General features: G+C 54.5%; 52 protein-coding genes (2 of these 52 only partly in view). 22 read left to right on the top strand and 30 right to left on the bottom strand.

Features of this window, described 5'->3' with window-relative positions:
- From AC2FI8_RS14620 to AC2FI8_RS14600, 5 genes are all read left to right on the top strand, one after another.
- A protein-coding gene (locus AC2FI8_RS14620; RefSeq protein ID WP_496779805.1) for a dihydroxyacetone kinase subunit DhaK crosses the window boundary here: on the top strand, positions 1-314 show its final stretch. It extends 1,309 nt beyond the left edge of the window; the window shows 314 of its 1,623 coding nt (coding positions 1,310-1,623); its start codon lies beyond the left edge, outside the window; the stop codon is at positions 312-314.
- Positions 315-321: 7 nt separating this feature from the next.
- Positions 322-1,380 carry a LacI family DNA-binding transcriptional regulator gene (locus tag AC2FI8_RS14615; RefSeq protein ID WP_496779803.1) on the top strand — a complete coding sequence of 353 codons (1,059 nt, stop codon included), beginning with the start codon at positions 322-324 and terminating at the stop codon, positions 1,378-1,380.
- Between the two features lie 27 nt (positions 1,381-1,407).
- Positions 1,408-2,463, top strand: coding sequence for a sugar phosphate isomerase/epimerase family protein (locus tag AC2FI8_RS14610; protein ID WP_496779800.1), 1,056 nt, complete (start codon positions 1,408-1,410; stop codon positions 2,461-2,463).
- Positions 2,463-3,617 (top strand): Gfo/Idh/MocA family protein, encoded by a 1,155-nt coding sequence (locus tag AC2FI8_RS14605; RefSeq protein WP_496725591.1) that lies wholly within the window; start codon positions 2,463-2,465, stop codon positions 3,615-3,617. Before AC2FI8_RS14610 ends, AC2FI8_RS14605 begins: the two co-directional genes overlap by 1 nt.
- Positions 3,618-3,747: 130 nt before the next feature.
- Positions 3,748-4,200 (top strand): SDR family oxidoreductase, encoded by a 453-nt coding sequence (locus tag AC2FI8_RS14600; protein WP_496779798.1) that lies wholly within the window; start codon positions 3,748-3,750, stop codon positions 4,198-4,200.
- Positions 4,201-4,488: 288 nt separating this feature from the next.
- Here the strand turns inward: AC2FI8_RS14600 and AC2FI8_RS14595 are convergent, their stop codons facing one another.
- The 17 genes from AC2FI8_RS14595 to AC2FI8_RS14515 form a co-directional block, all read right to left on the bottom strand.
- A complete protein-coding gene (locus AC2FI8_RS14595) occupies positions 4,489-5,544 on the bottom strand; it encodes an ABC transporter ATP-binding protein (RefSeq protein WP_496779796.1) in 1,056 nt (351 codons plus the stop codon).
- On the bottom strand, positions 5,544-6,791 hold the full coding sequence (locus AC2FI8_RS14590) for an MGH1-like glycoside hydrolase domain-containing protein (RefSeq protein WP_496741227.1): 1,248 nt from the start codon (positions 6,789-6,791) through the stop codon (positions 5,544-5,546). The genes AC2FI8_RS14595 and AC2FI8_RS14590 overlap by 1 nt, the downstream gene beginning before the upstream one ends.
- 5 nt (positions 6,792-6,796) lie before the next feature.
- Entirely contained in the window at positions 6,797-8,005 is a 1,209-nt protein-coding gene (locus AC2FI8_RS14585; RefSeq protein ID WP_496741225.1) for a carbohydrate ABC transporter permease, read from the bottom strand.
- Positions 8,005-9,240 carry a carbohydrate ABC transporter permease gene (locus AC2FI8_RS14580; RefSeq protein ID WP_496779793.1) on the bottom strand — a complete coding sequence of 412 codons (1,236 nt, stop codon included), beginning with the start codon at positions 9,238-9,240 and terminating at the stop codon, positions 8,005-8,007. Before AC2FI8_RS14580 ends, AC2FI8_RS14585 begins: the two co-directional genes overlap by 1 nt.
- Before the next feature lie 66 nt (positions 9,241-9,306).
- Positions 9,307-10,662 carry an ABC transporter substrate-binding protein gene (locus tag AC2FI8_RS14575; protein WP_496741222.1) on the bottom strand — a complete coding sequence of 452 codons (1,356 nt, stop codon included), beginning with the start codon at positions 10,660-10,662 and terminating at the stop codon, positions 9,307-9,309.
- Entirely contained in the window at positions 10,659-11,753 is a 1,095-nt protein-coding gene (locus tag AC2FI8_RS14570; protein WP_496779791.1) for a LacI family DNA-binding transcriptional regulator, read from the bottom strand. Before AC2FI8_RS14570 ends, AC2FI8_RS14575 begins: the two co-directional genes overlap by 4 nt.
- A gap of 654 nt (positions 11,754-12,407) precedes the next feature.
- Complete coding sequence (locus tag AC2FI8_RS14565) at positions 12,408-13,352, bottom strand: hypothetical protein (protein ID WP_496779789.1); 945 nt, start codon at positions 13,350-13,352, stop codon at positions 12,408-12,410.
- A gap of 5 nt (positions 13,353-13,357) precedes the next feature.
- Positions 13,358-13,951 (bottom strand): hypothetical protein, encoded by a 594-nt coding sequence (locus AC2FI8_RS14560; protein ID WP_496769375.1) that lies wholly within the window; start codon positions 13,949-13,951, stop codon positions 13,358-13,360.
- Positions 13,952-14,311: 360 nt separating this feature from the next.
- Positions 14,312-14,959: a glycine-rich domain-containing protein gene (locus AC2FI8_RS14555; RefSeq protein ID WP_496779787.1), complete on the bottom strand. Its 648-nt coding sequence runs from the start codon at positions 14,957-14,959 to the stop codon at positions 14,312-14,314.
- A 403-nt stretch (positions 14,960-15,362) separates the two neighbouring features.
- Positions 15,363-16,880, bottom strand: coding sequence for a M81 family metallopeptidase (locus AC2FI8_RS14550; protein WP_496779785.1), 1,518 nt, complete (start codon positions 16,878-16,880; stop codon positions 15,363-15,365).
- On the bottom strand, positions 16,877-18,526 hold the full coding sequence (locus tag AC2FI8_RS14545; protein ID WP_496779783.1) for an amidohydrolase: 1,650 nt from the start codon (positions 18,524-18,526) through the stop codon (positions 16,877-16,879). Before AC2FI8_RS14545 ends, AC2FI8_RS14550 begins: the two co-directional genes overlap by 4 nt.
- An 11-nt stretch (positions 18,527-18,537) precedes the next feature.
- Positions 18,538-19,461, bottom strand: a complete 924-nt coding sequence (locus AC2FI8_RS14540; protein ID WP_496779781.1) for an oligopeptide/dipeptide ABC transporter ATP-binding protein — start codon at positions 19,459-19,461, stop codon at positions 18,538-18,540.
- Entirely contained in the window at positions 19,458-20,438 is a 981-nt protein-coding gene (locus AC2FI8_RS14535; RefSeq protein ID WP_496779779.1) for an ABC transporter ATP-binding protein, read from the bottom strand. Before AC2FI8_RS14535 ends, AC2FI8_RS14540 begins: the two co-directional genes overlap by 4 nt.
- Positions 20,435-21,292, bottom strand: coding sequence for an ABC transporter permease (locus AC2FI8_RS14530; protein WP_113791915.1), 858 nt, complete (start codon positions 21,290-21,292; stop codon positions 20,435-20,437). The genes AC2FI8_RS14535 and AC2FI8_RS14530 overlap by 4 nt, the downstream gene beginning before the upstream one ends.
- A gap of 12 nt (positions 21,293-21,304) precedes the next feature.
- On the bottom strand, positions 21,305-22,243 hold the full coding sequence (locus AC2FI8_RS14525) for an ABC transporter permease (RefSeq protein WP_170765187.1): 939 nt from the start codon (positions 22,241-22,243) through the stop codon (positions 21,305-21,307).
- Between the two features lie 86 nt (positions 22,244-22,329).
- Positions 22,330-23,895 carry an ABC transporter substrate-binding protein gene (locus AC2FI8_RS14520; RefSeq protein WP_496779777.1) on the bottom strand — a complete coding sequence of 522 codons (1,566 nt, stop codon included), beginning with the start codon at positions 23,893-23,895 and terminating at the stop codon, positions 22,330-22,332.
- A gap of 21 nt (positions 23,896-23,916) precedes the next feature.
- Positions 23,917-25,893, bottom strand: a complete 1,977-nt coding sequence (locus tag AC2FI8_RS14515; protein ID WP_496779775.1) for a CocE/NonD family hydrolase — start codon at positions 25,891-25,893, stop codon at positions 23,917-23,919.
- Between the two features lie 129 nt (positions 25,894-26,022).
- Here AC2FI8_RS14515 and AC2FI8_RS14510 point away from each other — a divergent pair, with 129 nt between their 5' ends.
- On the top strand, positions 26,023-26,784 hold the full coding sequence (locus AC2FI8_RS14510) for a helix-turn-helix transcriptional regulator (protein ID WP_496725609.1): 762 nt from the start codon (positions 26,023-26,025) through the stop codon (positions 26,782-26,784).
- Positions 26,785-27,446: 662 nt separating this feature from the next.
- Here the strand turns inward: AC2FI8_RS14510 and AC2FI8_RS14505 are convergent.
- Positions 27,447-28,082, bottom strand: a complete 636-nt coding sequence (locus AC2FI8_RS14505) for a TetR family transcriptional regulator C-terminal domain-containing protein (RefSeq protein WP_496779773.1) — start codon at positions 28,080-28,082, stop codon at positions 27,447-27,449.
- 139 nt (positions 28,083-28,221) lie between these two features.
- On the opposite strand from AC2FI8_RS14505, the gene AC2FI8_RS14500 reads away from it, so the two are divergent.
- The 9 genes from AC2FI8_RS14500 (at position 28,222) to AC2FI8_RS14460 (ending at position 39,973) form a co-directional block, all read left to right on the top strand.
- On the top strand, positions 28,222-29,079 hold the full coding sequence (locus AC2FI8_RS14500) for an ABC transporter permease (protein ID WP_496779771.1): 858 nt from the start codon (positions 28,222-28,224) through the stop codon (positions 29,077-29,079).
- Positions 29,076-29,864: an ABC transporter permease gene (locus AC2FI8_RS14495; protein WP_170560404.1), complete on the top strand. Its 789-nt coding sequence runs from the start codon at positions 29,076-29,078 to the stop codon at positions 29,862-29,864. The genes AC2FI8_RS14500 and AC2FI8_RS14495 overlap by 4 nt, the downstream gene beginning before the upstream one ends.
- Positions 29,861-30,958, top strand: a complete 1,098-nt coding sequence (locus tag AC2FI8_RS14490; protein WP_496779768.1) for an ABC transporter ATP-binding protein — start codon at positions 29,861-29,863, stop codon at positions 30,956-30,958. Before AC2FI8_RS14495 ends, AC2FI8_RS14490 begins: the two co-directional genes overlap by 4 nt.
- 17 nt (positions 30,959-30,975) lie before the next feature.
- Complete coding sequence (locus AC2FI8_RS14485; RefSeq protein ID WP_109310916.1) at positions 30,976-32,037, top strand: extracellular solute-binding protein; 1,062 nt, start codon at positions 30,976-30,978, stop codon at positions 32,035-32,037.
- Between the two features lie 60 nt (positions 32,038-32,097).
- On the top strand, positions 32,098-34,158 hold the full coding sequence (locus tag AC2FI8_RS14480; RefSeq protein WP_496779766.1) for an oxidoreductase: 2,061 nt from the start codon (positions 32,098-32,100) through the stop codon (positions 34,156-34,158).
- The gene (locus AC2FI8_RS14475) at positions 34,158-35,390 is read left to right on the top strand and encodes an aromatic ring-hydroxylating oxygenase subunit alpha (protein WP_496779764.1); all 1,233 of its coding nucleotides are present in this window, start codon (positions 34,158-34,160) and stop codon (positions 35,388-35,390) included. The genes AC2FI8_RS14480 and AC2FI8_RS14475 overlap by 1 nt, the downstream gene beginning before the upstream one ends.
- Complete coding sequence (locus AC2FI8_RS14470) at positions 35,383-36,945, top strand: trimethylamine methyltransferase family protein (protein WP_496779762.1); 1,563 nt, start codon at positions 35,383-35,385, stop codon at positions 36,943-36,945. Before AC2FI8_RS14475 ends, AC2FI8_RS14470 begins: the two co-directional genes overlap by 8 nt.
- On the top strand, positions 36,938-38,299 hold the full coding sequence (locus AC2FI8_RS14465) for an aminotransferase (protein ID WP_496769401.1): 1,362 nt from the start codon (positions 36,938-36,940) through the stop codon (positions 38,297-38,299). The genes AC2FI8_RS14470 and AC2FI8_RS14465 overlap by 8 nt, the downstream gene beginning before the upstream one ends.
- Positions 38,300-39,784: 1,485 nt before the next feature.
- Complete coding sequence (locus AC2FI8_RS14460) at positions 39,785-39,973, top strand: hypothetical protein (RefSeq protein ID WP_496779761.1); 189 nt, start codon at positions 39,785-39,787, stop codon at positions 39,971-39,973.
- A gap of 257 nt (positions 39,974-40,230) precedes the next feature.
- Here the strand turns inward: AC2FI8_RS14460 and AC2FI8_RS14455 are convergent, their stop codons facing one another.
- Positions 40,231-41,400, bottom strand: coding sequence for a hypothetical protein (locus AC2FI8_RS14455; protein WP_496742162.1), 1,170 nt, complete (start codon positions 41,398-41,400; stop codon positions 40,231-40,233).
- 198 nt (positions 41,401-41,598) lie between these two features.
- On the opposite strand from AC2FI8_RS14455, the gene AC2FI8_RS14450 reads away from it, so the two are divergent.
- Genes AC2FI8_RS14450 through AC2FI8_RS14440 form a run of 3 tightly spaced genes read left to right on the top strand, consistent with a single transcriptional unit; the run spans position 41,599 to position 44,329 of the window.
- Positions 41,599-42,285, top strand: coding sequence for a PepSY domain-containing protein (locus AC2FI8_RS14450; RefSeq protein ID WP_496725617.1), 687 nt, complete (start codon positions 41,599-41,601; stop codon positions 42,283-42,285).
- A 44-nt stretch (positions 42,286-42,329) separates the two neighbouring features.
- Positions 42,330-42,989 (top strand): response regulator transcription factor, encoded by a 660-nt coding sequence (locus AC2FI8_RS14445; protein ID WP_496725618.1) that lies wholly within the window; start codon positions 42,330-42,332, stop codon positions 42,987-42,989.
- Positions 42,989-44,329: a sensor histidine kinase gene (locus AC2FI8_RS14440; protein WP_496779759.1), complete on the top strand. Its 1,341-nt coding sequence runs from the start codon at positions 42,989-42,991 to the stop codon at positions 44,327-44,329. The genes AC2FI8_RS14445 and AC2FI8_RS14440 overlap by 1 nt, the downstream gene beginning before the upstream one ends.
- A 678-nt stretch (positions 44,330-45,007) precedes the next feature.
- Here AC2FI8_RS14440 and AC2FI8_RS14435 read toward each other — a convergent pair.
- Together AC2FI8_RS14435 and AC2FI8_RS14430 are read right to left on the bottom strand one after the other, a co-directional pair.
- Positions 45,008-45,205 (bottom strand): YgaP family membrane protein, encoded by a 198-nt coding sequence (locus AC2FI8_RS14435; RefSeq protein ID WP_496779757.1) that lies wholly within the window; start codon positions 45,203-45,205, stop codon positions 45,008-45,010.
- 884 nt (positions 45,206-46,089) lie between these two features.
- Entirely contained in the window at positions 46,090-46,935 is an 846-nt protein-coding gene (locus tag AC2FI8_RS14430; RefSeq protein WP_496742006.1) for a LysR family transcriptional regulator, read from the bottom strand.
- A gap of 86 nt (positions 46,936-47,021) precedes the next feature.
- Here AC2FI8_RS14430 and AC2FI8_RS14425 point away from each other — a divergent pair, with 86 nt between their 5' ends.
- From AC2FI8_RS14425 to curA, 4 genes are all read left to right on the top strand, one after another.
- Positions 47,022-47,489: a c-type cytochrome gene (locus tag AC2FI8_RS14425; RefSeq protein WP_496779755.1), complete on the top strand. Its 468-nt coding sequence runs from the start codon at positions 47,022-47,024 to the stop codon at positions 47,487-47,489.
- Positions 47,490-47,502: 13 nt separating this feature from the next.
- Positions 47,503-48,411, top strand: a complete 909-nt coding sequence (locus AC2FI8_RS14420; RefSeq protein WP_496779753.1) for a c-type cytochrome — start codon at positions 47,503-47,505, stop codon at positions 48,409-48,411.
- A 137-nt stretch (positions 48,412-48,548) separates the two neighbouring features.
- Positions 48,549-48,992: a cation efflux transmembrane domain-containing protein gene (locus AC2FI8_RS14415; protein ID WP_496779750.1), complete on the top strand. Its 444-nt coding sequence runs from the start codon at positions 48,549-48,551 to the stop codon at positions 48,990-48,992.
- 202 nt (positions 48,993-49,194) lie between these two features.
- Positions 49,195-50,229 (top strand): NADPH-dependent curcumin/dihydrocurcumin reductase, encoded by a 1,035-nt coding sequence (gene curA, locus AC2FI8_RS14410; RefSeq protein ID WP_496779748.1) that lies wholly within the window; start codon positions 49,195-49,197, stop codon positions 50,227-50,229.
- Positions 50,230-50,305: 76 nt separating this feature from the next.
- Here curA and AC2FI8_RS14405 read toward each other — a convergent pair.
- The 9 genes from AC2FI8_RS14405 to AC2FI8_RS14365 all read right to left on the bottom strand — a co-directional run.
- A protein-coding gene (locus tag AC2FI8_RS14405; protein WP_496779746.1) for an IS5 family transposase occupies positions 50,306-51,063 on the bottom strand; the annotation gives its coding sequence in 2 pieces (ribosomal slippage) (positions 50,306-50,742 and positions 50,742-51,063; 759 coding nt in all).
- A gap of 109 nt (positions 51,064-51,172) precedes the next feature.
- Positions 51,173-52,183: a DUF2955 domain-containing protein gene (locus tag AC2FI8_RS14400; RefSeq protein ID WP_496742016.1), complete on the bottom strand. Its 1,011-nt coding sequence runs from the start codon at positions 52,181-52,183 to the stop codon at positions 51,173-51,175.
- Positions 52,173-53,237, bottom strand: coding sequence for an HlyD family secretion protein (locus AC2FI8_RS14395; RefSeq protein WP_496725629.1), 1,065 nt, complete (start codon positions 53,235-53,237; stop codon positions 52,173-52,175). The genes AC2FI8_RS14400 and AC2FI8_RS14395 overlap by 11 nt, the downstream gene beginning before the upstream one ends.
- The gene (locus AC2FI8_RS14390; protein ID WP_496760878.1) at positions 53,234-54,313 is read right to left on the bottom strand and encodes an AI-2E family transporter; all 1,080 of its coding nucleotides are present in this window, start codon (positions 54,311-54,313) and stop codon (positions 53,234-53,236) included. Before AC2FI8_RS14390 ends, AC2FI8_RS14395 begins: the two co-directional genes overlap by 4 nt.
- 176 nt (positions 54,314-54,489) lie before the next feature.
- Positions 54,490-54,759: a potassium channel family protein gene (locus AC2FI8_RS14385; RefSeq protein WP_234416729.1), complete on the bottom strand. Its 270-nt coding sequence runs from the start codon at positions 54,757-54,759 to the stop codon at positions 54,490-54,492.
- Positions 54,760-55,809: 1,050 nt separating this feature from the next.
- Positions 55,810-56,997 (bottom strand): NnrS family protein, encoded by a 1,188-nt coding sequence (locus tag AC2FI8_RS14380; RefSeq protein WP_496779744.1) that lies wholly within the window; start codon positions 56,995-56,997, stop codon positions 55,810-55,812.
- 9 nt (positions 56,998-57,006) lie between these two features.
- Positions 57,007-57,180: an NnrT protein gene (locus AC2FI8_RS14375; RefSeq protein WP_496725632.1), complete on the bottom strand. Its 174-nt coding sequence runs from the start codon at positions 57,178-57,180 to the stop codon at positions 57,007-57,009.
- Positions 57,181-57,242: 62 nt separating this feature from the next.
- Complete coding sequence (locus AC2FI8_RS14370; RefSeq protein ID WP_496779742.1) at positions 57,243-57,416, bottom strand: protein NnrT; 174 nt, start codon at positions 57,414-57,416, stop codon at positions 57,243-57,245.
- Position 57,417: 1 nt separating this feature from the next.
- Positions 57,418-57,671, bottom strand: partial view of a nitric oxide reductase activation protein NorD gene (locus tag AC2FI8_RS14365; protein ID WP_496779740.1) — the 3' portion only. 1,633 nt of this gene lie beyond the right edge of the window; the window shows 254 of its 1,887 coding nt (coding positions 1,634-1,887); the start codon falls outside the window, past its right edge; its stop codon occupies positions 57,418-57,420.

The raw sequence follows: 57,671 nt of genomic DNA, 5'->3' as shown, positions 1-57,671 counted from the left end.
CCTGTGCGAGCGGGGCTTCGATACCGAAGTCTTTGGTCGTAGGCCTGAATCGCGTCAGCCAGGTTGGGGGTGCCAAGGTCGGTGACAGGACAATGATTGACGCACTGGCACCAGCACTTGCCGCACTACCATCTAGTCTGACGCATGCAGCCGAGGCTGCCCGCGAAGGCGCGAACAACACCGCAAATATTCGCCGTGCGAAGGCGGGCCGCGCGGCCTATGTTCCCGAAGAAAACCTAGTTGGACATAACGATCCCGGCGCTGAAGCTGTTGCATTGTTGTTTGAAGGCTTAGCACGGGAGATTGAGGGCTGAGGAACACGTGGAAGATCAAAAACAAAAACTAAAATTGGTGAAAAAGCCAACCGTCAATGACATCGCTCGCGTGGCGGGTGTCAGCCTGGCGACCGTTGATCGGGTCTTGAACAGGCGCCCCGGCGTGCGAGCAGTGACTGTACAGAAAGTACAGAAGGCGATTGATGAGCTGGGGTATGTGCGCGACACCGCCGCAGCCAACCTGGCGCGAAACCGCGTCTACAATTTCCTCTTTGTTTTACCAGACACGGACAACGAGTTTGTGGAGGCAATAAGCAGTCAGATCGCTGAACAAACACGTGACCAATTTATCCAACGGACGCGCATTGCAGTAAAGAACGTCGCTCCGTTCGAGCCGCAAGATATCGTCAATATTTTGGATGCTGTCGACAGTTTGGACGTTGACGGAGTCGCCGTTTTCGGGCCCGAGACCCCTTCTGTCCGCGACGCTGTAAAAAGGCTCAGGGAAAAAGGCGTTCCGGTTGTTGCCTTGGTGTCTGACTTGCCAAGTTCTGAGCGAGACCACTTTGTCGGAATTGATAACGTTTCGGCAGGACGAACCGCAGCTCAGCTGATGGGAAGATTTGTCCATCGCGAAGGCAAGGTCTTGGTTCTTACAGGATCCCGTTTGGCGCGTGACCACCTGGAGCGTCGTCAAGGCTTTGACCTTGTTGTGGCTGAGGAATTTCCGCACCTCAAAGTCGTAGCGTCTGTCGAGGGCCGGGATGACCCGGATCTGATTTACAGGATGATGCCCGAAATCTTTGAAACCTATCCGGATCTGGTCGGAATATACTCGTCAGCAGCGGGCAATGCGGGCCTCATTCAATTTCTTTCAGAGAACAAACTCAGCAAAGATCTGGTGATCATAGCTCATGAGCTTACTCCGCTCAGTCGTGAGGCGCTTAGGCTTGGCACATTTGACGCCTTAATCTCGCAAGACACCGGGCACATTGTTCGCTCTGCCGTCCGTCTATTGCGCGCAACTTCGGACAAGGTTCCGTTCAACAAAGCACAGGAACGTATCCGTATCGACATCTATCTGAAGGAAAATTTACCGCCATAGAGGCTTAGGTTTTGGGGAGGAAATTTTATGAAGAAAATCAAAGGTCCAGCTTTGTTTCTTGCGCAATTCGCGGGGGACGAAGCGCCGTTCAATTCGTGGGACGCGATCACTAAATGGGCGGCGAACTGTGGATACAAGGGCGTTCAGGTTCCTAGTTGGGACGGCCGGTTGTTCGATCTGGAACAAGCCTCGTCCAGCGCCAGTTATTGCGATGATTTTAAAGGCATAGCCAAGGAAAATGGCATCGAAGTCACTGAACTTTCAACCCACCTTCAGGGCCAACTTGTGGCCGTTCACCCGGCCTATGACAGCGCGTTTGATGGTTTTGCAGCCGAAAGCGTCAGGGGAAACCCGAAAGCCCGGCAAGAATGGGCGGTAGACCAAGTCAAAAAAGCGCTATCTGCTTCGAAAAACTTGGGTATTTCAGCGCATGCGACATTCTCAGGCGCATTGGCATGGCCTTATGTCTATCCTTGGCCGCAGCGCCCTGCAGGCTTGATCGAAACGGCATTTGAGGAGCTTGCTCATCGTTGGGTGCCAATACTGGATCACGCCGAGGAATGCGGCGTTGACGTCTGTTATGAAATTCACCCAGGTGAGGACCTCCACGACGGCGTGACGTACGAGATGTTTCTCGAACGGACAGGAAATCACCCACGCGCTTGCATGTTGTACGACCCGTCGCACTACGTGCTGCAATGCCTCGACTATCTGGACAATATCGACATCTACAAAGATCGGATCCGGATGTTCCATGTCAAAGATGCCGAGTTTAACCCGACCGGCCGACAGGGTGTTTATTCCGGGTATCAAAGCTGGGTCGATCGTGCCGGGCGCTTCCGGTCGCTTGGTGATGGCCAGGTTGATTTCGGGGCGGTCTTCTCGAAAATGGCCGCGAATGACTTTGATGGCTGGGCTGTGGTCGAATGGGAATGCTGTCTCAAACACCCCGAGGATGGAGCGCGTGAAGGCGCTCAGTTTGTGTCAGATCACATTATCCGTGTGACCGAGAAAGCCTTTGATGATTTCGCCGATGGTGGCGCAGACGAAGCAGCCAATCGTAAAATGCTAGGGATTGAGTGATGGTCACAGGACGCAATGAAGAAACTTCGGGCCGCATTCGACTTGGCATGGTTGGCGGCGGGAACGACGCCTTCATAGGCGGCGTTCATCGAATAGCGGCGCGATTGGACGACAAGTTTGATTTGGTTGCCGGTGCTTTGTCTTCGACGCCAGAGAAATCTCTTGAAAGTGGTCATGCATTAGGGCTCGAACGGGTCTATGAAGACTTCAAACAAATGGCGATCAGGGAAGCCCGGTTGAAATCTGGGATCGAGGCGGTCTCAATCGTCACGCCAAATCACGTTCACTATGCAGCCGCACGTGAGTTCCTGAAACGCGGTATTCATGTAATTTGTGACAAGCCACTCACCTCGACCCTTGCCGACGCAAAGAAACTGGTCAAAGCAGCAGAAAGCGCGAATGCTTTATTCATTTTGACCCACAATTACACGGGCTATCCGCTGGTTCGGCAGGCACGTGAAATGGTCGCTAACGGAGATATTGGCAAGATCCGCGTTGTTCAGGTTGAGTACCCGCAGGACTGGCTGACCGAGCAGCAGGATTTCAAACAGGCTGAGTGGCGAACCGATCCAGAACGCTCGGGCGCGGGTGGTTCAACCGGTGACATCGGAACCCATGCTTACAACCTCGCTTGCTTTGTAACCGGGCTGAAAGCGGAAAGCCTCGCGGCGGACTTGCAGGCCTTTGTGCCGGGGCGCAAAGTCGATGATAACGCGCACGTCTTGCTTCGCTTTGAAGGCGGAGCGCGTGGTATGCTGTGGTCTTCTCAGGTGGCTCCCGGCAATGAAAACGCACTTCGTTTGCGCGTCTACGGCGAAAAAGGTGGGTTTGAGTGGTCTCAGGAAGATCCCAATTATCTTTGGTTCACGCCATACAACGAACCCAAGCGTTTGATCACCCGAAATGGAGCTGGAGCTGGTGACGCAGCCAATCGGTTGAGTAGAGTTCCTCCGGGACATCCCGAGGGATACCTTGAGGGGTTCGCGAATATCTATGGAGAGGCAGCAGAGGCGATCCAAGCCTTCCGAAATGGGATTTCACCTGACGTGTCGGTTGTTTATCCAACAGTTCATGACGGACTCAATGGTGTTAAATTTGTGGCTGCATGCGTGCAAAGTTCTTCAAGGAATGCGGCTTGGGTCAATTTAACTTAAAATCTGGTTGTGGGCATAAGGCAGAAATCTTGGAAGGCAGCGCGGGTATCTGCCAATAATCGAAGCGCACGCAACCTATAGATGAACACTCCTGAACAACAAACCGCGAACGTCCCTGAATGGGCGATATGTGAAGCGACCTTTAGTTGAGTGGGCCCCGCATCTGCGGACCAACGAACCATCACTTCACCGCGCCAGATATGTTGCCGCGCGAGAAGTGTTGCCCATGTTGGTCAAAGGCGGCTCCATCACGTTCTTTTCGGGCGTGCTCAGCCGCCCCGGGGCCACGGGCTTGGGCGCAGTTAACGCGGCGGTCGAAGCCCTGGCGAAAGGGCTGGCGCTGGAGTTGGCTGGTCGGGCGCGGGTCAATTGCATCAGCCCCGGCATGGTCGCAACCGAAGCCTACGCCGCAATGGCGGAAGATGCACGTGAAGTCATGTATGCACAGACAGGTGGCCGCCTGCCCGTAGGACGGGTCGGCCAGGCAGAGAGTATTGCACAAGCCGTGGTCATGGCTATGACAAACGGGTTTTTAAGTGGCTCAATTCTGGATGTCGATGGCGGCCACCTTGTGCGTGATTGAGAATTGACCCATCTCCAACGTTAAGAACAGGGCTTGCCAATAATATTGTGACAGGACCAATCAGGGTCTTGGCTCAGCTTTTCGGCCTCTTCTTCTGACGCGGCCTCGCTCGGATCTTCGAAGAACCCGCAACACCGTCATCCGAGTAGGTCCCTCGATTTGGGCTGACAACAGCAACCCGCTTTGAAAGGGGTGGCTTCGGCTTCAGTTCTTCTGGTTCGGCTATGCACTCCCTGTGTTCTCGAGCGTCAAAGGCCAAGAATGTGTAATAGGTACCGGTGCGTTCAGCTATCCAAGCCCCAGAGCCTGCCCGTCTTTATCAAAAAAATGCAGATTGTCGGTTGGGAAGTGCAGACCAATCTGGGTGCCCGGTGTAAGGTCCGTATCGCCGTTCAGACGGACTGTGGCCTTGTCTTCGCCTCCACAATCCACAATCAGGAAAGTATCTGCACCCAGGTATTCGATCACCTCGATGACGCCGTCAGTTTGACCTTCGCCCGCAGCACCCACCTGAATGTGTTCGGGGCGGATGCCAAGCTTTGTGGCGGCTGCAGATCGTGAAAACGGGCCACTGCGGCCGTGCTCAAGTTGGAAACTGTCACCGTCGGTCGTGCAGGGCAGGATATTCATCTTTGGACTTCCGATAAACTGGGCCACGAACAGGTTCGCAGGGCGTTCATAGAGTTCTCGCGGCGTACCGACCTGAGCGATCTTGCCGTATTCTAAAACCACGATGCGGTCGGCCAATGTCATCGCTTCGACCTGGTCGTGCGTCACGTAGATCATCGTGCGCTTGAGGCTTTGGTGCAGCTTGGCGATCTCATACCTCATCTCGACTCGCAGGGCGGCGTCAAGGTTGGAAAGCGGCTCGTCAAACAGGAAAGCGGTGGGATCGCGGACGATGGATCGGCCGATAGCCACCCGTTGCCGCTGACCACCAGAAAGGTCTTTTGGTCTGCGTTCCAGGAACGGTCCAAGCTTGAGAACCTCTGCTGCGCGGTTGACCTGTTCGGTGATTTCCGCCTTGGGAACACCGGCAACCTTCAAAGAGAACCCCATGTTCTCGGCGACTGTCAGATGTGGATACAGCGCGTAGGATTGGAACACCATCGTCAGGCCGCGCTTTGAGGGCGGGTGATCCGTGACATCGCTGTCATTGATCTGCAGCGACCCGCGCGAGATATCCTCGAGCCCGCCGATCATGCGCAACAAAGTGGATTTACCGCAGCCCGATGGGCCGACGAAGACGATGAACTCGCCCTCCTTGATCTTGAGGTCCACGCCTTTGATGACCTGGGCCGAGCCGAACCATTTTTCGACTGATTTTAGTTCGATGCTACCCATCAGGCCCTCCCTGCCCAGTGAAGCCAAACCGCTGCCGTCCAAGAGAACGCCTTACCGCCAGCCGGGCTCCCGGTTATTGGATCGAAGTATTCTGCGAAACCGAAGCCCGAGATCAGATCTCCGGTTTTTTTGCGCAACTGATCTGCTTGCTCGGTGTGACCCAGATCCTGCAACCCGAAGCCAATCATCATGTTCATGAAGGCCCAAGTGGGCCCGCGCCAATAGCGGCGCGAGTCGAATTTCGGCATTTCTGGATCATAGCTTGGAACCGGATAGGGCACGGTTTCCAGCGTGGTTTTCAACCGTTTCAGCATCTTGCCTGATTCAATACCGGCATACCAGCACAAGTAAGACGCATTCGATACGCTGCCTGCCATCTCGCCGGTATGTGCGTCGCGCGCGTCAAAGCTGCCCAGCTCTTCGTTCCAAAGTGAGCGAGCACCAACTTCCAGTATTTCGATATCCGCGCTTAAGCCTTCAGCTGCCAGATCAAGCTGCTCACTGATCACCAACAAGTCCCGCGCGGCCCGTAATGTGGTGAATGTCATCGTCGGATCGGCCACCCGGAACGGGTTCAGCGACAGCAGTTCCTGCTGATCCCACCCAGCATTTCGACCGATCTGTACCAGCTTGATGTATCGGTCATAGTCGAATTTTGTCGGGCGGTCCTCGCTGTTTACATGGCTGGTATCGCGGCGTTGATATTCTCCCACATCTGACGCATCCATGCGCGCCATAGAGTTGTCCCAGTCAGGCGCGTTGTCGCGACCCGCTTCCCAAGGGTGTGTTGTGCAAACAGCCCCGAATTCATCCAATCGCCATTTCATGATCCAGTGGTGCCAAGCTAGCATCTTGGGGAATAGCGCCTTCATCCGCGCGTCTCCAAACGAAGTATCCTGTTCCCAGATTTTGCGCGCCATCGTGGCCGCAATGGGTGGTTGGATAATGCCCGAGGAGGGGATTGGACCGTTGCAGCCCCAGACATCCGGGCCGGGAAAATACCCCTCGTCTTGCTGGTGGAACAGGATGTGCGGCACCATGCCGTTGTCCCATTGTCCGGCAAACAGCGTCTCGATCTCAGCCCAGGCGCGGTCAAGGTCGAACTGGGCAAATCCAAGCGCAGTAATCGCGCTGTCCCAGTTCCATTGGTATGGGTACAGCCCTTCGGTTGGGATCGTGTAACCGCCGCGATCATTGGCGATCAGGATATTGCGCGCCTCGCGGTCTGGGTTTGTGTGTTGGTTCATCTCGGTCATCCTTTGACAGACCCCGCTGTGAGGCCTTTGGTCATGAAACGTTCAAGCCCCAGGAACAGCGCCATGATCGGAACGGTGGCGATCACCGCACCGGCCATCAGGTGCTGACGGGGAATTTCTGAGGAGTTCAGCATCGTGACCCCTCGGGTCAGGGTGAATTTCGACGGGTCGTCCAGAAGCATGAAGGCCAGCAGGAACTCGTTCCAGGCAATCATGAAGACATAGAGCGAGACCGACGCCAGCGCTGGCAAGCTCAGCGGCAGGGTGATCTTCCAGATCACTGCCAGACGGGACAGGCCGTCCATCAGGCCTGCCTCTTCCACCTCGATCGGCAGGCCGCGGAAGTAACCTTGCAGCATGTAAAGCGCGACGGGGATTGTCGTGACCGGGTAGATCATAACGATGCCTAGGATCGAATTCCGCAGACCAGTCAGCGAGAATGCAATATAGATCGGAAGCGCCAGAACGATCATCGGCACCATGTAGATAAGCAGGATCGAGCGAGAGAACGCCTTTTGCCCCTGAAACCGGAAACGAGCCACGGCGTAGGCACCGGGTACGCTGAACAGTAGCGTGATGAACACGGTCAGCACCGAAACATAGAAAGACGTCCAAAGATAGGTGCCGAAATTGAAGTCGCGGAACAATTCAGTGTAGCTGCGGAACAGGGCGGTTCCCTGGGTTAGGTCCACCGAGAAATCCAGCGGGTTCTGCAACAATGCTTGCTGGGATTTCAGGCTGGTCATCACCATCACGTAGAAGGGGATGATCACGATCGCCGTGAAAAAGATATAGCCGAAACCGGTGCAGAACCGGATCACCGCGTCCTCGTATTCATGGCGGGTGAGCTCACCGATCGGTGTTTCCTTCAAAATCGCCGCCATCGACAGATGCATCACGACGGCAATACCGATCACAGTCACCAGCACGGCCTGCGTTGATGTGTCAGAGCCAATCAGAACCGGGCCAAATCCGGTGAGGCTGGACAGGCCCAATAGTGCTGAGATGCCCAGACGCGCGGGCGCGCGCTGTAGCGGGAACCGGACATAGACGAGACCCGCTAACGCGCCCCATATCAGGCTCAGCAAGACCTGCGGCCGGAATGCGTCGCCTGTTGAGAACGACATGGTGATGGCGGCGGTGGTTGCGATCACCACCATCCAGAGCGCGCCCAGAACCGGGCCGGTAACATACCCTTTTCGCATCACAGACCCTCCTCTCGGCTGATGAAGCGGAAGAAGACAAAGCTGAAGGCAATCAGGCACATCAGGATCACCACGGCCACCGCCGCCCCCGCCCCGATGTTCGAGATCGCAAAGGCTTGTTCATAAACATTCACAGTCAGCGTGCGGGTGCCCGCATTGCCGCCGGTCAGCAAGAAGATGTCGTCGAATTTGTTGAACGTCCAAATGAAGCGCAGAAGGAACAGCACTGACAGAATGCCCAACAGTTGTGGGATGCTCAGCATCCAGAACTTCTGGAACGGCGAGGCCCCGTCCATATCCGCCGCCTCGTACATGCTGCTGTCGATGGATTGCATTCGCGCCAGAATGAACAGGAAAGACAGTGGGAAGTAGCGCCAGATTTCGAACACTGTCACCATGATCAGCGCCAAGGGGCGTTCGCCGAAAAAGTTGATCGGCTCACTGCTCAGCCCCATTTGAACCAGCAGTGCATTGGCTGAGCCTGAGAACGGATCAAACAATGTAACCCAAGTGAACGCCACTGCGATCACCGGGGCGACATACGGGAACAGGTAGAGACCGCGTATGAACCCTTGGCCGCGGAAACTTTTGTTAAGCAGCAGGGCCGCGAACAACCCCATGACCAATGCCCCGATGGTTCCGAAGACGGTGTAGAACAGCGTCACCCAGAGCACGCCCCAGAACTCTGCCCCATCGAAGACACGGGCGTAGTTTTCCAGGCTGAATTCGAGGTTTGTCAGCACATTGGGGCCGCTGCCTGTGACACCAGGTTCCGACCCTTCGACCAACTCTTCGAACGTGTCAGGGTCGCCGTCAACGGTTACCGGAATACGAATTCTCTCGCGTTGGCCGCCATCCAAGATACCAAAATCGCAGAACAGGTCTTGCCCGTCCAGCACACACGGTTCCGCGATTTCATCAGTGGGTGTCATGCCCTCAGGCAGCACATCACTCAGAGTGACGCCGCCAATAGCAATCTCCTGACTGGAATTGCGCAGGCGATACTCGATCCGCAGATCATCGCCCGATCCACGCAAGCTTTCTCGGACAACCGGCGCAGGTGGGCGCAGGTCGGACAGGGTAAAAGGCTTGAAGCTGATCCAGATGATCGCCAGCAGCGGCAGGATCACAACAAGAGACACGCTTATCACGGTCGGAGCCAGCAATGCCCAGGCCAGGCGCGCTTCGCGCTTGGCAAGAGCCCCGGTTCCGGTCGGTGGGGTGGCCGAAGACATAAGAGACCTCAGAGGGTTGGGTGCAGCGGCGAAAATGCCGCTGCAGTTGCCGGTTGAAACAGAGTTTTACTGAACCTTGGCAAGCTCTTCGTTCATGGCTGCGACTGCGGCAGCAGCGTCAATCTCATCGTCGATATATTGACGAACGACACGGTTGATGGCCTGAGAGTTGATCATCTTCGACGCCAAAGAGAGCTGCCCGTCGGTTACACCCCAGCGCTGCGCGACATCCAAACCTCCGACGATCTCATCAATCATGGCCTGATCGTACAGTTCACCCAAAGGTGCTTTGCGATCCACACCTACCGGCAGTTCCGCCCAAGCGTCGGCAAAAGCTGTTGGATTGTCAGCATTTCCGCGACGTACCGGAAACTTGCCTTCGGGTGCGATGGCCAGAGTTTGCGTATAACCGTCATCCATCGCGAACTTCACAAAGTCCATCGCAGCGTCGGTATCGGCATCACTGGTGATCCCGAAATACCGCACGTCACCCCAGGCTGCACCGTCTGGATTGGATGGACCGGAGAAATTGGTGACGATCCCCGTTTTGGTTGCCAGCTCGCTCGACGTCGGGTCGTCGGAAATGGTCGGCGGGGCGCTGTCACGCAGACCGGCCAGTTCGTCCAAAATGAACGGCGACCAGATGATCATTGCGGCCTTGCCATCGAAGTACAGCTCGCGGGACTGCTTCCAATACAGCTCACCGGGGGGCGACGCTTTCGAGATCGCCTTATAGAAGTCCAGGACCTCGGTGGTTTTGGCTTCGTCCAATGCTTGGAAGCCGTCCGGGCCTACAGGGCTAACGCCGTTGGCAAGGAACACATGTTCCAGAACCTGGCTCATGAAATTCTCATCAACCTTGGTCGCGGCAACAAATCCGTACATCTCTGGCGGGTTGTGCAGTTTCTCCAAAGCAGCCAAAACGTTGGCGAATGAACTCGGGGCATCCAGTCCGGCTTCGTCGAACAGATCCTTGCGATAGACGACCATCTGTGTCCAACCATCGACTGGCACGGATGCGGTTTCATCGTTGAAGGCTGCCATAGTCAGCGCACCGGGCGCGAAGGTATCGGCCCCCAGCTCTTCGATCACTTCGGTTGCGGCTTCGGTGTCCAGAATACCCGCTTCTGCCCAAGGCAAGGCGTATTGCAGCGGATGGTAGACCACGTCCGGCAAATCTCCGGCCGCGAAGGCGGCAGTAGCACGAGTGCCCAGGTCTGTTTCGGTTACCGGGATGACCTCAACTGTGGTGCCAGTTTCGGCTTTAAATTGATCCGCCATTTCCTGCTGCTTCGCCAAGCGTTCAGGCTGTTCCTCGGTCGTCCAAAAGCGAATTGTATCTGCTTGCGCAGATACCGCCGTCAAGACAATCGCGAGTGATGTTCCAAGCAGCAATCGAGATGCATTTGGTGAATGTTTCATAGTCGGTCTCCTCCCCGGTTATGATCATTGGAATTTCGTATTTTTCGCGCCAGCTCTTCAGGCGTCAGCCTTGGTGGCCCGTCAGATTTCCGTTCAATAAGAACTGCTTCTCTGATTTCGCGTAGATTTTTTGGTTCTTCACCTCTGGTCTGGCGTATGAGTAATGTAGCAAGACGCTCACCAGCACGCTGCGAGTCCACACTAAAGGTCGTCAGTCCTGGATTGACGTATTGGCATTCGGGAATGCCGTCATATCCAAGGATTGAAACGTCTTTTCCGATTTCAAGACCAAGCTCAGCGCAAACTGGATAACACCCTAAAGCAGCTAAGTCGGTCGCAAACACGATCGCGGTTGGCGGGTGTTCCAAATTTAACAGCGCCCGCGCTTCGATCGCCCCTTCTTCGCGTGTCCGGGCACCTTCCCGGATCAATTCGGGATCATCCCGCAAACCCGCAACTTTTTGACCTTCGAGATACCCGTCGCGGCGCAGGTGGCTGTAGTTGAACTTCGGATCACTGCCAACATACCCGATACGAGTATGACCAAAATTGACCAAGCGAACGACCGCATTCCGGATTGCCGTTTCACCCGATATGTCAAACCAAGACATATCATCCATAGGATTCGATTGGCCGTATTCTGTCCGCCCGTATAGGATAAATGGGACCTGCAATTCTTTGAGGTACTTTACCCGCGCGTCGTCCACTTCGGTCCGGGGCAAAATGAATCCATCTGCCTTGCGTTCTTCGACAAGACGTCCCAACACATTGAGCATATCTTTCCCGGACTTTGCCGTGGAAATTGTCATTGTCCAGTCCGACGCACTGGCTGCTTCGCAAGCGCCTGCCAGAAAATCCTGAAGAAACGGGTTGTGCTGGTCCGGTTCTTCGCTGTTGATGACCATCGCAATAGCGCGAACTTTTCCTGTTCGAATAGCCTGCGCGTGACTGAGCGGGCGATAGCCCATCTTTCTTGCCGTGACCTCAACTCTCTTTCGCGTGACTTCTGAGATGTCTGAATACCCGTTCAATGCGCGCGATACCGTGCTCTTTGAAAGCCCGAGATGATCCGCCAATTCGTCGAGTTTCACCCGCCGTGGCGGTGAGGGGTTCCTAGACTGAGATTGGCGATTTTGCAGATTGGGATTCGTTGTCATCCTACTACTTGTTCGCTTCGAAACCGGTTTCGGCAACAAAAAAAGTCGAACGACCTCTCAGGTGACTTGTTTGAAACGTTAAACGTACTGTGTTCCGACGTTCACGCCACCATCTCGACGCTTCGGTGAGTTGACGAAACCCAGTCCGCGCCGGCGAGCATTCCAGTGGCACGCAATGGTCGCTCCGGCTCGGAAATCTGGACCAGGGTTATTCACCATCCGCATTCGTACACGCGGCTTTAGGCAATCATCTTAGGCGCGTTATTTACACTCGCTCCCTGTTCCCACATGTGTCGCGAAATCCGTAACTGTTTCAGCGTGCTTGTTAGCCTATTTCTGGAACTCGCACGAAGAACCGAATAGATGGTTAAAGGCTCGGGGATTTTTCCTTTATCTCTCGACGTAAGCGCTGAAGGCAAAAACCGAAGGTCAGCTATTGGACAGCCTGATCGATCAGATTGCACCCGTAGCGAAAGGGCCTCTCCGGTTGCCAGAGCCGATGCACAAATTCTTTTGCAAAGCCGTCCTATTCCCTTCGAATGATTTTGAAGACCCAATCCGATATCCAGTCCGGCTGCGTGTTCAGTGTCAAAGCAGAGCCCAGCCCAAGACCAGCAAACCAAACGATGGAGGGTGCCATGTAGTTCTGAAACTGCATGAAAGGCCAAAGACATGGCCCACTACAAACGCAAACGTCCCCGCACCGTGCCTGGGAACGGGTACTCGCTCTTGGGTCTGAGCCGTCGTCTCGGAAAAGACCTGGATGATGTCCGGTGGCTCGGCAATTGGCCGCGCGGCCACGACATCATCTTTCACACACGTCCAACAAGACTCAAATCCAAGGCCCTTGCGCTTGGCATCCTGAAAGGCGCTGATCCTAATGACATTGCTTGGCCGGATAGCCGCAAACCCCATCACTACTACTGGTGAGCATGCACGGCGGAGCATCAGCTTGGCTCCGCCACTTGCTTTTCTTGGTTCAAACAGTCGTTGGTATTTTCGGGTTGGTCTGACGTGTAACCCCTCATCGTCAATTCCCGAACAATATCTCGTATCTCTTTCGGATTCCTGGCAGTAGTCGAGAATTTCCTTACGCGTCGCAGCATCGAACGGCGGCCCAGCGAGGATTTTGCGTATTGCCCGGCGCTTGCTCTCGTGTTCGCGCGCAGGGAGTCCGTGGCATCGCAAAGCGGCGAGCAGGCTGCCCCGGGTGCCACTGGGGACACCATGCATCTCAGTGGTTGGCAGGCCGTTCGTAAGGCGCATGTGCTCGGCATACAGGTCGATGACGTTGACGGGCAGGTCCCACCCCAATGCCCAGAACGCCTCGATCTCGGCGGCAGCGAAGTAGGCCACCACTAGGCTGTTTGGACCGGTCGGGAACGGGGCCTTTTGGCCCAGTTCGTCTCCGAACCGACTCGTGACTTCCCCGGTCCACAGGTCCTTTGCCACAAGACAGATCACACGCATGGTGCCGTCATCCATCGGGATGAACTCGAAGTCGACCGAGATCGGGCGTAGGGGTAGGTACACCGTCTTCACTTCTCCCAGCGCCAGGCTTTCAGAACCGGGTGGTCAATGTCGACAATCAGGGCCTTTCGGAACGCCAACCACATGATTGATACGCGTTCCACATCTTCCGGCCAGCGTGGTTTCTTGCGTTGAAACTCTGCAATATGCACGTCGTACTGGCCCGCATCGCGGCCCCAAGTCATACGGACCCATTGGCCTTGGCCGTCAACACAGGCTTCATGCTTGGCTTCTGTAGCCGAGTGCATGTTTCCGTCGATGTCCGCCTCTTTAACCAGCAGGAGTTGGAGCTTCATGTTAGCGGTACAGATTAGATAGCCAGTCATGAATTGCAGGCCGCCTGAACCTTCCAACTCGTCCGCAATATCGAGTGTCAGGTAGTACGGCATCCGTTCCATATCCTCGCTGGTAGGGTCTATGAAAACCGGGATACCCGGGAAGACGCCGTCATGGTGAACGCGGAACCACACCTTTGTCTTGGTGAGAACCGGTATTGGCGACGGTTGCCGGATGATGGAGGGTCTGTCGCCGGACTTAGCGCGTTCCGCACGAACCTGCTCGGCTTGGGCGAAGACATCCTTGGCGCTTGACTTGCTTTGCATTTTTTAGCGGTTTTGCACGGCTAGAATTTTTTCGAAATTACCTTGGGGTTTTTCGGGCCGTCACAGTTTTCTGAGTCGCTCATGATGCACCTACCGCATGAGCGTTTAGCCAGTCGTCAAGATCGGTTGTTTTGTAGACGATACAGCCCGCTATTTTAATGAAACGAGGCCCGCCCGACCGATTGCTTTGCACTCTAAGTTTAGCGAGTTTTGACGTTGATATGCCGCAATAGGCGGCGGCTGCATGGCAGCGGAGGTATGGGGTCGCGATTTTGGGTCAATCCGATCAAGGACGAAATTTCCATTCTACGACCGTAATACGGCCCAGAGCAACCGTAGCCGGAATGAGCGACTGACGGCTCAATCGCCGCAGCCACCACCGTCGCCGGAAGCACAGTCACCTGCATCTTTGTCGGCAAAAGGGTCATCACTTTCAAAAATCAGCGTCAGCTCACTTCTGGAGGTCAGGCTATTGAGGGTGATAACAAAACAGACAAGCGGTACGCTTAGCCAAAGCACTCCAAACAAAAGATCGCCACTTTGAACAATGGAGCTGGCGCCGATGCAAATGAACACCAGCAAGAAGATCAGCATTGTGAAAGTACCAACTCTGTCTTTCCGCTTCCAAATCCCTTTTGGGGGTGTTCCAAACAGGTCCGAATAGGCTTTGACTGTGGCTTTATAGTCTTCCAGATGTTGGAGCCCTTGACCGCCGGGGTTGTGGTGTACTGGTTTGCCCAGCTTCTTGCAAAAGACATCCCAATAGTCGCGGCTGTGTTGCATGTGCAAATGCCAAACCAAATCGACCGCGCTTGAGGGAACGTTACGCTCTGGTCGCGTGGCACAAAGATACATGAACTTTTGATATTCGGCGATAGCCACATTGGCGGTATCGCGAGAGATGCGGTTTTCGGCCATTAGTTGTTCAATGAACGGCGAGCCTGCAGCATCATCAGGCATTTTATGCGTCTTAATCAGCTCCCATAGCTGAGTATTGAGAGAGGTCATCGGAGCCTCCTATGTTTTCTCTTTTTCAATTTTTGACTAGCGCACAAATATGACAAGTATGTGACACCTTGCCGATCTTCTCGGCATGTCGAAGCACTCACAGATTACGTTGGATGTCCCGTTCTACGTTCGTCATCAAAACTTCCTCCACCCCCAATCAGGGAATTTACAGGAAGTGTCCCGAGAGCCCGTGAATACCCGCACACTTGTAAAAAGTGCCGCTTGGGACACCACTCTCTGTTACACAGTACCCCCGCAATCAAGCGCCAGATTTGAACCCTCGGAAATGCGGCAGTGATTAGCAACAAAATGAGGGCGCGGATTTGGTATTCATTCTTTCATTGCCAAGCGATTATGTTCAAAAACTAGGGTAGCAACACACTGAGATTGGGTGGTTCAGAATTCAATAGACTTTCATTTTGTGTTGGCTAGAAGACGCACTGCGAGTGCTGGGCAACCTCCTGGTGATACAAGTGTAGGGGATTTTCTCGAGATCGCAGAGAAAGGCACCTGGCGAAGAGATCGAAAAAACATCGCTTGCAGTAGATTCGAAGTCTGCTCGGAAATGCGTCGTGCTTTTTACGCAAATCACTGAATAGTTTGTGGGATTCAGCCCTATATGGGTAAAATGCGCACGATCAAGGCATTGGTTGCGAATACTCGTCACAACGAGGTCAATCTCGGCCTCATACCCAACCAATCTTAGTGCTGCCGTCTTGCCGAGCGTCGCAACGCCGCCGCCATACATTTCTCCGGTATAGCGGCACGTGCCATCACCCACAGCAAGGACTTCAAACTCTGCTATGACCGGAACGTTGCCAGCCAGGTCAGACTTTGCGCCGATAGCCAAATTGACCAGCGCGCCTTCACCTGCCACATGGGCCTGATTTGCACTTTCCGGATCATGGAACAGACCCATCAGTACGCCTTTTACCCCGCCTTCAATCAGTGCCGCCAACAGTCCAGTGGTGTCGGACGTCCCGCCTGCCCCAGCATTATCTTGAACATCTGCCAGAACGACTGGCCCTACCCGACTTTGACCGCATGTCGAAACTGCCTCCTCCAAAGACAACATCGTGCAATCAAGATCTGCTTCCCGGGCCGCAAACAAGTTGACGATTTCTTCAGCGGCGGCGGCGGCGCTATCGGCAGTGGCTGCATAAGCAATGCACGATGGCCCGGTGTCGGGGAAATCCGCTGCCGTGAATCCAAGAGCGATCTCCGCCAGAATTCCCTGCTGCTCCAACCTTGTCGGCTTTAGATAAATTTCATCGAAAGGAGGAGAACCAGTGTATTGTGCATGCAGAGGGATGAGGTAAGGCACGGTCCGGAACGCCTTGTATAGGGCTCCGCCAGTTAGCAATCGTTGCAAAACCGGAACGCATCTGGCACCTGTCTCTGCCATATCCAAATGAGGGTAAGTGCGAAAAACTGACAGGTAGTCCGCATGCGCCACCATCCGAGCCGAGACGTTGGCGTGTAGATCCAAACTTGCGACGACAGGGACAGTGGAACCCACAAGCTCTCGAATGCGGCGCAGAATCTCTCCTTCACCGTCAGCATGGCTTTCGGTGACCATTGCCCCATGGAGATCAAGATAAACGCCGTCAATCGGGCCTGCATCGCGAATGCCGTCCAACAGCATCCCGCAAATCGCCTCAAAGGCGTGATCGGTGACGTGCGCGGACGGCTCGGCTGAGCACCACAGAATTGGCACAACTTCAAACCCAGCCGCTTTAGCGGTCGCAGCAAATCCTGCGATCGGTAAGTTCATGCCATCGGTTTCCAACAAGACCTTTTCGCCGCTCAACATTCCGGGCCAGGAATCCGCCATCTCAAACTCGTGCAGACCGGCCTTTGTCACACCAAAGCAGTTCGTTTCATGCTGAAACCCTGCGATCACAATACGCCGGGTCGTCATTCCGTACGCTCGATTACTTGTTCAGCATGCGGCACAGAAAAGACAGTTTGACCATTGCGGATCGTTTCAAGCACCTGTGTATCGGTCAGATGCTCAGGAGCGATTAGTGGGTTACGCGAAAGGATAACGAAGTCAGCTACTTTACCCGGTTCGATAGACCCACGCTGATCCTCTTTGAAGACCTGCCAAGCGGCATCGATCGTCTGGGCACGCAAAGCTGACAGAACGCTGATCTTCTGATCCTCGCCCAGTACACGGCCTGAAGAGGTTTTCCGATTTACCGCACAATGGGCCAGGTGGATCGGACGTGTTGGCGTGACCGATGCATCATTGTGGATCGTATATCGCACGCCAAACCGTTCTGCTGATGCGGCCGGGGATATCCGCTCGGACCGCTCAGGCCCAAGGAAGGAGTCGTAATGGCGATCCCCCCAGAAATACACATGAGCGGGAAAGAAACTAACAGTAAGACCAAGCTGGGCCATGCGCTTAAGCTGATCATCCCGCAGGGCCTGACCATGGATGATAGTATGACGGTGATCTTGGCGTGGGTGCGCCTGAAGCGCTTTGTCCACTGCATCAATGAACATCTCGGCGCCGGCATCGCCATTGCAGTGGCAATGAATCTGCAAACCCGAACAATGGAGATTGCTGACATCAGCATCCAGCTGCTCTTGCGAGGTGTAAGTCATCCCACAAGGGTGTTCTGAATCAGACGGCTTGAAATACGGGGCAGTCAGATAGGCGGTCTGCAGTTGAAAGGCCCCATCCGTGAACAGTTTGCGCGGACCTAGTGTGAAATGCGGGTTGCCGGGCCAGTTCGTGCCGATCCATTGGGTACTTAGCTCTGGCTCCAGATTTCCGACGGGTAACAGCTCGATATCAATTCCCGGATCATGGTCGGCGGGCAGACTGGCGAAGTGATCCAGCATAGTTTGCGACGTCCAGGCATTTTGGGCATAGGTCACCCCATGGGTCAGATATTCGTCACGGCAGGCATCAAAGCCCTGCCAGAACCTTTCGCGGTCGATCAGGAAATCGGTATCGCCCATCTCGCCCATGGCCGATAACCCTTCGATCAATCCCGTTAGGGCTCCGGTTTCGGGATCACGGCCAAAGCGGCCGCCCTCTGGGTCAGGTGTGTGACGGGTTACACCGCGCCTTTCCAGCGCAAGAGAATTGGCCACACCATTGTGGCCCGAGGCATGGATTACCCAGATTGGATGACGTTGCGATACGTCGTCCAACTCGGCCCGCGTCGGCATGCGACCTTCGAAAATAGAGGTATTGTCAATCGACACCCCCATGATCCATTCACCCTCGGGCGTTGCGTTGGCCTTTTCCCGAAGCCTGTCCAACGCCAGCGCCATGGTTCGGCAATCCCCTAAAGGAGGCGACGACAGGTCAACTCGGAACAGCCGAATGAACCCCGGATCCGGGAAATGCCCGTGCGGGTCAATAAACGCAGGCATCAGAGTACGACCCTGCAGGTTGCGTTCCTGAGTATCCGGAGGCATGCAAGCGCGCAGATCGGCTTCGGTTCCAACGTCCTTGATCCTGTGTCCTTCGGTCAGAACCGCCTCCGGCGAAGAATTCTGCGCATCCATAGTCAGGATTGTGCCGTTGAAGAAAAGTGTACTTTGCATTGGATTTCCTTCTACGACAACGGCGCCAGACAACGCAGCCCGTGACCGCCGTCCACTTCCCATTCCGGGGTCTGGGTGCAAATTTCCTTTGCAAAAGGACAGCGTTCACGGAATTCACATCCAGAAGGGCGTTTGAGCAGACTGGGGGGTTCACCTTTTAGGGCGATCCGTTCCAACCGCGCATCCGGATCCGGCTCTGGGTTGGCGCTTAACAGGCAGCGGGTGTAAGGGTGGCGCGGGTCGTCGAAGATCGTCTTGGTCGTGCCTTCCTCGACCAACCGGCCCAGATACATGATGCCCATTCTGTCGGCCACGTGGCGCACGACGCTGAGGTTATGGGTGATGATCACCATCGCCAGCCCCAATCTTTCACGCAGATCGTTGAGCAGGTTCAAAAGCTCACCCTGTACCGACACATCGAGGCCCGCGGTCGGCTCATCCGCAAGGATCAACTTGGGTTCCAGCGCCAATGCGCGCGCCACGCCCACGCGCCGTGCCTGACCACCCGACAACTGATAAGGATAGCGATCGGCGAAATGCGTCGGCAGGTTCACCATTTCCAACAGGCGCTTGGCCTCGGCATCCAGATCGCGGTCTTTCATGCCCTGAATGCGATAAGGCTCGGTGATCAGGCTACGGATGGTCAGGCGCGGTGACAGACTGCCGACCGGATCCTGAAACATCATCGCCATATCCTTGCGCAGCGGACGCATGACACGTTCCGGCGCGCCGCGAATTTCCTGCCCCTCAAATGTAACCGAACCGTCCTGTGCGGGCGCAAGCCCCGCAATGGCGCGTATCACGGTCGTTTTGCCGGAACCGCTTTCGCCAACCAGCGCGTAGGTCTCGCCGGGTTGCACGGTAAAGCTGACACCTGCCAGCACATTGACCGGCCCGTAACTGGTGTGCAGGTCCACAACGTTCAGCAAGCTCATGTTGTGGCCTCCTCATGATTCAGCCAGCACGCGGCGTGGTGGCCTTGCTTCAGTTGATCCAAGGGGGGCACCTCGCTGGCACAGCGCGCCATCGCCTGATCGCACCGATCCCGGAATATACAGCCCCCTGGCAGGTTCGCCAGATCGGGCACTTCTCCTGGAATGGTTGGCAATACGCGGGCGCGTTCCTTGATGTGGCCGGGGTCGCATTCGATCAGGCGGCGTGTGTAGGGATGTTTGGGATTGTGGAAAATCTCTCGCACGTCCCCACTTTCGACCACCGCACCGGCATACATCACCACCACCCGATCACAGAGCTCCGCAATCACACCCAGATGGTGTGAAATAAACAGGATGGCACAGTGAAACTCGCGCTGCAGCTCTTGCAAGCGTTCGATGATCTGCACCTCTAACGTTGCATCCAACGCGGTTGTCGGCTCATCTGCGATCAAAAGGTCGGGCTCGGACATCAATGCCATGGCGATTGCAATCCGTTGGCGCATCCCACCTGAGAATTCATGCGGATATTGCTTCAGGCGCGCTTCGGGATCGGGAATGCCAACCGCGCCCAGCATCTTGGCCGCGTGGACCAGCTTGTCCGCCTTTGACTGTTTGGAGCGGTGCTGAATGTCCAACATTTGCTGCCCAATGGTCAGAACCGGATTGTGCGTTTGCATCGGGTCCTGAAAAACGATGGAAATGTCCGCCCCGCGCAGATCGCGCATATGTCGTTCGGAGGCCTGCAGCAAATCTTGCCCCTTGAACCTGATCTCTCCTTCGCGGAACCGCGTATTAGGCGCTGTCAAACGCAGGATAGACGAGATCAGAGTGGACTTACCGCAGCCGGATTCCCCGACAATGCCAACTATTTCGCCTTTGTTGACGTCGAATGTGATGTCCCTCAGAGCCTTGAGGTCACCACGGCCTGTTTCGTAATCGACGCTGAGGTGGTCGATTTCCAGAAGTGTGTCGGTCATCGCTGTTTCCTCAGTTTCGGGTCAACCACATCGCGCAGGCTTTCACCCAGGAAGGTAAATCCGAGCGTCGCCAGAATGATCGGGAGCCCACCACCAACCACCAACCAGGGGGTTTGGCGGATCAATGAGTACCCGTCCTTCAGCAAGGCACCCCAGCTGGGGGTAGGAGGTTTCACGCCCAGCCCCAGAAAGGACAGCCCCGCCTCCAGCGCGATAACCGTGGGAATATCCATAGCCGCCAGCACAGCCAGAACGCCGATGATGTTGGGCAGCATATGCACGCCCAGAATGCGCGCCATGCTGGCCCCCATCGAGCGTTCTGCCAAAATGAATTCAGAGTTGCGCAGCGTCAGAGTCTGGGTCCGGGCCACGCGCCCATAGGTCGGGATTGAGGTTGCCATGACGACGAAGACCACGGTTTGAAGGCTGGGTCCGATCAGGGCCACAACGGCAAGCGCAAACATCACTGTTGGAAAGGACCGGATGGTATCGAAAAACAGCATCAGAAGGTTATCAAGCCATTTCGGCCCATACCCGGCTATCATGCCCAGCGTCAGGCCAATCGCCATTGCGCCGAACACGGCAGGCAATGCAACCTTGAGCGCAACTTGCCCCCCGGCGATAACCCGCGAAAACGTATCGCGCCCCAATTGGTCTGTACCCAGCAGATGTGCGGCGGACGGTCCTTGCAAGCGGGATTTGATATCCATCGCAATCGGATCATATGGAACGATCCAATAGGCGAAGATTGCGCAGAACACGATTACGCCGACGATGATCAGGCCCATAAGTCCAAGCGGGTCACGGGCGACGCCGATGATGATCTGCCCAAGTTCGGAACGAGATTTTTCCATAACGCTCCCTCCTCAATGCGCCGTGCGCGCGCGCGGGTCGAGCAACGCATTGATCAGGTCTGCCAACGCGGTCGACACTACGAACAACGCCGTTGATATGAGGACCGAACCCATAACAATCGGGTAGTTTCGGGTGGTGATGCTATCGATCACCAGTTTGCCCAGACCCGGTCGGGCAAAGACAATTTCTGCAAAAACGGCGGAGCTGAGAAGAAAGCCCATCCCAACCCCGATCACGGTAACGACCGGCAAAATGGCGATCCGCAGTGCATAAACCATGACCACGCGACGCTCGGCGATCCCAAAGGCGCGCGCGGTGCGCACATGGCTTTCGCCCATAACCTCGAGCATCGAAGCGCGTACAAGTCGAGCAATATAGCCGACCCAGCTGAGGCCGATGGCAAAGGCTGGCAGAACCAGATGGTCGAGGCGGTCCCAGAACCCCTCTCCGGCACCGATGGCGGGAAACCATTGCAAATGCACGGCGAATACCAGCAGCGCTAAAAGCGCGACAACAAAGGCCGGGGCAGCCACGAAGCTGACGGATATTGCGGCGGCGATCCGGTCGATCAGCGTGTTGGGATGCGCCGCCGCATAAGCACCAAGTGCAATACCCAGGCTTGCAGACCACAGGATTGATGCAAAAATCAGTTCCAGCGTGAACGGCAATTGCTGGAACACGATATCGGTCACGGAACGGCCCGAGAAAACATCGGTTCCAAGGTCACCCTGCAAAAGGTTTCCGTAAAAGATCAAAAGCTGTTTCCAGATCGGTTGATCAAGCCCCAGCGCCGCTGTGAGTTGGGCCTGAAGTTCGGGCGTGGCGCGCGGGCCCAGCATGATCTGGACCGGATCGCCAGGCACCGCGCGGATCATCAGGAACATGACGGTGACCGCCACGAACAGGATAAGCAGCGACAGCCCGAAGCGACGGGTTGCGAAATTCAGCATGGCCAACTGGCTCCTTAAGGCTTGATGGCGTTAGTATTGGTACGACGGACATTTCCAGCCCGCCGTACCCATTCGAACTGGGGTGGTCAGGTCGCCTTGCCGAAATAACGAAGCAGGGACAGGCCATCTGGCCGCAGCGCTGGAATGACACGTGCGCTGTGAATAACCGGTGTCGCCTCGTGTGTGATAAAGCGGTAAGCACCGCTTTCCTCCATCAGATCCTGCGCGCGCTGATACATTTCCGCCCGCTTGGCGACATCCGTTTCAGCTGCAGCCGTTTCATGGATTTCGTTGAATTCAGGACTGTCAAAGCGTTCCCAGTTCCACTTTCCGATCTGTTCAGGCGTGAACCACGACGTCGCATAATACGGGTCGGGCGTCATCGAATAGCGGTTCAAAACAAGCTGCAGGTTTTCATTGTCACCAGACGCCCAGAACGCCCCGGATTCCAGAACGTTCACCTCAACCGTGATCCCGATCTGCGCCAGCGTGGCCTGAATGATCTGAGCGGTTGTTGTGAAGGTCGTCTTGTTCAGCGTATCAAGGGTCAGCGTGACATTGGTTTCACCGGATTCCGCCAGCAGCTGTGCCGCCTTCTCAAAATCCGCCGCCGGTGGCACCAGCGAAGAAGCCCGATGCCCGGCGAGGCCCGGTGCGATGATGCCGGTCGCTGGTTCGGCAGCACCAAAATATGCGGCCTCCAGAATGCTGGGTACGTCCACCGCGTGCTGAATCGCCTGTCGCAGTTTTTGATTTTGCAGCTTTGGATGCTCAACGTTCATGCCCATCCAGACATAGTAGAGCGAGGGCTTCTCAACCAACGATCCACCATTGGGAACACCAGCGCGATAACGCTCGACCGAGCCCAGCGACACGCGGGTTACATCCAGTTCACCTGCCTCAAAAGCGATCTCGGCGGTGTTTTCATCATCGATCGGATAGATCTCGACGGTGTCCCAAGTGGGCGCGTCCCCTTTCCAGTCGGGGTTGCGCTTAAGAACAGTCTTTTCCTTGGGCGACCAGCTGTCGCGCAGGTAAGGACCGGATTCCGCAACCGGATCAGCGCCGATCCGGCCGCCGGCGGCTTCGACTGCGGCTTTCGAGACAATGTTGCCGGTAATGTACGGCAGGGCAATCGACCAGATCGGTGCAAACGGGCTGTTCAGAACGATCGTTCCTTCACGTTCTCCGGTGACCTCAACATGGCTGAATGGCCCTAGGTCGGGTTTGTTCGGACTGTCGGTTGCGTCGTCCACGATCCGTTCCATGCTGAACTTGACGTCCTCGGCTGTCATGGCGCCAAATCCATTGGTGAACCCGATATCGTCACGCAACGCGAATTTGATATGCGTCGGATCGACCTGCTCGATCATCGTGGCGGCATCCATCTGCCAGCCCCATTCCTCGCCTGGTTTGTACTGGATCAGCTTGTTGTAGATCGAGGCATGAACCTCTTCTTCAACGACACCAACAGAATGGGCTGGATCCATGTTCTGCGCATCGCCATAGGCTCGCACCCGCAGCACGCCGTCATCTGCAGCAAGCGCATGGTTCGCCCATCCCATCGGAAGCGCCGTAGCGGCCCCAAGCGCGGTTGCACCTTTCAGGAACCTCCGCCGACCTACATTGGCCTTTGTCCATTCGATCTTCATAGTATCCTCCCTTGGATTAAGTCACAGAAGCCCGCGCGGAATGGTTTCGGACCATTCCTTCGTCATAACTTCGATTTCATCCGCGCCTTCGGTGGCGCGTAGTTTGCGGTAGAGATAGAAATTCTGCGTGTCGCAGGTCATCCGGCATTCGGTTGAGATGGCGACCTGCCAATCCGCTCGTTCGAAGGTGAAATTCCAGGCGGTCTCGAAACATGCGGATGCCGGATCATCGGGGTGAATGCCGTAGTGCATGCGCACGTCACTACCGACAGTCAGATCATGGTAGGGATCGCGCGCTTTGCCGTAGTCATCAAATGTCTCCAGAACGATCCGACCATCGTCAGTCATGATGCGTTCGGATTGCGCGGATGGCAGACGCAATTCTTCAGCGGCAAGAACCGGATAATCCTGTGCCGGGCCAGGTTCCGAGGCTTGAACTTCGTGCGTGACGTCGCGCACCGGCAGATGCAGGGCGCATTCCTGTAAGTGCAAAGTCACCTCGGCCGAACGGGGCGATGGCCACACGATCGGCCAGTACGACGTCGTCAGCGCCAGTCGCAACACGTGACCCTCGCGCAGATGATGCGCGCACTCATTTAGGGCAATCTCGGCCTCATAGATTTCACCCGGTTGCAGGGTTTCGGGTGCTTCGTGGCTGCGGTAGTGGCACAGGTTCAACGGACGATAGCTGATGCGCTGCGATACTCCTTCGGGCGAGACATCGCACAGCCTTGCGACAAGCTGGGCAACGGGTTGATCCACCGAGAATCGAAACTTTAGCTTTGCGCGGCCCAACAGCTCCAGCGGGGCTTGCAGCGGTGCGCTTTCAAAACACACCGACAGGGCATCATCCCTTGCCTGGTCGCCTGCAAGTTCATTGTCGATCCGCATGCCAGCGCAGAAATACCCGCCTTCCCGGCCGACATGACTGGGCGAGGCTATTGCAACCGTATCTGTCGCCGGTTCCTGCAAAAACCCGCCGGGTGTCAAATGCCAGACCTGTTCGGACACGTACGGCGACGGCCAGGTGGTTTCGGCAATCCAACGACCTCGCCGGGCAGAGTTGTGCGCCGTCGGGTTAAAATGCTCCTGCATGTACGTCCGGTACGCGGGCAGGTCCTCGGCCCCATTTTCCTGCCCCTTCAGCCAGCGGTCAAACCAGCCGATCACTTCGGAATGAAAGTCTGCAGGATCAAGTTTAGAGATGTGAGGATAACGGTGTTCCCACGGCCCGATGATGGCTTTGGTTGGCACCGTCAGACTTGCCGCCAAAGCCGGGGGCGCATTGACATAAGCATCTGCCCAGCCGGTGATTGCCAAAACGGGGGTTTGGATCGCGGACCAATCCTCGCAAACCGATCCATGTTTCCAAAACGCGTCACGCGTTTGATGGCGCAGCCAATCTGCGGCAGAGAATGGAACGTTTCTTAGCCGAGCCAGCCAGTCCTCTCGCCAGTCTGCACGAAGGTCCGGATCAGCGGGGCGGGTCAAATAGGCAAACATCTGGCTGCCCCAGTTCATGTTGTCACTCAGCAGGCACCCGCCCATAAAATGGATGTCATCCGCATAGCGATCCACGGTCGAGGCGACGCTGACAACGGCCTTCAACGCAGGTGGTTGCCGAAAGGCCAGTTGCAGGCCGTTGAATCCGCCCCACGATATTCCGATCATCCCGATATGACCGTCGCACCAATCCTTCGCGGCGATCCAGGCCAGGACCTCTTCACCATCGCGCAGTTCCAGCTCGGAGTATTCGTCGTCGAACTGCCCTTCGCTGTCCCCGGTGCCCGCGATGTCGACCCGGACGCAGGCATAACCTGCGTCGGCAAATACGGTGTGTGTCGTTTCATCTCTTGGCGCGGTGCCGTCGCGTTTGCGGTAAGGCAGGTATTCCAGAATTGCAGGGGCGGGACTGGATTCGGGCAACCAGATGCGCGCAGCCAACCGTCGCCCGTCGGCGAGCGTGATCCATGTGTTTTCGATGGGTTCAATTGGCATCTGGTCGCTTGTCTGTTGCAAAGTGATGCCGAAGAAGAAACCGATTTGCAGATAAAGCAAATTGTGCGATCTTGCGCGAACTGACGCGAATTGTCGTGATATAGCGTCAGAACGCGAAAGGTTTTGCCTATGTCAGAGAATTTTTCTGCCAACCTGCGATCATTATGCGCAGAGCATGGGAACATTTCGCAGATTTGCCGAGATATCGGCGTCAACAGACAGCAGTTCAATCGCTACCTGAACGGCGCCAGCCTACCCTCTGCCCACAACATGCGGCGTATTGCGCGTCATTTCGACCTGACAGAAGCCGACCTGTTCGCGGAAACAGCAAGTTTCGAACGAATGCTCAAGCGTGCTCTGCCACAAGCCGGGAATACACCTACGGACGCGTTTCTGGGCCCTTTTCGGGGCCAGCAAAAAAACCTGCGACGTTACGTAGGCTTCTATCATTCCTATTTCTGCACGCCGTCCTGGGAAGGTAAGATTTTTTGTTCCCTGATCCGAATTCAGGAAAGTGACGGACTGTTCACTATTCGATCCCGGGAAATTGCCACCTCGCCAGACAAGAGCACACACCAGATTTCGCGTTACTCTGGTCTAGTGACGATGCGGGGTAACAGGATATTCGTGACCGAACATGAACTGGCGCGCGAAGGCAGCGTCGCCAATACGATTTTGTATTCCGCACACCGCCAGCAACTAAAATATCTGCGCGGCATGACCATGGGCGTCGCCTGGCGCCCATACCCGCACCCCTACGCAGCCAAAACAATCTGGAAGCGCTTGCACGAGCGCGTATCAGCACGCGAGGCCATTGCCTCCTGCGGTATCTACCCTGCCCAAAGCAATAGGATCGATCCAACTGTCCGGAAGCACCTTTACGAGATTTGAAGCGCCGAAGCGACACAAGCGGCGGCACATTTTCTTTGGTGCGGCATCCAATTCCGGTGGCAATTTTTGATCCAAGGTTCGCGAAATCTGATGTGTCGATCAGCCTGATAACGCGACTTCATTTCCTACCGCTCTGATTCCAGGATTTGAAGCCTGAGATAATTTAGCGCCAGCTTTGCAAGAAGGCCCTGTTGACGCCATGGCATGAACCTTCTCCACTGCTTTAGCCAACACTAACCTAGGAACAGGACTCGTTGTTGCTTCATAGCTATCAACCTTGAAAAGTTCTCACCAAAGGCAGAAACCGCTACGATGTTCGGAGGTCTTCACGCTTTTTGCCTTTGATGGTTCCATGCCCCATCGCTAATTCTCTACAAGATTGGGCGGCAGCACTATTGGGATCCAAGCGGCAATCGACTGGGAATACGCAATTGAAAGGCTTTGGCTACGAGAGGGGCTGAAAGTGCCCCTAAAACAACCGACGAAAGGACGGCTCTGGGTAAATCCCTCTCGGGACATTGCGTTGCAATGCCCTGCTGGGCGATGGATAGGTCGCGTGTTCGGCTGGATGGCGCTTAGTAGCTGGGGGTATCACCAGTACCAGTTGTCGGCTTTCCAAGAAGGGGTTTTGTCTCTACGTCAAATCTGAGCGTCGCCAAGGCTCATAACATGAATTTGCCTGGGAAAAGCCCGCCTAAAAACCTTCGAATAAGTTCCGCAGAGCGTCGCCGCGAAAACATCTGCATATCGGTCAGGTAATTTACCCACATACCTTCCAGCAAGGCCAGAGTTCCGCTGGTGGCATCATCCACCAAGTTCGGATCTTGCTCGTTTTGTTGGGCTATCTCCAAGAACGCACGCCGCAAAGTCTCGACAAGTTTGGGGTCCTGAGTGCTGCTGTATCGGGCAATACCTGGATGTGAACTTGCGATGCCTCGGAATGCATGCCAGATTTTCGTACTTCGTGGATTGAGCAAAGCTTCGGACAGATCCGCCTCGATCACAGCCATCACTCGGTCTTCGGGCGATGCATCCGAGCCCAGATCGGTCATTCTGTCCATCTCGGCATAATACTCAGTACTGAAATGCTGGGCCGCAGCGGTCAGCAAATTGTCCTTCCCCCCGAAATGCAAATGGATCATTCCGCGCGACAGACCTGAGCGCTCGCAGATGCGACTGACCGAGGTATCGGTAACTCCAATATCAGCAATTGTATCCAGTGTCGCCTTAATCAGAAGCTGCCTATTGGCTTCCGGAGCGCGCTTCGAACTACGCTTTCTTCCTTTAGGATCTGTCACTCTATTCAATGATTCCATTATCTTAGGGTCTTCTCATATGGGCCGCTCACAGGGAGATTGACACGAAAGGCCTTTCTGGCGCAACATTAAATGGACGATCGTCCATTAGCGACTCGTAAGTACCGAGATGGGAGATAGGGTGATTTTTCGTAGCGAAGCGTCCCGGGGTTATACCCTCAGCGCACCAGCCACGGCATACGTGGGGTTTCTGGTGGCGGCGCCTTTGGTGATCCTGATTGCCTATTCGTTCTGGACCCAAACCTACGTAACGCTCGACAAGACACCGACGTTGAAAAACTATAGCGACGCGTTTGCTGATCCGCTGGTTCGGCACTTAATGCTAAGGTCGATCTGGATTGCCGGAGTAGTTACGTTAGTCACTGTAGCGCTGGCCTATCCCATCGCGTACTTCATCGCGATGAAAGCCCGGAAAAAGACTATCTGGCTTCTGCTCATCACCATTCCGTTTTGGTCCAGCTATCTGCTGCGCGTATTTGCCTGGAAACTCATCCTTGGGTTCAACGGGGTGATGAATTCTGCACTGCTGATGCTTGGTCTGATTGACGAACCGCTCGACTTCTTGCTTTATAATGAATTCGCAGTCGTGCTGACGCTTGCTCATGCGTGGGCCCCTTTTGCGATCCTGCCGATCTATGTCTCGTTGCAGAAGATCGATCCAAGTCTGTTGGAGGCCGCCACAGACCTCGGCAACAGTCCTTTGCAACGCTTCATGCGGGTGACGCTGCCGCTGACGATCCCGGGGATCATTGCTGCTTGCCTGATCATTTTCATCCCCACAGTCGGTGACTATGTGACCCCCGCACTGGTCGGCGGATCGGACGGGAAGATGATCGCCAATCTTATTCAGGTACAGTTCGGGGCTGCCAACAATTGGCCCCTCGGAGCTACGTTGTCACTGATCGCAATGCTGTCGGTTGGCTTCGTCGCCATTGTGTTTGTCATTACCGCCACCCGGCTTGGGAGGCGGATCAGATGAGACGTCCTTCGACCCTGACAGCCTACGCTTTCCTGTATTTGGTTTTTCTGTACCTGCCGGTCCTTTTCTTACCCTTGTTCTCGTTCAACAGCGGTACAATCGTTGCCTTTCCGATCAAGGGTTGGACGCTGGACTGGTATCGGAAACTGGGCGAGCAGGATACGTTGATCCAGGCCCTTTGGAATTCGCTTGGTGTCGGCACCGTCGTTGCAATTCTATCTACCGCTATGGGGCTTTTTGCTGCTCGTGCCTTTGTTCGGTACCGTTTTCGGGGTCAGCGCGCCGCTGAAGGTCTGGTGATGCTGCCTTTGGTTATTCCGGGCATTATCGTGGCTTCGTCAATGCTGGTTCTGTTTCTGTTTCTCGGTCTCAAACCATCTCTGCTGACCGTTGTTCTGGGCCATACGTTCCTCGCCTTGCCGTTTTCCGTTTCGATCCTGAAGTCTGCCTTTGATGACTTTGACGCGTCGCTGGAAGAGGCATCTTACGATCTGGGCGTCGGCGTGTTCGAAACCTTCCGCCGCGTGACACTGCCGGTCGTTTCCCCCGGTATCATAGCCAGCATGCTGGTCACTTTTACGGTTAGCTTCGATGAGTTCGTCCTGGCCTTTTTCCTGTCCGGCAACCAGCCAACCTTGCCGGTCTATATCTGGAGCCAGATCCGTTTCCCCGCCAAGCTTCCAAACGTTTTGGCCTTGGGCTCTATCCTGCTGCTCACCTCGGTTCTGCTTTTGGTACTGGCCGAGTACTTCCGCCGCCGCTCATCCGCATCAGAGGTCCGATGACAGACAGAAACATCATAGAACTCAGGGGCGTCGAGAAACGCTATGGCACATTCCTGGCGGCCAGCGGGATCAATCTCGACCTCAAAGAGGGCGAGTTTTTCTCACTCCTCGGCCCCTCGGGATGCGGCAAGACTACGGTATTGCGGATGATCGCGGGTTTCCAGGAACCGACCGAGGGCACTGTGCTGATCGACGGTCAGGATATGGAAGGTGTGCCTGCCAACAACCGCCCAACAAACATGGTCTTTCAAAGCTACGCCATCTTCCCGCACCTGAACGTCGGGAACAACGTGGCCTATGGATTACGGGGCAAGGCCCCCAAGGCAGAGATCGACCAGCGCGTAGCCGAAGCCCTGGAAATGGTCGAGCTAGGAGGTCTTCAGGATCGCGGCGCTAGTGAATTGTCGGGTGGGCAGCGGCAAAGGGTGGCGCTCGCCCGTGCGCTGATCATGCGACCCAAAGTGTTGTTGCTGGACGAGCCCTTGTCCGCTCTCGACAAGAAATTGCGCGAACAGATGCAGTTTGAAATGCGCAACCTGCAGCAATCGCTTGGCATCACTTTCGTGATGGTCACACACGACCAATATGAGGCGATGACCATGTCCGACCGCATCGGTGTGATGTTCGACGGACGGCTCAAGCAGGTAGACACACCGACAACGCTTTATGCCCGTCCTTGTGATCAGCAAGTGGCCAGTTTCATCGGTGAAATGAACATACTGCCTGCCCAGTTGTTGGGTGAAACCGGCGATATGTTGTCGATCGATGCAGCCGCTTTCGGGCAAATTGAGATCGAGAGAAATCCCAACGTTGTAACCAGCGCTAAAGACATGAACATCGGTATTCGCCCGGAACAATTGGAAATCGCTGCTGAAAAGCCCGAAGACTACCCATCAACGGTTCTGGGCACTGTCAGCAACGTCGCTTTTTATGGCGAGAACATTCACTACCACATTCAGGTGGCGGGAACTGAGAAACCAATCTCGGTATCGGTTCCCAACTATTTTCACACGGTCGATTTCAAACGCGGCGACGCAGTTTGGCTGGGGCTTCAGGGGGCAAGCGTGATCGATCTAGGTACAGACACAAAGTAAAATAGTGGGAGGATAAAATGAGACTTCAGGGAATTGCGGCCTTCGCATGTGCGACGGCGATAAGTACGGGAAGTGCCATAGCAGGTGGCGCTGATCTGACGGTTTTTGACTGGTCGGGATATGAAGATCCCGGGTTCTTTGCCAGCTACATGGAAAAATACGGGAATGAAGCACCAAGCTATTCCTATTTCGGAAGTCAGGAAGAAGCCTTTACGAAACTGAGTTCGGGCTTCACCGCTGATCTGGCGCATCCTTGTTCTGACGCGGTCCGGAAATGGGTCGCAGCCGACCTGATCCAGCCGCTGGATGAAAGCAAACTGACCAACTGGGCCGATGTTCTGCCCGAGATCAAGGAAGTCGACGCCATCGTCCTAGACGGCAAGCTTTACATGTTGCCGTTCGAGTGGGGGAACACGGGCCTTATCTATCGCACCGACAAAATCTCAGGCGACGATATCTCGCTGCAAATGCTGGCGGATCCGGCTTATGCAGGCAAGATCGCCGTCCCGGATGCCGCGTCATCTGCGTACGCCCTGGCTGCGCTGGCCACTGGAAACGCCGACGATTACACCAATCTGAGCGACGAGCAGTTCAAGGAAGCATCTGATTTCCTGCGCTCGATCCACCCGAACATGCGCTTTTACTGGTCCGATGCGGGTCAATTTGATCAGGCCATGACCAGCGGTGAGATCGAATTGGGTTGGGCCTGGAACCAGTCAGAACTGAACCTGATCTGGAACGAAGTGCCTGCCGCTATGATGCGTGATGTCGATAAGGGCATCGCGACCTGGGCGTGCGGTTACGTGCATCTGAAGTCTTCCACAACACCGGTCGATCAGGTCTATGATCTGTTGAACGCGCTCACTGACCCTGCCAGCGGTCAGTACATCATCGACAACTGGGGCTACCCACATTCCAACGCAAAAGCGTTCGAAGTTGCCGATCAGGCCAACATCGAAGCCTATGGTTTTGCTGACCCTAAAAGCTTCTTCGAAGGCAGTTTGTTCTTTGATGCGGTGAATCCCGAGCTTGAGGCGAAAATGCTGGCAGAATTTGAACGGATCAAAGCCGGCTTCTAACACAACAACATTTCCGGGGCCTTACGGCTCCGGATCCCAGATACAGGAAAACGCGTGAACATGTCGAACGCGAACCCATATGCTCTGCTTTTTGAACCGGTTCAGATCGGACCAGTCACAGCCAGAAATCGCTTTTATCAGGTGCCACATTGCACCGGGCTGGGGCATGTCCGACCGCGGGCGGATGCCGCCGTTCGTGGGATGAAAGCCGAAGGTGGGTGGGCGGTGGTTTCCAATCAGGAGACCGAGATTCACCCAACCTCAGACCTGTCTCCTTACGCCGAGGGGCGGCTATGGGACGGGCGCGATGTTCCCGCATTGCGGCTGATGACGGATGCGGTACATGCGCATGGTGCGCTGGCAGCTATCCAGCTGGTGCACAATGGCAACCATGCGCAGAACCTGCTGACCCGGGCTCCGGTTCTTGCACCTTCCGAGATGTCTGTCGATACGACGCATCCCAAGCAGGCGCAGGCCATGGATAAAGCTGATATTCGCGAGTTCCGCCGCTGGCACCGCGAGGCCGCCCTGCGCGCGAAAGATGCCGGATTTGACATCATTTACGTCTATGCCGGACACAACATGACGTTGGCGCAACATTTCATGCTGCCGCATATGAACCAGCGTAGTGATGAATATGGCGGGTCGCTTGAAAATCGCGTGCGCCTGACACGCGAACTGCTGGAAGATACCCACGAAGCTGTAGGTGACAGCTGCGCTGTGGCGCTCCGTTTTGCCATTGATGAGATGGTGGGCGCTGACGGCATGCAGGCTTCAGAAGAAGGCCGTGCCGTGGTCGAGCTTTTGGCCGATCTTCCTGACCTATGGGATGTGAATGTAGCCGACTGGTCCAATGACAGTGCGACAACCCGTTTTCAGCCAGAAGACGGATATCAGAACGCGTTTCTGTCGCACGTCAAACAGATCACACGGAAACCTGTGGTTGGTGTCGGTCGCCTGACGTCCCCCGACATGATGCTGTCGATGGTCAAAAAGGGAATTGTCGACCTCATCGGAGCCGCACGACCTTCCATTGCGGACCCATTCATTCCGAAAAAGATTGAAGACGGCAGGATCGACGAAATTCGCGAATGCATCGGCTGTAATATCTGCGTCTCATCCGACAATCTGGGCATCCCGATCCGCTGTACTCAAAACCCGACCATGGGTGAAGAATGGCGACGCGGTTGGCACCCCGAGATCATCGCGCCGAAGAAGAGCAACGCGGATACTTTGGTTATTGGCGGTGGCCCCGCCGGTCTTGAATGCGCCACGCAATTGGCAAGGCGAGGATATCAGGTGACCTTGGCCGAAGCCTCAGCTGAATTTGGTGGACGTGTTGCCAAGGAAAGCAAGCTACCCGGCCTTGCGGCCTGGTCGCGCGTTGTCGACTATCGGCTGAGTGATCTAAAACAGCGCAGCAACGTTCAGTTGTTCACTGACAGCAGACTTGATGGCGATCAGGTGGCAGAGCTTGGCGTCGAACACGTCTTTGTTGCCACCGGCAGCCATTGGCGCGCCGATGGCATAGGCCGTAACACGCAACGCCATATGCCTCAGATCGAGCAAAGCGCCAAAGTGCTGACGCCTGATGACATCATGAACGGCCATCTGCCTCCGAATGGCCCGGTGATGATCTATGATGATGACCAAATCTATCTGGCAGGGGTGATCGCCGAAAAACTGGCGGCCGCCGGATACCAAGTGGTCTTTGTCACGCCGGAGAGTTTGGTCTCAGCTTACGCCGTCAATACTTTGGAGCAGCCTCGCATTCAGGCCCGCCTGATCGAGCTTGGTATCGACATTCGCTGCAATCAGGTGTTGACCGCAGTTGAAGGTGACATGGCACGCATAGGGTGCGCCTTTACCGGTCGCGAAATGGATATTCCGTGTGCCTCGACAATTCTGGTCACCGAGCGCCATCGTGAGACAGCGCTTTATGACAGCTTGCGCGGGATCGGGTTGAATACCCTCGAACTGATTGGCGATGCCGCGTCTCCGGGGTTGATCGTGGACGCAGTCTTCGCAGGCCACCGCGCGGCACGCGATTTTGAACGCCCAAAGGCAGAAACAGACAAGGATTGGTTTCGCCGCGAGATAATCGATTTGGAGGAGACGTGATGAACAGCCGACCGTTTCAGTTAGATGCTTTGATGGCTTCGCACCAGCACGGCCATGCGCTGCCGCGTGAATTCTATACATCGCAAGACATCTATAACTATGACATTGCCCAGGTCTGGAACCGTAACTGGCTTTGGGCAGGGCATGTCAGCCAAATCCCAAACCCCGGAGACTATTTTCTGTTCGACTATGGCCCGGAGAGCATCATTATTGTTCGAGACCGCGAAGGCGAAGTTCGCGCTCATTTGAACGTCTGTCGCCATCGTGGATCTCGCGTCTGCACTGAACAGTCCGGCAACTCCCGTGTTCTTGTTTGTCCTTATCACGCCTGGACGTATGAGCTTTCGGGAAAACTTCGTGCAGGCCGTAACATGGGGGAACACTTTGACCCCTCCAAATTCGGGCTCTTTCCCGTTCAGGTGAGTGTCTTCAAAGGCTTGATCTTTGTCTGTGCCGATGCAAACACGCCATCGCTAGATCCTGTCCTCAGCCAGCTTTCGCCACTCGTCGAACCCTATGGTTTAGACGACTTAAAAATTGCGCATACGGCGTCATTTCCGGTTCCAGCGAATTGGAAACTGGCGGTTGAGAACTATCTTGAATGCTACCACTGCGGACCAGCACACAAAGAATACTCTCGCTCTCATAGCCTGAAATCGCCACAAGACATGGCTGGCTTGGTCGAGCCGCTAAATGCAAGGGCTGTAGAAGTCGGGCTGACGCCTGATGAATTGGCGCTTGTTGGCGAGGCTGCGCCCACCCCTTTCACCAGCGGGTACTATCGGCGCTACCCGCTTTACCAAGGTTACAAAACCGGCAGCAAATCGGGCGAGGCGCTTGCGCCATTGCTCGGAACGCTGAATGGCTTCGACGGTGGCGCAACTGACTTTGATATTGGTCCATTGAATTGGTTCCTGATTTATTCGGATCACATGGTGGGTTACCGCTTTGTTCCACGTGGTCTGCAGGAAACCGACATTCAGGTGGTCTGGCTGGTTCGCGCTGACGCCGAAGAAGGCCAGGATTACGACAAGGAAGACCTGACCTGGCTTTGGCATGTCACATCTTTGGATGACGAACGCATCATTCGCCACAACCAGTCCGGCGTGAATTCTCAATACTTCCAACCGGGCCCCTTGGGCGAGATGGAAACCTCGATCCAGGATTTTTACGATTTCTATTTCGCCATGATCAGCCCGGAACCAGAACAAAGGATGGCCGGTAATGGCTGAGGTAAAATCACGCCGTCGCGGTGGTGGCGGGCGCGCCGCGCGAATAAAGGTGCAACAGGCGACCACGGGCAATGAGACCGTACGTGGAGGCTTAAGCGGCGGGCGCTATAAGCCGTTGACCCAATCAGATATGGAGAACATCCACCAAGCGGCCCTGACCGTTCTGGAAAACACCGGCGTCACCGACCATTTCCCGGAACTGCTTGATCTGGTGCTTCCCAAAGGCGCGGTGATGAATGACCTCAATCGGCTATGCTTCCCGCGCGTCTTGATGGACGATATCCTGGCTGGTGCTGCCAAGGAATTTTACGTCTATGCCCGAGGAGAGCGTGAAGGCAAAGACGACATGCATTGCTCGGCAGAAAGCGTTTACTTCGCCAACTCTGGCACCGCCGTCACCACCTTCGATTCCGAGACCAAAACTTATCGCCCTTCGGTCCTGCGCGACGTTTATGATTTCACCCGTCTGGTGGACTGTTTGGACAACATCCATATGCTGGGCGATACGGTTTTAGCCACCGACGTGACCGATGATTTCGCTCACGACATGAACACCATATATGCGATGCTCGCAGGTAGCCAAAAACCTGCCTGTCTGACCTTTCGCGACCGCAGCCATATCCCACATGCCATTCGCATGTTTGATTTGGCGCAAGGTGGCGATGGGGCTTTCATGAAGAAGCCAAGCGTCATATTTGGCGGCTGCCCTATGGTTTCCCCCTTGCGGATCGGCAAGGAGAACATGGAAATCCTGATTGATACTGCCAAACTTGGTCTAACTGTCGATCTGGCAGTGCCTCCTCAGGCCGGGGCCACAGCCCCCGCGACGCTTGCGGGAACACTGGTTCAAACCGTAGCCGAAACACTGGCCTGTGTTGCCATTGTTAACCTCATCACACCGGGCTGTCCGGTCTGTTTTGCCGCCTGGCCCTTCATCACGGACTTGCGCAGCGGGTCGTTTACCGGCGGCAGCGGTGAACAGGCTCTCATCGGGGCAGCGGCCATTCAGATGGGCAATTTCTATGGCCTGCCCACATCCGTTGGCGCAGGCATGACCGATGCCAAAATACCCGACGCGCAATACGGGTTGGAAAAGGCGCTGACCTTCACACTTGCCGCACATGCCGGTGCCAATCGCCTTTGCGAGTTTGGCGGTATGATCGGCAGCCTGATGGGATGCAGTTTTGAAAGCATGGTTATCGATGACGAAGCGGGTGGTATGATCCTGCGATCATTACGCGGGATAGAAGTCACAGATGAAACCATGGCGGTGGATGTGATCCACCAATGCGCCATTGATCCAGGTCATTTCCTCGGCAACCCACACACGCTGAACTATATGAACACCGAATTTGTCTACCCGCGGCTCATGGATCGTGAGCGTACAGATACATGGGAAAACGAAGGCAAAACTGATCTATTGGACCGCGCCCGTGACAAGGCCAATTCCATTCTCGACAGCCATTTTCCCAACTACTTCGGCGCTTCAGACGCTCAGGTGCGCGAAGAGTTCCCAATTGTGATGAGCGCAGAAAGTATGGCCCGCCGTGGATAACTCTAACGCCAAGCACTGGGACAACGACCATTTCCTGCACCCGTGGGAAGGGATGGCAACTTTGGGCGAAAACGACCGCACTTTTATCGAAGGTGCCAGCGGCATCCATGTGGTGAACGAAAAAGGCGAACGCTTGATCGATGGACCGGGCGGCATGTGGTGCACCCAGATCGGTTATGGGCGCGAGGAGATGGCCGAGGCCATGGCTGAGCAGGCTCGGAACCTTGCCTATTTCTCGCCCTTTAACAACTCCAACTCGACTGCCGCGCGGTTCGCACGCGAAATCGCCAAACGGGCGCCGGGCGACTTGAACAATGTCTTTTTTACCACCGGCGGTTCCACTGCGGTGGATACGGCCATCCGCTTTGTCCACTTTCGAAACAACCTTTTGGGTCTGCCCGAGAAAAAGAAGATCATTTCAAGGCAAAAAGCCTATCACGGAAGCACTTATCTGGCGGCCAGCGTCAGTGGAAAAGAGCGTGACAGGCTTTGGCTAGACAAGGCGGATGACCTCGCACATTTCCTGCCTGACGTGAATCCGCTCTACCGTGCAACTAGTCAAAGCGAAGAGAGCTTTCTGAAAGAGAAGGTTTCCGATCTTGAAAACGCCATTGTGGCACTTGGTCCAGAAAATGTTGCCGCTTTTATCGCCGAACCTGTTCTGGCATCTGGCGGCGTGATCGTACCGCCAAAAGGATATCACGAAGGCTGCCTAAACATCTGCAGGAAGTATGATGTTCTATATATCTCGGACGAAGTGGTGACAGCTTTTGGGCGATTGGGTCATTGGTTTTCGTCTGATGCAGTTTTTGGCATTCAGCCAGACATAATCACCTGTGCCAAAGGAATGACATCCGGGTATGCACCTATGGGCGCCGCGGTTATCTCGGATAGATTGATCGCCGACGTTGCGGGAAAAGATGCTACCTTTTCTAATGGTTACACCTATTCTGGCCACCCGGTCAGCGCGGCCGCTGGTCTAAAAAGTATGGAAATTATTGAACGGGAACAGCTTCTCGAACACGTTCGGAACGTCGCTCCGGTATTTCAGGATCAACTACAGCAGCTGCGTCAGATTGACATCGTTGCCGATGTGCGCGGGATGGGGTTGATGGGATGCGTTCAATGCTCAGTTGATGGTGATCCCCGGAGCGACCTGGGATGCGACTACGAGATTGGCGGCCAGATCGATATTGAATGCCAGAAACGTGGGCTACTTGTTCGACCTGTGATCAACATGTGTGTTCTTTCACCGCCCCTAATGATTAGCGAAAGTGAAATTGAGCAGATGTTTTCTGTCTTGCGCAAAGGGCTTGAAGCGACAAGTGCCTGGCTCGGCGGGATCAGGGACTAATGAAATGCGTGCGCCTTTGTTGTGAATGTCCAGAGATCGGGATGCCATTGAAGCATTTGAGCTTAGAGCTCAAGGTCCGTTTCTCCAATTGAGCGTTTGGGTCAAGCTCGATTTCCTTGATTGTAAGGGGCCATATTCACTCTTCCGGGTCACACTTCTCTTCGCAGTCTGGGTGATGCCGGATGACTCACTTCGTTTTTTACAATTGCCTGGGCCACAGTCGACGGCCGTCCTTCCCAACGGGAATTGAGTAGCCGAACGCATGGAGTTGTTTTGTATTTTCTAATCACTTGTGAACTCACCTAAAGCTTGAGAGTTCATGATGTCTGTTTCCTTTTGAAGGCATCATAAGCTTCTAGGTGCTAGTTCTCACGAACTCTCTCGTCGCGCTCGTTTTCAGCGCCTGTGCGAATGGTCTCTCAGAAGCGCGAGAGAATGCACATAAAAGGAGTTTTCGGCATGTTTCGCCGACCGGTCAGAGTTTTCACACAGCCTCCGGACAAAGCTGCCGTCGGTTAAATGGTTGCTTGTGACGGGTCTATGGCCCAAACCGGACGTTCCCAGCTGAGCTTTGCAAATCCCGAGTTGCTTAAGAAAGCAAAAAAGTCCGTGGCGAAGGCTTTGCCAAAGCCCCGTTCGGGCCAACCATAGACGCAGTTTAGATGAATTCTTCGCCACAACTGAGGTCTTGCGCAGGTCCATCCCTTCGAATCTGGCAATTCGACCGAATGACTGCAAACTGAATTTAGTGCGAGAAACCACCAATGCACTCAATTCAGGACATCAGCGATTGCCCTTATCAGGTTCAACACTTCATAAGTTTCACGGTTTATTTCGTAAACGTAGTTTCCGGCTCGCACGTAATATCCATTGCGCCGTAATCCCCACCGGCTAGGATTATCGACTCGGGCATACCCATCATAAATGTAGTCCCGACGACGGTATTTTTTGGCCTGTCTTGGCGGTACGAACGGGACCGCTTTTTTCGCCAAGCCTGGTGGACAAAGTCCGGATTTGGATTTCACTTGGATTGGCGGGTAGCGCCAACTCCACTAGCTTGCCCTGTGTTATGGCTCCACAAACTGGGATTTGCGTTGGCTGGTGACGCACCTTGTGCGGTCAGTGCCAGCGCCAAAACTCCAATAATTTTTTTCCTAACGAGCACCTTCTCTATCTTAACAGCCTAGATATGAGTTTGAATGGGTCATGGCGAGTTCATCAGCGAAGAGTCGCTTTCCTGTACGATAAATTGCTTACGACCTGAGACCATGTGCTGAGATTGTGATCGCATGATCCAACCAAAGTGCCAGGTTAGGGTGCTCTTCGTCCACCTCGTCGCCCGCTTAATCCTTTGTCTTTATTTCGCGAACAACATTAACCGAACGTGAACAATGTGTTCTCAAAGTGTTCAATCAAACTGAGGCATAGTGCTCATGTTGGATCGAACGAGTTGTAAACCGTTTGATCGCTGACAAGGGGAAACGCATGATTAAGTCTGCCTTTGTGACTGAAGAGTCCAGCCCAACAACTGTGATGCAAACCTCCGGCAAAGTTGCCGTGGAACGTTTGTCAACCACAACAAGGTCGAGCAGTGGTCGCTTCCCTCCTATAGAAAATGCACTGACAGAAATCGTTAAAAACAAGCGGCTTTTTAAGGCACATAACAACGTCTGAAGACAGTTCAGCAGACTCTCAAACAATTCCCGATATTCGTCCTAAATATTGGAATTGATAACTAAATCCTGCTCCGGTTTGGGGCGGGGTTTCTTTTTGTGCGCCCTAGGGAAATTGACGCAACCTTTGGCGAACTCAATGAACTTCGGGCCAGCCGCTTCTCACTCTTGGGAAACATTTGGCTGGCCCGGCGCTGAGTGCTTCCGTGAGTGGTCAGCACTTCGAGTTGATTGACGAGAAGAGGCTGGGATCTTTCGTTACAGACCCAACAACGCTTTCACCTCTTCTTCAACTGCGTCGGTGACGGGTTTGTTGGCTGCGGCTTCCAGCGCTTCTCGCTCAGCCAATTCTTGTTCATCAACCAGATCAACGAGTTCTTGCACTTCTTCGGTTGCTTCTTCGTATTCAACAGCAGCTTGTCGTTCGTCGTTCAGGTCCTGTGCTTCTTCGACCGAACTGTCTAAATCCGCACGTGCTTCTTCGAGCTGTTCTTCGATTTCAGGATCCGTTCCACCGGCGTCTTCGAGCGCCTGTTCAAGGTCTTCGACCCTCTCTTGATTCTCTTGAACGTCGACCAGAGCTGTGCGCAAGTCTTCTTCTATCTCGGGAATAGTCCGCTCTGGAGGTTCCAATCCGGCGAGTTCTTCCAATTGTTCCGCAAGCTCCTCGCGCAGCGGCTCTCCGGCTAGAACGGTGTCTCGGTAATTGGCAATTCGACCGACACGGGAATTGGGTGCAGCGTTTTCTAATGCAGTTGCGTTGGCATTGGCTGCGTTAAGCGCTCCTAATTCGGACGGGTGAGCGCCGAGAAGCGCCGCCATACTGTTCCCTTTGGTTCGCACGGCCGGGCGGATGGACTCTTCGACAATCACGGTTGTTGATGATTTCGAATATGTCCTTGGCTTTTGCTTACCGCTATGAGTGGTCGTGTTTTTCTTTGAAGTGTTAAACGTTCTAGTCTTACCTTTTCCGCTGAAGATATCCTTCAATGTAAAACGACCGCTATTCCCAGAAGCAGAGCGCGAGGATTTTGACTTCGAGTTTCCAAAAATGGACTTCCCAGCACTTCGCCCACTCCGGCCTTTGTCGGCATCTTTCTTTCCGCCTTTGTTACCGGCAGAACTGTGGTCGCTACGGTCTCCTTTATCTGAGTTCCCTTTGCCGCTGCTATTACCTTTTCCGCCGCCGTTTCCTCCAGCGTTTCCATTATCGGCGCCCTTGCCGTTTCCGCCAGCGTCACCTTTTCCGCCGCCGTTTCCTCCACCTTTACCGTTTCCTCCACCTTTACCGTTTCCTCCGCCATTGCCTTTACCTTCCTTAGCAAAGGCTACATCCGGCGCGGCGATGGTGGCCACGATGGCAGTTGATCCCAGCAACGCGATTGCCAAGGTTGATGCTTTTAACAGTCCAAAATTGGTGGTTTTCATAACAGCCTCCTCAGTGGAAATCAGCGGACGTTAATTCTTTAAATCGGCTCTCTGTGTTCCAAAGTCTCGATTCACGTACGAATCTTCAAAGTTCGTTTCCATTTAACTTGAGGGTAATTGAACGCAGGGCTAACTGCTTGTTCATCATCGGTTCATGTCGAAAGACGTAGCCTCTAGCCGCGAAATACGAGGACGTTCATGCGTGCGAAGGTGATCTTGATTGTTGCAAGTTTGCTGGTTGCTTTGCCCATTGGGGAAGCGGCTGCCCAGACGCGCGAGCTCATGCAAGGTGAACTGCGCAAGGCGACCTTGACCGGCGGCACCATCCGTTTGAAACGGGTTATCAAAGGCGTCGAGAAAGCCTTTGGTGGCACCCCCGTTGATGCGCGCGCGTTTCAGGCTGATCAAATTTACTATCGCATTCTTGTCAAAAAGCCCGATGGAAAAATTGTCAGTGTAATTGTGAATGCCCAGACCGGAACGGTCGTTTCCAATCGATCCAGTGTTGGTCGACAAATATCGAAAGCAGCGCGTTCGACACCTGCTGACGTCAGCAACAGTCGCAATACTTCTACGAGCCGTGGAAACAATGGCAACGGAGGTGGCAACGCTGGTGGCAACGGGAATGCTGGAGGCAATGGCAACGGTGGCGACAACGGCAATGCTGGAGGCAACGGCGGCGGCAATGGCAATGCTGGAGGCAACGGCGGCGGCAATGGCAACGCCGGTGGCAATGGCAACGGTGGCGGCAACGGTAACGGCGGCGGCAATGGCAACGGTGGCGGCAACGGTAACGGCGGCGGCAATGGGAACGGCGGTGGTAACGCAGGTGGCAATGGCAACGGCGGTGGGAATTCTGGCGGGAACGGCAAAGGCGATCGTTAAAAATAGTGCTTAAACTAATGCCGTTGCGACTGTAGCTTTTGAATATGAGAGTACTTCTGGCTGAAGATGAACCGCAGCTATGCGAGCAGGTTAAAAAACTTCTAATTGCGGAAGGCCGTGTTGTAGATGTGGCCAACAATGGTACAGACGCCCTGCACCTGGGTGCGACAGAACCTTACGACATAATCATCCTCGACATCGGGTTGCCAGAACGCGACGGTATTTCTGTCTTGCGTGAATGGCGTAGTGCAGGCGTTAAGACGCCTGTTTTGATCCTGACGGCTCGCGACGGGTGGAGCGAGCGCGTGGATGGCCTGGATGCCGGCGCTGATGACTACATGACCAAGCCGTTCCACATGCCCGAGTTGGCAGCACGTGTGCGTGCAATCCTGCGCAGACAAAGCGGTCAGTTGAACCCTGTGATCGAAATGGGGGATGTCTCGCTCGACACACGAAACGGGCGCGTCAGTGTTGGTGGAATTCCTGTGGTTCTGACCGCGCAAGAGATCGCCGTTCTTACCTACCTTGCTCACAACATGGGACGCATGGTTTCGCGCACCGAGTTGTCAGAACACATTTACGAATACGACGGCGATCGGGATTCCAACACCATTGCTGTTTTCATAACCCGGCTGCGTAAAAAACTAGGCTCTGAACTTATTACGACTGTCAGAGGGCGCGGCTATATGATCGATACCGCCTGATGTTGTCGCTTCGCCAACGCGCGTTGCTTGGCGGCCTCGCGACTGGCGCCCTTTCTGTGGGTGTCGGAACGCTCGTTGTGTTTTCCTACATCAATACCCGCGTCCTGGAACAGTTTGATGAGACGCTGCGCGACAGGCACACGCAACTTATTGTCGGCCTGAGCGCAACCACAGACGACCCTGAGGCTCTGCGTGATCTCATGTTCGACCCGGCCTACGGAACGCCGTACTCCGGCAGGTATTGGCAAGTGACGGATGGCAGCGGAGCCATATTTACGTCCGCATCGCTCTTTGACGAAACAATTTCCGAACCTGCTGACCTGAGGGAAGAGGCGGTCGTCTGGAACACCGCTGGCCCGGATAATGAGGCCGTGCGAAGTGTGTTTCAGAAGATCACGTTCGAAGACGGAACCGAATGGGGCGTGACAGTCGCCGAAAGCAGAGGAGAGCTGATCAGCGAACGCCGGGCCGCGCAGGACAACTTGCTGCCGGTTTTTGGATTGGTTGGCTTGATCGGAGTTGCTGGTTCATTGATGTTGATGTCTGCAATTGTCGGTCCCCTCAGGAAGCTACGCGCAGATGTGGCGCATCGCTGGGACAAGGGAGACGATCTTAAGCCGGAGGGCTATCCGGAAGAGGTTTCGCCACTTGTCGAGGACCTCAATCAATTGCTGCACAGAAACCGCGAGATTATTTCTGGGTCTCGACGGCAAGCGGCTGATTTGGCGCATGCGCTTAAAACCCCGACTGCGATCCTCCGAAACGAACTGGCAGCTTTGTCGGACAACGGAGCAGATACCGAACCTGCCGACGACGCGTTGAACAGGATCGATGCTCAGCTCAAGCGCTCCCTTGCACGCATGCGTGCGTCAAACACCGCTGAACTTACATACTCTCGAACTGATCTTACTCATTCGGTTAATAGGCTATCCAGATTGTTCTCGGTCACGGCAGAGCGTGAAGGAAAATCTTTAACGACAGAATGCGAGAGCGGACTTCAGGTCCGAATGGACGCTCAAGACATCGAAGAAGTGATTGGAAACCTCCTCGACAACGCTCTGAAATGGTGTCGGACAAGAATTCACATAGCTGCCAAACGTGTTGCGGGCGGTATTGAGATTTGCATTGAGGATGACGGACCTGGAATTCCAGAAGATGCACGTGAAGGGGTACTGCATTCCGGAGGGCGGCTGGACACTTCTGTTCGAGGAACCGGTTTAGGTTTGGCCATAACAGTTGACTTGCTGAACGCTTACGGCTGCAAGCTAACACTGGGTACATCCTCTAGCCTCGGCGGCTTGGCTTGCCGGATTCTAATTTCAGGAAAGACACAAACATAAAAAGCCGAGACCAGTCCCTAGCTTCGGGCAATCGAAGTACAACTCATTTGAGAAGAATGGGAATTCGAACGACTTCGACACTTCTCGTACGGGGAATAGTGTGCGTGTTGGCCGCGACCGCGGAATTTTAGCGAGATGTAGGATAACGGGCGCGTGTCACAGGGCGAACTTTGCAAAGCCCGGTTACTGCGCTTCACTGTTATTCGAACAGCATGCACCATCTTGTCGGTTTTTGACTCATTGCGGCCTTGCGCCAACGCAGCAAAGTTGTGAGGCCTTCCGGTCTTTTTCAGAGGCAGTGTACGCAAACAAGACGATGTTTCATCATTGGTCTCTATGTGAGATGAGGGATTGAAAACACGTATTCTCGAGTGTCTGCACGTTTTTGCGTTTCAGAGGCGCACGCAGACCACCTTGGGTTGAAACGTTTCGCCAATCCAAACCGCGCACCTCGCTGAAAGCGGTTATATGTGAAGCGAGCTCTGGTTGAGTAGTGGCCATTTTGTGGGACCAGTACAAAAGGCAGCCTCGCGGAACGAAGCGGACCTACGAGGTTTGCAAGATTCTGAGATCGCCCTCGGTCCATTTGGCACTGCCGACGCCAAGTTGAACTGGGCTTAAACTTGAGAATCTATGAGGGCGTGACGTCGCCCCCAATACCGAGATATGCAGCTTCCATTAGTTCGTTTTCGCGCTGCACGTCTTGATCCTTAGCGCGGAGTAGATCGGGCAAACGCCAACAAGACCTGTGATGAGCGGGATGATGCCAATAAGCCCCCACATCGTCTGAGAGCCGACAAAGATCAAAGACAGCAGCACAAGGCCGAGAATGATACGCAGTGCGCGATCAAGTGTTCCTTCATTTCTGGACATCATTAAATCCTCCTTGGTTGATTGATGCCCAATTCTAACCTTTTGCGTCGCCGACAGACGGTGACAGAGTCACCGCTAACCTGCGGCAACATGTTCCAGTTCCTTGCGATCAAGTATGGCGATGCCGTCTTCATGCTGCTTTACCCAGCCTTTCTTCGCGAACTCCGCCAATCTGCGAGACACTTAGGTGCGGCCTGAGGCTGTTTCGCTTGTGAGTTCGAAGTGGGTTGCCTTCGCCCTGCTGCCTGAAGACGCAATCCTTATCAAGGCCTTGGCGAGCCGCGCATCGAAGTTCGTAAGCGCCACATCTTCAGTCAACTGCTGGTGTTCCGAAAACCGCGAGGAAACGGACAACATAATCATAACTCGGAACTCAGCGTCCTCTGCGAGCTTCTTTCGAAACTCGTGAGCTAGCACGATTTGCCCGGTCAAGTCGGTCTCTGCAACACCTTCGGCACCGTAGGCCTCGTCCCTTATCAGGCATGACAAAATCTGGAGGCATACGTCGGCCGACGTGACACGATATAGGACCACTTCGCGTCCGCTCGAGCCTGTAAGCGTTACACGACTTGATCCCTCTGACAGAATGATGAAGCTTGGACATGCTTGACCTGGTTGAAAGACTGTTGCGCCACATGGCGCGGCAAAACTGCGGAGGACACTCATTCTCGCAAATATCCCAAATTCCCGAAGATTAGAAACTCGTGAATTGATCAATTCAAGCCGGATCGCCTTAGATTCTTCTCGTGTGCAGTCTGGGCTCAGTTTTGCCGTTCTCCGCAGCAATCATAATTGATTGGAGCAGCCCAATGCGAACGTTTCCGACTGGACATTGCAAACTTGGAAAGTCAAAAATGTAAGAACTCGAAAGTCTCAGTTGCATAAAATCACTTAGCTAGCGCTTCCGATATGCGTTCGACTAGTGCCTTCTGAACTACAGCAAACCTTGGGGTTTGCGAGATTTCTTCTAACGTTGCGACCCACAGCGGAACCTCGAACTTAGGATTCACGTCCTTCGACCGCTTAAGGCGGGTATCCACGTCGCCAAAAAATGACGGCAGAAAGGTTTTACCGGCTCCCGAGGCCGCCATCTGCTGCAGCACCAGAAAACTGTCTGCTCCATTGGTCATTTCGTCGGCGCTTACATTCTGCGCCAGCCATTTGGCAGGAAGTGAACGACTCAACGCTCCGTCTAGCCTCATCCACTTGCGATTGGGGCTACCATCGTCATAGACACCGAAGGACAGCGTTCCTGCACGCTCTCCGATTAGCCCTTCCCCGAGCTTTATCGAAGGGCGCACAGCAATGTCTGCTGTCAGTCGGGAAAGATCATGGTGGCTGTTCTGGCTTAGCAGAGTCAGGTTCAAACCTGGGTAAAGGAGTGAGATTTCGTTGAGTATTCTTGGGAGAACAATCTGACAAAGACTATCAGTCGATGTAATGCGCACGTGACCCATTGGCGAGCGATTTGCTCCGACAACCGCCCGCTCCACCGAAAGCACCGCTTCTTCAACGCTTTCCATGGCTGAAAAGATCGCACTGGCTTCGGGGAGAACGGAATATCCTGACGAACTTTTCTGAAAAACCACGCAACCATTGCGCTCTTCGAATGCGGCCACCCTGCGCAAGACTGTGGCGTGCGTGACGCCCATCGCCGCCGCCGCCGCGTTCAACGAACCGTATTTGCTTACGGCTAGTGCGTACCGAATGTCATCCCAGTTTTCATTGTTCATAAATTAACAAGTGACGACCAATAACAAACAATTACAAGAAAATTCGTTCAAGCTAACATTCGGAGCATTGAACAGGGAGACACATCATGATGAAGAAGTTCTCAATCTTCGCGGCAGGTCTTTTGTCATTGGTCGCCATTGGCACAGCCATCGCCCACGAAAGTGAAAACCCGGCTGTGAAAGCTCGAACCTCAATCATGCAACTCTATGCCTTCAATCTTGGTACACTTGGCGGCATGGCCAAAGGCGAAGTGGACTATGATGCCGAAGTCGCAACACGGGCTGCAAACAACCTTGTTGTGCTAACGCAGATCGACCAATCCGCGATGTGGCCCCAGGGATCTGACAATGTGTCCGATCCGTCCACCCGAGCGCTGTCGGCAATCTGGGAAAACTTCCCTGACGTTGGTGCGAAAGGGCAGGCCATGGCAGATGCCGCTATTGCGATGCAGGCTGCGGCTGGCCAAGATGTTGATGCCCTGAAAGCGGCCATGGGCGATCTGGGTGGAACCTGTTCGGCGTGTCACAAAGCTTACAGAGCACCGAAAGACTAATCGGCAGATAGCTGTGAAGCGGATTTTCCTATTTACCGCTTTCGTTGCACTTTTGGTTGGGTTGGCCGGTTTGGTTCTGACCCGACCACAAAGAGTGGAGCCGTCTCAACTCGACGGTTTGAACCCAGATCACGCCAGAGGTGAAATCGTGTTCTACGCGGCAGGATGCGCATCCTGTCATGCAGCGCCTGATGCAGTTGGCGAGGACAAGCTCATGCTCTCCGGTGGTCGCCGGTTTGAGACGGATTTCGGCACGTTCACTGCCCCCAACATTTCCAGTGACCCAGAAGTCGGCATTGGGTCCTGGTCTGCGCTGGATCTGGCCAACGCCTTGATCCAGGGGACCGGACCCGAAGGGCAGCACTATTTTCCAGCGTTTCCCTATACATCTTACGCCAACATGTCAGCACACGACGTCGTTTCGCTTCACGCATTCCTCGGCACTCTGCCAGCAGCCACAACTGCAAGCGTTCCGCATGAGGTAGGTTTTCCTTTCAATGTTCGTCGTGGATTGGGGGGATGGAAACTGTTGTTCATGACGCCAGGCTGGGTAGTCGAAAGTGATTTGACCGACCAACAAAGACATGGCAGGTATTTAGTCGAGGCGCTGGGTCATTGCGCTGAATGCCATACCCCGCGAAATGGTCTAGGTGGTTTAAAACGAGACCTTTGGCTGACGGGCGCTCCAAATCCAAACGGGAAAGGTCGTATCCCCGGCCTTACTTCAGACCAGCTTGATTGGTCCGAGGCTGACATTGCCGAGTACCTCAAATCTGGCTTCACGCCGGATTATGACAGTGCTGGTGGTGAAATGGTGGAGGTCATCGAGAACACGTCTCGCCTTACAGATGAGGACCGTTTGGCGATTGCCGCGTATCTCAAAGCTGTTCCTGTTTCGTCGACGGGGCTTCCATCAGAGTAACGTCGTTGGCGCCATGCAGGTGGACCAGATGCTGTCGTCGGTCGCTGTTAGGAAGCCGCAGGGCATATTCCCTTTTCACCAAACACCTGTTTTACGTGCTGAACACCGGAGTTCACCAGTCACCCGAGTTTCTGTTCATGATTGACAAAGGGTCGTGGCCAAATGACACAAAAAATCGCTCTTTGGTCCATTCCAATTTCCATTGTGGTACCGGCCCTGTAACTGCTGACCTGGTAGCTGACGGGCTCTGTGGCGTTGTTGTCAGACGCAATGGAATCAACTGTAAATGTCGTTGCAGCGCTGCTGGCGTATTTTGTAGTTCGGATTTCCAATATACCCCTGACGAAAAACACCTCTTTGGTCACAAAAAGGCCGAGTATCTTTCCGCCGTCGCCGAGGGCGTACTGATTGTGCTGGCGGCATTCTTAATCATCAGAGAAGCTGTGCTGGCACTCCCAAACCCGCATCTTGAGGATGCGCCACTTCTTGGAATCGTTGTCAATGTCATCGCAACTGGTGTGAATGGCGCATGGGCTTACCCACTGTTCGGAAATTGTGCGTTTCCTTGCAAGCCATGGTGAGAAAATTTTACAATTGAACTTGAGCAACCACGCATGTGTTGCTGCCCTTCCGTCCATTGGCGTAAGGAAGTTGATGAGCTCGTGCTCAAGGGAAACTGAACGTTCTGGCGATCCAGCGCCGGGAACCTGAAACTGATACGTACTCTTCGCAAAGAATACCTCCGCTTCCCTCAAACCGACACGTATAAGGAAAGAGCACTAAATGACCCAGACCACTGATACTAATCGCCGGATCGTATTGAATGAGCGTCCCAGTGGCGAGCCCGACGCTAGTACGCTCCGTTTGGAAACCGCAGATATCCCTACGCCGGGCGCAGGTGAAATGCTTGTCCGCACACATTACCTGTCGCTCGACCCCTACATGCGTGGGCGGATGAACGACGCTAAATCCTATGCCGAACCCGTAGCAATAGGAGAAGTGATGACGGGACAGGTTGTAGGGGAAGTCATTGCTGCAAATCTCGATGGTTTCGAAGTTGGCGACTTTGTCCTCTCAAACAGTGGGTGGCAAGATTATGCAATCTCCGATGGTCACGAGGTCATCAACATGGGTAAATCTCCCCGAAACCCGTCTTGGGCTCTTGGGATACTTGGGATGCCTGGCTATACTGCCTATGCAGGGTTATTGCAGATAGGCGAACCAAAACCCGGCGAAACCGTTGTTGTTGCCGCAGCCTCCGGCCCTGTTGGAGCTACCGTGGGTCAGATTGCCAAACTCAAGGGTTGCCGAGTTGTCGGGATTGCTGGTGGGGCCGAAAAGTGTGCCCATGTGGTCGAAAACCTCGGTTTCAACGCCTGTATTGATCATAAGACCGCCGATTTTGCCGACCAGCTGCGCGCAGCATGCCCCGATGGGATCGATGTCTACTTCGAGAATGTTGGTGGCAAGGTGCTTTATGCTGTTTTACCCTTGCTCAACCCCTTTGCCCGTATGCCAATCTGCGGCGTGATTTCGTGGTACAATTTGACGGATCTACCCAAGGGTCCCGATATGGGACCAGCAATAATGGGCACCTTGCTGAGGCAGAAGGTGAAAGCACAGGGTTTCATCATTTTCGACAGCTTTCCAATATCGCTTTACCAAGAGTTCACACGCGATATGACAAGTTGGATTCAGGATGGTGCGGTTAAGTACCGCGAGCACATGGTGGATGGGTTGGAGGCTGCACCAGAAGCCCTGAACCAGCTACTTCGCGGGGAGAATTTTGGCAAAATGGTTGTGAATGTTGGTGCCTGAAGAGGCCAAGGAAAGTTCTAACGAACAAGTGCCAATCGATTTTTTGGTTGGCACTAATAGTACTTAGGGTCAGGACTCATAGCCAATAGAAGACGGTAGCCGCCAGTGCGATGGCTGAGAGGAAGACGTTTGGGCACCTGTCGTATCGGGTTGCCACTCGCCGCCAATCTTTCAGCCTTCCGAACATGATCTCGATCCGATTGCGACGTTTGTAGCGGCGCTTGTCGTACTTCACCGCTTTCTTCCGCTGCTTCCGGCCTGGGATGCACGAGCGTATACCTTTGTCTTTCAACGCTTCCCGGAACCAATCAGCATCATATCCGCGATCCCCAAGCAGCCATTCGACATCTGGCAGGCTGCTCAACAATGCCCGTGCGTCGATATAATCGCTGACCTGCCCAGCCGTCACAAACAAGTTGAGTGGGCGTCCCTTGCTGTCGCAGATAGCGTGCAGCTTCGTGTTCATGCCGCCCTTGGTCCGACCGATCAGGCGTCCACGCCCCCCTTTTTGACGCCCAAACTGGTCGCTGTGCGGTGCGCCTTCAGGTAGGTCGCATCTATCATCACGGTCTTATCTTCGCCGTGCTCAGCGGCCAATCCGGCCATCATCCGGGCGAAGATGCCCTTGCCGCTCCAACGTTTCCAGCAGTTGTAGAGCGTCTTGTGCGGGCCGAATTCCTTCGGCGCATCGCGCCAGCGCAAGCCATTGCGATTAATGAAGACTATCCCGGTCAACACCCGCCGGTCATCGACGCGGGGTTTGCCGTGAGACTTTGGGAAGAAGGGCTCAAGACGCGCCATCTGGGCGTCGGTCAACCAAAACAGATCAGACATGTTCGCCGCTCGTTTTTCGAACCGTGAAGCACGCAACCCCGCAGAAATCAATGGGTCCTGACACTAGAAATTCTATTTCTTTCAGAACCATGCCACATCGCAACTAACTTCATTGAGCCGCTTGGCGCTCTTTCTCCGGCCAAAATTCATCCACAACAACATATGCGATGATTACAAAAAAAGCGGCGCTGGCAACTTGCAATACGCGAGTGATGCTCTTGACGTCAGCCTCGTCTGAAAATGGTGCAACCGAACCGCCATATACAATCAGAGCTGTCGTAATAGCGGAACCGGCGGCGGCGGCGAGCGGGACTTTTGACTTTCCAAGTGCTCCGAGTGTTAGGCAAAAGAAAAAACACAGCAAAATGGGGGTGAGAATAACCGGAGCTATTACGTTTATCTCATAACAAATGATGGATACTGCCGCCCCAAGAAGGTTTGCCGTCAGCATAGCTTTTGCAACTGTTTTGCCTGCAGCGGGCATTGCCGCGAGTTGCTGGCTCAGCAGGGCGACAAAAAACAAAACTAGTAATGCAGATGCGCCGGAAACAAAAAACGCCAAGGCAAACGGCACTGTTACAAGCGACATCCTGACTATTCGGCGATATGGGTCGAAGTTCGGCGACGATGCGGCCTTCTTCTGGGCCGCTGATTGAGGTTCGGCGGGGATCAGCACGAACATTAGCGTCGATACGAAGCCCGCAAACAGCAGATTCAAAGGTATCCAATACACAAGCACCAAGGCCAGATCCTGGGATTGCAGAACCAAGTTTGGGATCATCAATGCTCCCATGAGAGCGATGACACCTGGTAAAACTCCGGCGCCAGAAACTGACCACATGAAAGACAGGATTATTCCAATGGCCACCAGAATGAGAAAAACAAGAGGATATGGTGAGAAGATTGACGACACCAGGAACGAAATGAACATCAATCCAATCGAAAAAACAAACAGCTTAGCAAATGCTGCCAGAGGCAATGCGGCGGGCGCCTGCAAAAACAGTGCGGCGAACACCGCCCCAACGACGGCGAGTGGCCAGCCAAGAAACAAGCCCAAGGAAAAGACGCCGGTAACACCCACTGCAAGCCGGGCGACAGAGCGTTGGTCCTCAATACGCATAGGACAGTATTGAAACCACGCGGATGTAGGTGCGGCCTACCAGGTTCAGCAATGAGTTGTCACTTAGATACATGATCACATCGGCCTGCCCGTTCAACTGAAAGCGAAGATCATCTTCGGCACTTCCAGCTTCATAGCCCGGCAATACGATCCTGACTGGGAACCTTTCCGGCTCCCGCAAGAAACCTTTGGTACTGGGCGGACTCGCCAGTTGCCCGGGCACATCGCCGCCACTTAGGGAAACGGCCGCGCTAAAGCTCTCAATGACGCCAGGAACAATCTGACCGGGATGCATATCCAAAACCACATCAACCGGAGACCCTACCGAAGCTCTTCCTAGGTTGTTCTCGGTAAAATACGCCTCGATCCAGACGTCAGTCGCGTCCAGAAATGTCAACAGATCCTGACCGGATCGCGCATACGTTCCAGGGGCTATCAACAGATTAGAGATCACGCCTGTCGCCGGAGCACGCAGTTCAGTCCATTCCAGGTTCAGTTCCGCATCCGCCAAGGCCGCCAACGCGCGCTGGATTTTCGGGTTTTCAATCCCATCGTCACCAAGCCTCTGTTTTGCTTTTTCCAGATCCGCTTTTGCGTTCTCATAGTTTGCCTCGGACTCTGCCAGTTGCCCTCGCGCATCATCGGCCTTAGTGACGGCGATCAACCCTTTCTTTTCAAGCGCAAATACGCGTTCTGTCTGAATGCGCATTGTATCCAGATCGCTTTGCGCCCTTGCGAGTTTGGCCTGTGCCGCTCTTACCTCTGCCGAAGATGCACCCACCTCTTGAGTGGCTGCCTCGAGATCAGCTTCCGCCTTGTCGCGCTGAATCTCGTAGGGTCGCGCGTCGATCCGGACAAGGACATCTCCGGCCGAGACAACCTCACCGTTTTCGACCAAAACTTCAGTCACAGTGCCAGTCACCTGCGGGACGATCTGAGTCGCCACGGCTTTTACTCTGGCGTTCCCGGTAAATGGTGTTTTCCGATCAGCGACCAGGTACCAGACAAGGAAAATCAGAATGACAGCCAGGGTTGTCCATATTGTCTTCCTCATTTCGCCGCACCTTCAGCAGTGCCCTCGGCTTCGGGCGAGGTATCAATCCAAACTTTGAATAGCTCATAGAAAACAGCGAAGAGAACCGGCCCCATAAAGACGCCGATCAAACCGTACGCCATCATACCTCCGAGAACACCGATGAGGATGACCAACATGGGAGTCTCAAGGCCTTTTGAAATGAATACGGGTCTCAGAAAACTGTCCATTATCATGACGGGAACGGCCAATATGGTGAAGATCAACGCAGTTCCGCCGGACATGGAACTCCATGCGTAGATAATTACCGGTATTAGAACCAATCCGGGCCCGATTTGGATAATCGAGAGTATCAGGCAGATAAATGCCAGAGTGGCGGCCGAAGAAATCCCAAACAAAGCCAACAGTATCCAAACGAAGACCGCCTGAATGGCTGCTACGCCAATCACGCCTTTTGTCACGTTCCGGATCGTTGCGCCTGCCAGTGTTACGAATTCACCGCCGCGTGGTGCGAAGACACGGTTGGCAAAGCGCTGAAGACCCTGGACCAAACTTGGCCCGGGGCTGAACAAAGCCCCCATAATCAGTACGGAAAGAGCTAAACCAAGCAGCCCGATTCCGATGCCCAGCACCTTTCCGAAGAGCGATTTGGTGATCTCAAGGATTTGCGTGCCGTATTTTGCAAGCGCGCCGTCAAGATTGCGCTCAAACATCCCCCAGACATCGGCTATTTTGTCTCCCACCAAGGGCAACTCCTTGAGACCCTCTGGCGCAGGTGGGACTTTCAAGTCACCTTTGTCTGCTTGTTCCGCGAATTCAGACCCAAGTTCTGCGGCACCAGACACCGCGGTAGCGACTGGCCCGAGGGTCAGAACAAGGCCCAGCAAAACCAAGATCGTCGTGGCAAGTTTTTTCCGCCCTCCCAGCTTGGACTGAAGCCAATCAAATGCCGGATATAGCGCCACACAGAGGATCGTTGCCCAGATAACCACGCTCGCAAGCGGGGCCACCATGACCAGGGCGCTGTAGAGGAATAGTCCGAGAAAGAGCAATCGTATTGCCAGATCGACAATCTTTGCGTCCTGTGTCTTTTCCATTCCATCCCTCCCTGTGTTTTTCGAATGTTACACTCAAAAAACATAATATGTACATTTTTTTGAATTTTAGTGATCATCTATCAGCTTGAAGACACAAATGAATCCGAGCCACGGCTTGAGGTGCCCAGTCAAACCAATGCCTGGGCATGAACTCGACTTGGCCGAATTGGGATAATCTACTTGTCCGCTTTTTTGTCGTCCTGGGACAAGATTGTATCCGCCACTGTGGTCGCCGCGGTCACGAAGACACCGAGGCCCACGACGATGTAAATCATTGTGAAGATCTTCCCTGCCGCGGTTTCGGGTGAGAAGTCACCAAACCCCACGGTCGAAATGGTCACGACAGAAAAGTAGATTGAGTCGAGCCAACTCCAACCTTCGACAAAGTGGTAAAAGACCGAGGCCCATAAAATCATTCCAACTGTGAAGGCAAGAATGCCTTTCACTCTACCGTCTTTGAGAGCGACGCCTATCCCACGTGTTATTCTGGTTAGTGAATTCATCATGTCCTCATTCTTTGATGAATTCACACATAGCAGTAATTAGATAAATATGGAAAACCGGAGGCACTTGGCTGCCTGCCGCTTGAAGCTTACGTCGTGCCGCCTTGGTCAAAGCTCATGCAGCGCATCCGCTTTAGCTAGGGTCCTGACCCTACACCGCACGACTCATGATCTCCGTGGTGTGCATAGCGTTCATTTCGAAGTGAGATTATTTCATCATGTGCATGCTTATGTTCCTCTGGGACGTTTTTTCTAACGTACTTTGTCACTCCGGTAGTGGATGAAAACAGCCGTCCATACGAAATCACAAAGGCGGCGGTCATTGCCTCAATTTCCATTAACGATGGAAGTGAAACTGTAGTTCTGTCGACTTCCACCTTATTCAGATCAAGCCAGTCGAGATAGAACTTAAGTTGATGCACTGTCATGATATTGGTTGTTGTCATTCTGAGTCGGTTGATGTCCCGTTTATTCTCATTAATGACGTCGGCTGCGTCTTCTTGGGTGAAGCTCCTTGTTACGTCTCCGTTAGTATGGTCAAAATATACCCTACGTTCACACCACTGAAACCAAAGTCTGCATTGGGCTCACTGCCGATGTTCTCTGTGGTGAGCTTGAATATGTCCTTTGAGCCCTTACTTGACCTTGGACAACACCTAAAGTCTCGCTCGTGCAGCAAGTCGCGAACCGCACATTCCAGACGTTCAGAACGAGGCGGCAAATAGCAGGTGAGCAGACAAAGAGGTCCTTCGCTATGGTGGATTAAACGACCGCTATTGATGCGGTCTTTCAAAACGGGGAAAATTTTTCCATTTTCAACGATCAAAGACCGCTTCCCAAACATGTTTGCGGAAATATTTGGTTGCAACTAATCGTTTCACGTCCTCGCCTTTCTTCCATTTTCCAGAGCCAGGGCCGGCGTGCGGACTTTGACTCGATAGTTCCGGATGGTTTGGAGCGCTATAGTTTCGGTCGCACGGCAGTTTCCAAGCGTTAGCCTGTTTTTGTGGAGCGGACCAAAAAAGGAGCGTAGCACAAAACAAACCCACCAAAAGACAGAAGCCAGAAGATGCCTGAAAGATCGGTTAGGCTCGGTACTTTATCAGCGAATAGCCGCGCGGCAACTGCCACCAAAAGCGCAAAATAGATTGTAACCGTCATACGGTCTGCGCGCAGTGGACGGCCGGTGTGGCCCAAAGTGGCTCTGGTCATGACGGCAAGTGTCATCCCGCCGATAGCGCCAACCATCCAAAGATGTTGTGCTGCAGCAAGCCCGGAGCTGCCCGATAATATGGCCGCTCCCAGCGCAAATGCACCCAATGGAATGAAAGCGTAACAGACATGCAGCATCCAAAGCAGCGGTTCTGGTGCGGTCTGATGACCTTGCCAACGCAATAGACGTACCAGATGGAGGAAACTCAGCAAAAGAAGCAGCACAGCGGAGACTTTCAGGACCGGCTGAACCGTCCACAGCATTAGGATTGCCATCGTCGCCACAAGCACGACTTTGTCAAATGACTGCATCGGAGGCACCGGGAGTTTATTGTGCTGCCGCTGGACCAACCAGTTGCGCGTGAACGAAGGGATGATCCGACCGCCAATTACTGCAACCATCATCAATGCAGTGGCGAGCCCCATACGTAACCCAATGCCTTGGGCTGCAAAGCCGCCGCGTGCGTTCTCGATGTGGAACAGCGCGTTTGCAATCGTGAACAGGGCCAGCAACCCCAGAACTAACAGATTGCGCCAGTTCCTTCCTGCCACGATCTCACGCAATATCAGCCCGCCAAGGATTATCGGAAATATCAGATCAATGGCGGCGGCCCATCCAAGCGGAAGGAATGCAGAGGTCAGAACCGCGACGCGTCCTGCACACCAGATCGCAAAAAGCGCTATCAGAGGCCAGCCCACCAGAGGCAATCGGCCCGTCCAGTTTGGCACTGCGGTGAGCAGAAATCCTGCGAGCACAGCACCAAGGTAGCCAAACAAAAAAGCGTGGGCGTGCCACGATACCGGATCAAACCGCGTAGGCAATGTCAGCACACCCGACAATATCAGGATCCAAAGCAGCATGGACAGCACAGCCCAGACCGAAGCGAACAGGAAGAACGGGCGAAATCCGTAACTGAACAGCGCCAGTCCACGCCAGGCGCGCATCTGTTGCATTGATGAGTTTGCCACAGCTAATCCCTAGCCCTCTGTTCTGCCATCGGCGATATCCATCAGGTGCCGTATGTGACTGGCAAAATACCATGTCGCAGGTCCACCAATTACACAGCCCAACGCGATGGACCATCCGGTCGACAGAACCGGTCCGCCTATCCAGCTGAATATCAGAGACAAGAAGAAAACGTTAACTGCCATGGCGCCTGCCCCTAACGGGTACAGAACCAGGGTAATACGGGTAACTGTCCAACTCTCCTGGGTCATCGGCGCGACACAAGCCAATGCACAACCCCCAGCGCGGCGACCAACGTGACGCTGCCAACTGCGAACCAGAACTCGGCGGTGGCGGATTGGGCCTGCGGGATCGGGCGGTCAAAACTTTCGGCCCAAACCGGGGATGCGAGAAGGGTCAGGAAAAAGGGAAGGACACGCATGTCAAGATTCCTTTGTCAGAGTGCGATAAATATCGGGCAATGCCCGGGTTAGCCGTTCGGGGTTGGGCAGCAGGGTGAAACCGCCGCGCCCGAAGATGCGCGCGAACCAGTCCTGCCCGTCTTCGTCGATGACGACGCCATGCAGGCTCTGCCCTGCGCGTCGGGCTTCGCGGACGGCCATGTGACTGTCTTCGATCCCGTGCTGGCCCTCGTAATGGTCAAGGTCGTTGGGCTTGCCGTCGGTCAGCACGATGA

It is taken from the genome of Ruegeria sp. CDSB029, from assembly GCF_059611125.1.
The sequence above is the reverse complement of the archived record's forward strand: the minus strand, read 5'-3'. Positions and strand labels throughout refer to the sequence as shown.

Coding starts and splice junctions, on each gene's coding strand:
- AC2FI8_RS14610 (WP_496779800.1), top strand. CDS start 1,408: ATGAAGAAAATCAAAGGTCCAGCTTTGTTTCTTGCGCAATTCGCGGGG.
- AC2FI8_RS14605 (WP_496725591.1), top strand. CDS start 2,463: ATGGTCACAGGACGCAATGAAGAAACTTCGGGCCGCATTCGACTTGGC.
- AC2FI8_RS14595 (WP_496779796.1), bottom strand. CDS start 5,544: ATGGGTAGCATCGAACTAAAATCAGTCGAAAAATGGTTCGGCTCGGCC.
- AC2FI8_RS14590 (WP_496741227.1), bottom strand. CDS start 6,791: ATGAACCAACACACAAACCCAGACCGCGAGGCGCGCAATATCCTGATC.
- AC2FI8_RS14585 (WP_496741225.1), bottom strand. CDS start 8,005: ATGCGAAAAGGGTATGTTACCGGCCCGGTTCTGGGCGCGCTCTGGATG.
- AC2FI8_RS14580 (WP_496779793.1), bottom strand. CDS start 9,240: ATGTCTTCGGCCACCCCACCGACCGGAACCGGGGCTCTTGCCAAGCGC.
- AC2FI8_RS14575 (WP_496741222.1), bottom strand. CDS start 10,662: ATGAAACATTCACCAAATGCATCTCGATTGCTGCTTGGAACATCACTC.
- AC2FI8_RS14560 (WP_496769375.1), bottom strand. CDS start 13,951: ATGCAAAGCAAGTCAAGCGCCAAGGATGTCTTCGCCCAAGCCGAGCAG.
- AC2FI8_RS14555 (WP_496779787.1), bottom strand. CDS start 14,959: ATGACCTCTCTCAATACTCAGCTATGGGAGCTGATTAAGACGCATAAA.
- AC2FI8_RS14550 (WP_496779785.1), bottom strand. CDS start 16,880: ATGACGACCCGGCGTATTGTGATCGCAGGGTTTCAGCATGAAACGAAC.
- AC2FI8_RS14545 (WP_496779783.1), bottom strand. CDS start 18,526: ATGCAAAGTACACTTTTCTTCAACGGCACAATCCTGACTATGGATGCG.
- AC2FI8_RS14540 (WP_496779781.1), bottom strand. CDS start 19,461: ATGAGCTTGCTGAACGTTGTGGACCTGCACACCAGTTACGGGCCGGTC.
- AC2FI8_RS14535 (WP_496779779.1), bottom strand. CDS start 20,438: ATGACCGACACACTTCTGGAAATCGACCACCTCAGCGTCGATTACGAA.
- AC2FI8_RS14530 (WP_113791915.1), bottom strand. CDS start 21,292: ATGGAAAAATCTCGTTCCGAACTTGGGCAGATCATCATCGGCGTCGCC.
- AC2FI8_RS14525 (WP_170765187.1), bottom strand. CDS start 22,243: ATGCTGAATTTCGCAACCCGTCGCTTCGGGCTGTCGCTGCTTATCCTG.
- AC2FI8_RS14520 (WP_496779777.1), bottom strand. CDS start 23,895: ATGAAGATCGAATGGACAAAGGCCAATGTAGGTCGGCGGAGGTTCCTG.
- AC2FI8_RS14515 (WP_496779775.1), bottom strand. CDS start 25,893: ATGCCAATTGAACCCATCGAAAACACATGGATCACGCTCGCCGACGGG.
- AC2FI8_RS14510 (WP_496725609.1), top strand. CDS start 26,023: ATGTCAGAGAATTTTTCTGCCAACCTGCGATCATTATGCGCAGAGCAT.
- AC2FI8_RS14495 (WP_170560404.1), top strand. CDS start 29,076: ATGAGACGTCCTTCGACCCTGACAGCCTACGCTTTCCTGTATTTGGTT.
- AC2FI8_RS14490 (WP_496779768.1), top strand. CDS start 29,861: ATGACAGACAGAAACATCATAGAACTCAGGGGCGTCGAGAAACGCTAT.
- AC2FI8_RS14485 (WP_109310916.1), top strand. CDS start 30,976: ATGAGACTTCAGGGAATTGCGGCCTTCGCATGTGCGACGGCGATAAGT.
- AC2FI8_RS14480 (WP_496779766.1), top strand. CDS start 32,098: ATGTCGAACGCGAACCCATATGCTCTGCTTTTTGAACCGGTTCAGATC.
- AC2FI8_RS14475 (WP_496779764.1), top strand. CDS start 34,158: ATGAACAGCCGACCGTTTCAGTTAGATGCTTTGATGGCTTCGCACCAG.
- AC2FI8_RS14470 (WP_496779762.1), top strand. CDS start 35,383: ATGGCTGAGGTAAAATCACGCCGTCGCGGTGGTGGCGGGCGCGCCGCG.
- AC2FI8_RS14460 (WP_496779761.1), top strand. CDS start 39,785: ATGATTAAGTCTGCCTTTGTGACTGAAGAGTCCAGCCCAACAACTGTG.
- AC2FI8_RS14455 (WP_496742162.1), bottom strand. CDS start 41,400: ATGAAAACCACCAATTTTGGACTGTTAAAAGCATCAACCTTGGCAATC.
- AC2FI8_RS14450 (WP_496725617.1), top strand. CDS start 41,599: ATGCGTGCGAAGGTGATCTTGATTGTTGCAAGTTTGCTGGTTGCTTTG.
- AC2FI8_RS14445 (WP_496725618.1), top strand. CDS start 42,330: ATGAGAGTACTTCTGGCTGAAGATGAACCGCAGCTATGCGAGCAGGTT.
- AC2FI8_RS14440 (WP_496779759.1), top strand. CDS start 42,989: ATGTTGTCGCTTCGCCAACGCGCGTTGCTTGGCGGCCTCGCGACTGGC.
- AC2FI8_RS14435 (WP_496779757.1), bottom strand. CDS start 45,205: ATGATGTCCAGAAATGAAGGAACACTTGATCGCGCACTGCGTATCATT.
- AC2FI8_RS14430 (WP_496742006.1), bottom strand. CDS start 46,935: ATGAACAATGAAAACTGGGATGACATTCGGTACGCACTAGCCGTAAGC.
- AC2FI8_RS14425 (WP_496779755.1), top strand. CDS start 47,022: ATGATGAAGAAGTTCTCAATCTTCGCGGCAGGTCTTTTGTCATTGGTC.
- AC2FI8_RS14415 (WP_496779750.1), top strand. CDS start 48,549: ATGATTGACAAAGGGTCGTGGCCAAATGACACAAAAAATCGCTCTTTG.
- curA (WP_496779748.1), top strand. CDS start 49,195: ATGACCCAGACCACTGATACTAATCGCCGGATCGTATTGAATGAGCGT.
- AC2FI8_RS14400 (WP_496742016.1), bottom strand. CDS start 52,183: ATGCGTATTGAGGACCAACGCTCTGTCGCCCGGCTTGCAGTGGGTGTT.
- AC2FI8_RS14395 (WP_496725629.1), bottom strand. CDS start 53,237: ATGAGGAAGACAATATGGACAACCCTGGCTGTCATTCTGATTTTCCTT.
- AC2FI8_RS14390 (WP_496760878.1), bottom strand. CDS start 54,313: ATGGAAAAGACACAGGACGCAAAGATTGTCGATCTGGCAATACGATTG.
- AC2FI8_RS14375 (WP_496725632.1), bottom strand. CDS start 57,180: ATGGCAGTTAACGTTTTCTTCTTGTCTCTGATATTCAGCTGGATAGGC.
- AC2FI8_RS14370 (WP_496779742.1), bottom strand. CDS start 57,416: ATGCGTGTCCTTCCCTTTTTCCTGACCCTTCTCGCATCCCCGGTTTGG.